We start from the raw sequence: 40,694 nt of genomic DNA, 5'->3' as shown, positions 1-40,694 counted from the left end.
ACTGCTCCATGGCCTCTGGAGTCAGCCAAAAAGTGAGACTCCCTCGCTGCTTTAAGGAGGCATCATACTCAGACCAGTTTTTGAGTCGATACAAGGACTTGGAGTTGGATTTAGACTTACTCTTACTCATATCTGCTGAGTGTAGTTTCGTGTACCATCTTGACTTCTTTATTTTTACCCTAAACATCATCTTTTGTGCAACAAAGCCAGTCACAACCGTAAATTTTCCTGGTTTGTGCGCTCCTGATGTCTGTTTACCTAGTTAGGGTTTGCGCTCAAAAGTCTTGTAGTAGAGGTAGGAGACAACCCACCCCTCGCCCCTCCCCCTCCCAGGAGGGGAGAAATGGATCGGGAGCGAGAAGGTAGGAGTAATATCAAATCCGGTTGAACACTTATTATATAGTTCGGGGGAGTAGAGGAGTAGGGGAGTAGGGGAGATTGAAGGCTTTAAGTATAGTTATAAACATATACTATATAACCGGATTCTATATAACGCCTACAACCTACAACCTAAAAACTGTATTATCACTAATTAAGCGGACATGATATAACAATTGTAAGAATGATTTTTCTGCCCAACTATGAGCCTAAAATACGCTCCATGCATGAGTATGAAGAGCTGAAAACCAGACACTTTTTTCGACCCCAAAAAGGCACTTGTCTTTATATGTCAATGCTTTTAGATTTAATCAGCAAGCCGTAGTTAGTTAATTGTTAGTATACAAGCATTACCAGCAACTAAAAAATTCATCTTAGCTGCTGGAATGTCATAGGTTGTTTCATACTATAGCACTACAAGAATTGGTTAGGACATTTTTCAATGCTAAAACCCTTTGACAGTTTGCTATTCCTTGTTCCCTATTCCCTAGCGCGTAGCACTATAAATTTGAAAAGTTTTACTACCAAACGCTAAAAAAATCTAACATTTAAAATCTAGAATTAACACCTTCCAACAACTTAATAATTTTTTCCACATCATTAAATTCCCCAACAATTCTCCGCACAGGTAGAGGCCAAACCCTAATCAGGGTAGGAGTAGCAGTAATTTGATCTGCTTCAGCTTGTTCCGGATTTTGCAACACATCTATTACCTTTAAAGTATAAGGATGAGAAAGAGACTTTTCTAATATTTGGTGCAGACTCTTGAGAGTCCGCTCAGTGCCAATATTGTTACCCGATACAAATAAGCGAAGAACAGACCCTTGAACTTTTGGTTTTTCTAGTTGTAGGTCGAGACTGGAGGTCAAAAATTTCTCTGGAGTTGAATCCAGATTAACCTCTTGCTGCTCAAGATGTACAACAAGGTCATGATTTTCCCAGAGTTGAGAAAACTGGTCGTAATAACTAGCAATTACCATTGGATTACAAAATTCCTCTGACCAAGGAGCAGGTTGCCAAATCAAGTCATCAGTCTTAAAAATGGCATTAAGTAATATCTGATATCTTAAGACTGGAGCATAAGCTTCAGCAGAAACTTGGACTTCTTGAGTACTATGGTCTAGCCATTTATCAATAGTTGCAGTGTATCCTGGTATTAAGAAATGAGGTGGTTCTGATAACCCCAATATTTCTTGTAGCTCTACACAGAGGTGTAGATGCCATCGATTTTGTTTACTTGGGTCTATACAATAAATTAAATCCCCCCCAGGTGTAAACAAGGCAATACCCTTGAACAACAGGGGGAATTTTGCTGGATCTGGTTTCAAGAAAATCAATTAGGATCGACTACAGACTTTTGAGTTTTTCCATTAAACTCAACTGCTTAAGGCATTAGCTTAACTTAAAACTGTACCCTTAACTTATACTCTAGTTCATCCTGAGAACTTAAAATTTAAAACTTCACAATCTTTTTAAATTCTACCTCGTAACATCATAGCCATTTCATTTGGGTAAGGAGATTGATCTATTGCTGTTTCTTCTGTAATTCGACCTTCTTGGTAAAGCTCAAACAAAGACCTATTCATAGTAATCATACCTTCATAAGTATCTTTGAGCATAATTTGGTTAATGTCTTCATACTGGTCTTTAATAATATATTCCTTAATTACATCAGTATTAATCAAAATGTCATGGAAAGCTGCCCGCTTACCATCAGTAGTTTTGCACAACAACTGAGCAATAATTGCTACCAGAATTTCTGAAAGAGCTAATTTAATCGCTGGTTGCTCCTCAGCAGAAAACATATCCAAAATACGAGTCAGAGTCTTGATGGCACTGTTGGTGTGCAATGTTCCCATCACCAAATGTCCTGTAGAAGCAGCTTTAATTGCAATTCCCACCGTTTCCTTATCTCGAATTTCCCCTACTAACATTAAGTCAGGGTCTTGACGGAGAGCACCTTTAAGAGCATTGAAGAATTTTAGAGTATGTCTACCTACTTCCCGGTGCTTGATCAAACATTTTCGGCTTTCATGGACAAATTCTACAGGGTCTTCGATAGTGATGACATGATAAGGAAAAGTATTGTTCATATAATCAATCATCGCCGCCATGGTGGTGGACTTACCACAACCGGTAGGTCCGGTCACCAAAATTAACCCTTTATGGTTATGGCAGACTTTCTTAAAGACTCCTGGCAATTTAAGTTGTTCCATAGTTAGGATTTTAGACCCAATCAGTCGTAAAACCATCCCTGGACCTGCAAGAGAGTCAAACAAGCTAATCCTAATCCTGACAAAACCTAAGTCCGCAGCACCATCAAAGTCAAGATTTTCTTGGAATCCACGAATTTCTTCATCTGTAAGAATTTCTCGCAACCAAAACATAAAGGTGTTCAAGTCAGTTTCTGGATATTCAAGCGGTAGAAGGTCTCCAAGTTTGCGGAACCGTGGTATTTCTTTCACCCCTAAATGAACATCTGAAACACCTTCTTGATTAGCTCGCCGGACAATATCTGTCAGCGGAATTTGTCCATAACCCAGTTGTGGACTACCAGGAGTTGCTATTTGAGGTACTGGTGCTGTTTCCGTTGGAGGAATTAGTTGTTGAGAAACAGGTGTTGATGATGCTGGAGGATCGGCAGAAGTTGGAGGAGATGTTGGCGGTCTTCTTGCTGCTGGTGGACTAGGTGGAGCTGGGGGACGCGGTAAACCACGGCCTCCTGGAGGACGAGGAGCTGGGGGACGAGGTGGTGGTGTTTGTGTCATAGTTGCATTACCTTGCTGAATTCGGATATTGCAGTCAACAAATATATTCTAATTCTAATGGCAAGTTAAAATGGGTAGTATTTAAAATATTTAATTATTTTTTGGATACCAACAACATTAGGCTTAAAAAGGTTTATTGCCTACTTAAATTTATTGTTAAGTATTACTTTTTTAAATTGCTATTACTAGAGTATTATTTGACTTTTTAAGACTTCAATAATGATCGGTAAATTTAATTTAATTCCTTATTTTTGGCTGTAAAATACTTGTATTATTTATCTTTATCCCTTATGGGTTTAATAACCCATCATCACCTGTGGTGCAAATGTGGTTGCTGGGGTTAGAATCCCCATAGACCACATTTTTATGACTCCTGTACGTCACCAATCCGACGGCTCGCCTACCTAACTCCTTCTTCAAACCTGATTTTTTTTAAATTTCACTTAATTGCAATTTTGTCTTATTTTGATCTTCATACCATTTCTCAATCTCAAGTTCTTAATTATACATCCATTTTCAGATACTTCTATTCTATTTTTTAGATATTTATTAGCAGGTTGATTTTGAAGTTTAGTAGATTGAGGTTTGTTCAGTTTTAATATATTGTTTGCTTCATGATCTGATAATTTTTGATTTTGAGTATAATTTTTTGACAAAGAAGGATACTCAAAAGATATTATTAAAAATATAGGTATAACAGAAATCAAACCGAGTTGTTTTAATAATAAAATAGTCATACTACCTCATTTCTTAAATCTGCTACTGTAAATGTCAGGTTGTTTGAGCGACAGACTCAAAATATTAATGGCTTTGAGTAATAATTACTAGCCTGATTTGAGAGAATATGTGAAAAGTATTTACAGCTTTTTTCACTTTAAGGAAAATAACCTTTGCATTGCTACCTTTAAGCTAGAATATATACTTTGCCCAAATAAAAAGCTGTATTTATATAGAGTAGCTTAACTATCTTTTCACCAGGTTGGGACTATTCAAAAAGAGAGGCCGGATAAGTAGACAATTTTTGTATACATCACTAACAACTTTATATAATACATCTCCTAAAAAAACAGACTATTGTTAAAAATTTTTGTGAGATATTGTCAATTAACTCAGTATTTAAAGATGTTATTTATCACTCATCAGTTAACAGTTAATATTTTTAACAGGTTAATACCCCCACGTTTCTGCTTGAAAAGTGCGTGCTGCACCTTTGTGGCGGGTTGCTCATTTTCCATCATACACCTAAATTCCGCAGTTCCTCCCCAGAATGCTAATTAAATAATTGTTAACTGTTCACTGATTCAAATGGTAGCTACACCAACAAATCAAGATTTTCCTAAATGTTGTTCTATTTTGTCTTCCTTGATGACTATACTTAATCAGTTTGCCTATCCTCTCAGATCTATTTTAGATTTACTTTCTGATGATCCCTTACTTAGTATATCAAATCCAACAAATCCAATTTCGCTAAATATAGAATTTTCCCAAAAAAATGTTACTTTTAGAGGAAATTACTGGAAAAATTTAGTAGGACTTTACCTCTATCCATAAACTTTTTTATCAAGATCAAAATTTAATCTTTTTTCCTTTTGGTTGCTGATATAGCAATCCTATTTTATTCGTGTCAAAAATCTTACTGCTTTTTAGGGAACACTTAACTGGGAACAGAGAACAGGTAAGAGTTTCAGTTTTTTTATTTACTTTTTGATTACCCGCAACCTATTTAGGATTGCTATATCGATCTTTAAGTTAGTATATGAAGAACAAATTACAACAATTTTTTGATCTTCTCACTCCTCTACTGCAAGATATAGCGTAAATATTTTTTGTGGTTTTTTCTATTGATTAGCAATATTTAATAGGTTATATCATGTCCGCTTAATGAGCTTTCAAAAAAGTTTATTCTGCCCTATCCTTCTTGACTCTATTCTTTTTCCTGACCTCTAATCACTTCATGTATAAAAATTCAACTGCATCTCAGATTAATTATCAGTAATAATCTATCAAAGATAAATAATTAAAAGTATGAAGTAAATTAATATATCGATAAAAACTGATTTAGAGATATGTTAAAATTATACAAAATAGTGAAAATATCAAAAAAAGGAGATATCATTGATTATGGCGAGGCAAAATATCAAGTTTTGGGGACTTTTGGCTTTAGCTACATCCCCAATTATTGTAACTTTTTCAGGCGTGCAGTTAGTACAAGCACAGTCAACCGCAGAATTGTTGATTAGTGTAGAATTTCCTTCTGGGCCACAAAGAGCAAGCTCAGGAAGAACAAGAGGTGGGGGTACTCGCGCTCCAGAATCCTACTGTACTCCTGGTCAAACCAAATTGACAGCCTTAATGCCAGGAGATAATGTCGGAACAACAGTTGCCGATCATCCCAAGTTTTTCGTGTATGTTCCCGAACATGAAGCAAAGTCAGCAGAATTTGAAGTATTTGATAAATCAGGTAAGAGCATCTATTTAACTAAATTAGATATTTCCGAGACTTCTGGTATTGTCAAACTTGCACTGCCAAAAAATGTAAGTTTGACAACTAATAAAGAATATACTTGGAGATTTGCGATGATTTGTGATGAATGGGATCACAGTGCTAACGAATCTGTTGAAGGAATTGTCAAAAAAGTAGAAATCAGTTCAGACTTAGAAAATAGCTTAAAAAATGCTAGTCCCCTTGAACAAGCAGAAATATATGCAAAAGCAAAGATTTGGAATGAAACGATCGCTACCGTGGCCGAGTTACGCAATTCTTACCCAACAGAGTGGGAAGAATTACTCACATCAGTAGGATTACACGAGATTGCTTCTGAACCCTTTGCACCCTGCTGTCAAGTAGAAGAATAAATTAAGTTAGCATTGAAATAGCTGTCAGTAACTAAGTTGAGTCTGGTAAACTACTCTCACATTGATTTCATGGTAAAGGTGGGCAGATAGATCTGTTTTTTTTACCCTCCCCCAAAAACTTTTAATTTTTACAGAGCAGCTTACACCAATGTTATGGAATAAATGCAAGAATTTTTTTTATCAGTGGTATGGTGTATGGATTACCGCCCCCACCGTAACAGGGTTAGTAATTATACTACGTTTTCTTGGCTTACTACAAGCTTGGGAATGGGCAACTTATGACCAATATATGCGATTACGGCCTTTGGAGAGTCCAGACAATCGCATTGTGATTGTAGGTATTAATGAAGATGATGTCAGAGCAGTCGGGCAGCCAATTTTTCCTGACGCTATTTACGCTAAATTGCTGAATAAATTAAAAGCAATGGAGCCAAAAGTTATTGGTTTAGACATTTATCGAGACTTACCTGTAGAACCTGGCCATCAGGACTTAGTGAAAGTATTCCAGTCTACCTCCAATTTGGTAGGAATTAAAAAAGTAGTGGGGGAAAGGCAAAATGACGTATTAGAAGCACCACCAGCTCTGGAAACTAATCATCAAGCAGGTGCTAATGATGTAAAGGTAGACCCAGATAAAAAAATTCGACGAGGCTATTTATATATCACGCTACAAAACGGAGAAAATGTCTGGAGTTTTGCTTCTCATATTGCTTTGCGTTATTTAGATACTCTTGATATTAGTCTAGAGAAAATTGATGGTGACAAATTTCTGCTAGGAAAGACAATAATAGAGCCATTTGAAGCCAATGATGGTGGTTATATTAGAGCAGATGCAGGTGGTTATCTAATGCTTTTAAACTACCGGGGTCCGAGTCGTTACTTTGAGATTGTTTCCATGATGGATATTCTTGAAGACAGAGTGCCTGCTGATTGGGGTCGCGATCGCATCATCTTGATTGGAGCAGTCAGTGAAGGCTTTAATGATTTATTTTCTACTCCCTACAGTAGTAACTTAATTAAAACTCTAGAACCCATGAGCGGGGTAGAAGTTCATGCTAATCTAATCAGTCAACTAATTAGTTCTGCTATGGATGGTCGTTCTCTGATTCATATTTGGGGGGAACCTCTTGAGTGGGCGTGGATTTTATTCTGGTCTTTGGTGGGAGCAGCTACAACCTGGAAATGGCGTACTGCTGGTGGTGTTAGCTATTTTTCTATTTGGAAAGTCTTGACAATGTTCGCTTCAGGTATAGTCTTATTCGCTAGCACCTATACTGCTTTTGTATGGAATTGGTGGTTGCCAGTAATTCCTGCGTTTTTAGGTCTGACTGGATCAGCAGTTACAATTACAACTTATATTGCTCGTACTGCACAAGATATTCGCAAAACTTTTGGTCGTTATTTAACTGATGAAGTAGTGGCTACTTTATTAGAAAGTCCAGGAGGATTAAAGCTAGGAGGTGAACGCCGAAACATCACAATTTTAACTTCCGATTTAAGAGGATTTACTGCCACATCAGAACGTATAACACCAGAAGAAGTTGTGAAAATTCTTAACTTTTATCTGGGATATATGGCAGATGTAATTACTAAGTATCAGGGAACTATTGATGAGTTTATGGGGGATGGAATTTTGGTTTTATTCGGTGCCCCTATAACTAGAGAAGATGACCCGGTAAGAGCTGTTGCTTGTGCTATTGATATGCAATTAGCAATGGAACCTGTGAATAAACAGATGAAAGAATGGGGTTTACCGCCATTAGAAATGGGAATTGGTATTAATACTGGAGAAGTTGTTGTTGGTAATATTGGCTCTGATAAACGGACAAAATATGGTGTGGTAGGCAGTCAGGTAAATTTAACTTATCGGATTGAATCTTATACTACAGGTGGTCAAATTTTAATTTCTGAGACAACTTTAAAAGAAGTGGGACCGATAATTAAAATTAATGATGAAAAAGAAGTAATGCCGAAAGGAGTTAAAAAACCAATTACTATTTATGATGTTGCTGGTATTGATGGTAAATATAATTTATTTTTGACAAAAGAAGAAGAACATTATCTCCCACTCACAGAAACAATATCTCTAAATTATGTAGTATTAGATGGCAAAAATGTCGGTGATTGTTTGCAAAAAGGAAGCTTAATCAAATTATCAGAAAAAGAAGCAGAAATTCAGGTTGTGCAAACACGAGATCATCTTCCACCAGCTTTGATTAATATTAAGCTTAATTTTATCTGGGATGGAAAAGAAAGTGAGGATGTTTATGGCAAAGTTTTAGAGAAATCAGGAGAAAATGGTAATTTTTATATTCGTTTTACGGCTAAACCTCCAGATGTTTCTGCTAAATTAGAATCTTTGTATAAATCTTTGTTAAATTAGGGAGTAGGGGCGATTTCCGTTCCGGAATGCTCCGCAAAGGCGAATCACCCCTACTGTGGTCTACTGAAATGAAAACCGCTGTAACGCACCCTACTGGACTAGATGGCAAATGTCTAGCTTTACTAGCTTTCAAGTAACGTGATGAAGTTGTCGCAGATAGTCGTAATGATTCGGCAAATGCTCTAGGAGTTCTTGCTGTTGTTGTTTAATCTGCTTGAAAATTTCTAATGACTTTTCAACCCGATCAGGATGGTAGTGCATCTGGGTATGAGATTGTTCGGGAAGACAGCCTAAACCAGATAGGACACAGTAATAACTGCCATCAGTCCAAAAGTTATGAAACTCATTATCTAAGCTGCCATAATAATTATCTTCATTTGAAGGCAATGGACTAACTGGGAGTCCTGCTTTATAGAGAGCAATCTTTTCTTTAATCGATTCGCTGACAGTTAGTTCATGCTTGTTGGCAAGCCAAAAAGGACTATCGTCCCTTGTTGTAGTGAAGTAATGAGCTTGAATGAAGTCTCGACAGTCATCATACATATACTCAATTTCGCGATTAAACCGATCTCGTAAAGCGGGTTCAATTTGCCGAGTCGGAAAATACTTTGCCAACTGATAAATCGCACCAGTGATAAAATAAATACCAGTGGATTCTAAAGGTTCCAAGAAACAAGAAGACAGTCCGATACTAACACAGTTTTTGACCCAAGATCGGCGATTTCGACCTGTTTTAAATTGAATGCGTCTCAGCTCTGTTTTCGATTCATCAAGATTCCAGAACTTAGAGAATTTTGTGGCGGCTTCATCCTCACTGATAAACTTACTAGAATAAACATAGCCAGACCCAAAACGTCCCATTAATGGAGTTTTCCAAATCCAACCCGCCTCTTGTGCGAAAGAACTCGTAAAAGGTTCAATGCCATATTTTTCATCCTCGTGGGCAACTATCGCCGATACCGCCCGATCGCAGAGCAAGTAATCGCTCATGTCAATAAACGGTTCACCCAAAACTTTATTAATCAACAAGCCACGGAATCCAGTACAGTCAATAAATAGATCGGCCTCTACCGTCCGACCATTTTTGGTATGGATAGATGTTATATTACCTTGCTCGTCGAGTGTCGTATCTTTTAAGGAATCTAACATTAATTCAACACCCCGTTCTTGTGCCCATTCGGAGAGAAATTTGACCACGAGATTGGCATCAAAGTGCCACGCATGGGGAACTGCTGAAGTACCATCCATAAAAACTGGAGCCTTGTTCGCATCTAGGAGAGGAGGCTCGCGAAAACAAGAATACTCAATAGGAGTAGAACCCTTTGTTTGATGATACCAATAGTGAGTTAAAAGAATCCCATTAATATTAGGCAAAATTCCAAAGGGATGATAGAAATAATTAGACTTCTCACCTGGTTTACACTTGCGCCAATTTACGAAACGAATTGATGTTTTGTATGCTCCGTTAACGTGCTTCATCCATTCTTGTTCGGGAATTCCTAGAAAATCCCAGAACGCTCGTTGAAGGTTCGGAACGGTTGCTTCTCCTACCCCGATTCGTGGAACACTAGGAGTTTCCATCAGTGTTACTTTGACTTGAGGTCCAAACGCTTTATTGAGATAAGCCGCTGTCATCCAGCCTGCGGTTCCTCCTCCTACAATTAAGACATTGCGAATATTTTCAGGGTAAGAATGTGTTTGTTGTTGTAACATAACAATAACGGTAAATTGAAATTGTAAATTGAATGAGTTGAAAGTTGAAAATCTCAAGGATTTAATTCCGAGGAGAAAGAATAGGTTCTAGTTTCCCGGTAAAATGGCGTAATAACTTCGGCGCATCAACTATTCGATAACCTGAAATTTGTTCTCGCTTTTGTATTGCTTGGGCTAACATCTCAGCCACATAATCCAGATGACTTTGAGTGTAAACTCGTCGAGGAATTGCCAGACGAACTAACTCAAATGGAGGATGAACTATTTCACCAGTCTCAGGATGGGGATGAGCAAAACCAAAAGAGCCAATTTCTCCTGTGCGTATTCCTCCTTCTAAATAAAGCTCTACTGCTAAGGCTTGACCTGGAAACTCTATCGGGGGAATATGAGGTAAGAGTAAACCAGCATTTACATACAAAGCGTGAGCTCCTGGAGGAGTGATAATTGGAATTCCTAGTTCTTGTAAACGATCTGCCAGATAGGTTGTTTGTCCTAAACGATAGGCAAGATAATCTTCTTGGAGAACTTCAAGCAACCCAACTGCGATCGCCTCTAAATCCCGCCCTGCTAAACCACCATAGGTAGTAAATCCTTCGCGCAGGATTAGTTCATTACTGACTTTCTCAAATAGTTCTCGATCCCTCATGGCTAAGAAACCACCAATATTAACCAAACCGTCTTTCTTCGCACTAACAATTGTGCCATCAGCGAGGGAAAAAATTTCTTGACAAATTTCTAAGATAGTTTTATCATTATAACCTGACTCTCGTAACTTAATGAAATAAGCATTTTCAGCAAATCGACAACCATCTATAAAGAAAGGGATGTCAAACTTTTTGTATATTTTAGATACCCCTCGCAAATTTTCCAAAGAAACTGGTTGACCACCTCCAGCATTATTGGTAATGGTAATCATCCCAAAAGGAATCTTTTGGGCCCCAACTTTTTCAATAAAGTCTTGCAACTTTGACAAATCCATATTTCCCTTAAACGGGTGAAAAATATTGGTCTGATATGCTTCTTCAATGATGCAGTTGACAGGATACCCCCCCTTGGCACGGATATTGGCATCAGTGGTATCAAAGTGCGTATTTGAGGGAATGTAATCACCAGGTGCGATCGCACAAGTAGCTAAAATATTTTCGGCTGCTCTTCCTTGATGGGTAGGGACAAAATAAGGAAACCCAAAAATTTCATCAATCACCTCTTTCAGGTGAAAATAAGATTTAGCCCCTGCATAAGCTTCATCGCCCTTCATCATTGCAGCCCACTGATTTTGGCTCATAGCACTGGTACCAGAGTCAGTAAGCAAGTCAATAAAGATTTCTTCCGAATGCAGGCCAAACATATTGTAACCAGATCTGCGGATGGCCGCTTCACGAGCCTGACGATCTAGTAATTTAATTGGTTCAACCATCTTGATTTTAAATGGTTCTGGAAGGTGAACTGCCATATTTTTTTCCTCGTGAGCTTTTTCTTTTTTCTCTTGAAATAGAAGGCTTTATACCTTAATTTTCGGTAACTATCAGGATTTGATCTGATCACTAAAATTACAGTTGAATGGGCATCTTGCCCGTTTTTAATAGTTTTGTGGAATAGGCACTAACAGGCAGGAAGAGACCCACAGGAATTAATATTTCAACTCAACTTAAACTGCGATAAAATCTGAACTGTCGAGATGAGCGGTATTAAACCAGGGCAACTTCGCCAAAACTTCATTAGTCGAAGTCTCGATAATATTGTTGCCAGAGAAGGATAAGTCGTTGTACGTTAAACCATCTGCTAATCCAATCTTATCAACTCCATGTTGGAAAAATCGGATCGTATCCATACCTTCTCCACTAGCGATGACTATGGTATCTTGACCAAATCCTCCAACTATAGTATCTTCACCTAAGCCACCGCGAAGTACGTCCTTGCCAAAACCACCGAATAGCTTATCGTCACCATCTCCACCTGTGAGGGTGTCGTCGCCAAAACCACCTGTGAGGATATCACGTCCACCATCACCATCAATTTCGTCATCGCCAAAGGAACCACCTAATTTCTCGTTAGCAGAGCTGCCAAAGATTACGTCATCACTGGCTTTAGCATTGATGCGATTACCACTGACCATATCCATGAAAATCACATCGGGGTTAGGAGTACCTTGATTGTTAGCTAGAATTAACTCAAAGGTATCACTGATTGTACCACCGTTGCCATCATCCGCTGTTACTGTTATGGGAGTGATGCTAGCAGAACTACTGCTACCAGTGATAATTCCAGTATTAGCATCAATACTAAACCCGCTTGGTAAGTTAGAAGCGGAATAGGTGAGGGTGTCGTTGGTATCAACATCACTGAAGTAGACACTGGTATCAAAGGATAAGTTCTCGTTAGTAGAGATGATTTGGTCATCAATCTCTTGGGCTAATATGGGTCCATCGTTGACACCATCAATCGTCACAGTGGCAGTTGCTGTATCGGTTTCACCGTTGCCGTCATCAATGGTATAGGTGAAAGTCTCGGTTGTACTTTCTCCAGCACCTAGACTCTCAAATTGACCATTAGGATCGTAGTCGAATGTACCATCGCTGTTAACTGTTAACAATGCGCCAGAAGTTAGGGTGAGTTCAGTTCCCACATCTGCAGCTTCACCATTAACTTCAGTCACGGTTAAGGTGTCATTTTCGGGGTCAGTATCGTTGGTGAGGACGTTGCCACTGAAGAGGCTGTCTTCATCAGTGGACGCAGTGTCGTCAACGGCAACAGGGGGATTGTTGGTAGGGGTGATGTTCTCAAAGTAGTTGATTGTGCCGTCGCCTTCCCCAATGAAGGCATCGAAATCCCCATCACCGTCAATGTCGGCAAAGGTGGGGTCACTAGCATTACCCACATCCACACCATCGAAGGGGTTGCCACTACCCGTGACTTGGCTGAAGCTACCCGAACCATCATTCTCAAAGTAGTTAATTTGGCCATCGCCATCTCCAATGAAGGCATCCAAATCCTCATCACCGTCAACGTCAGCAAAGGTGGGGGCAGCATCTCTTCCCACATCCACCCCGTCGAAGGGCTTACCGCTGCCTGTTACTTCAGTGAAATTGCCGGAACCATCATTCTCAAAGTAGTTGATGTTGCCGTAGTCTCCCCCAATGAAGGCATCCAAATCCCCATCACCATCAATGTCAGCAAAGGTGGGGGCAGCATCGAATACCACATCCACCCCGTCGAAGGGGTTACCGCTGCCTGTTACTTCAGTGAAATTGCCGGAACCATCATTCTCAAAGTATTTGATAAAGTCATTTTTGCTCCCAATGAAGGCATCCAAATCTCCATCACCATCAATGTCAGCAAAGGTGGGGGCAGCATCGAATACCACATCCACCCCATCGAAGGGGTTACCGCTGCCTGTTACTTCAGTGAAGTTGCCGGAACCATCATTTTCAAAGTAGTTGATGTTGCCATACCGATCCCCAATGAAAGCATCCAAATCCCCATCACCGTCAATATCGGCAAAGGTGGGGTGACTGGCAATTCCCACATTCACACCATTCAAGGGGTTTGCTGTGCCAGTTCGTTCTGCAAAAGTAGCCATGATTAATCTTTCTCCAATTAATGATTAGTTAACCAGAAGTTTTGGTAGATATTACTTAGCCAAAACTCGGGTAATTTTCATCTGGTAAGGATTTTAAGTGCTTCTCAAACCTTTTAGTGGTTTACTTACCAGTTCTCGCCATCCCAAAGGATTTCTCCCTTGACTGAACAAGTCGCACCATCAGCTAAATTTTCAGTCGCTTCCCACATTGGCGCGACTCGCTGATGAAAGTGGTGTAAGGTGCCAGACGGCGGCGCTGGAACTGTGCCATTTGCTGGTTTTCCATTGCCACTGCCCAGGTACAGTTAGGCACCGGACTGGCAATCTGCCGTTTGAGTGACTCTGCAATCAGGGCAACGCCCCTTCCTAACTTTTGGAATCGCTTTGCCACAAACATTGTGGAATAGCGAATTGTGTCGGGGGCGACACGATGGGTGACTATCCAACCCACCACTTCCTCTCCATAGCGCAACCCCAAGCTGTTCAAGGGTTCCAACCGGGAATCGTCCTCAAAGGGACTCAGGGAAGTTGGATAGTCTAGTGTCTGTTGAATTTGCTGTTTTTCAGCATCGGTTAATTCACTCCAAGGAAACATCGTGAAAGAATCCGGTAGTATGTGTTTATATAGCCAGGGAGCTTGAGCTATTTTCTCCATTGACATTTTCGCCAGCCAGAAAGTAGCTTCGGGAGGCTGCCACTGCCTTTGTTTAAGTAAGGGTTCTAGGGCAGATGCAGTCAGTTCAGTGGCTTGATATTTCACTATGACTTGGGGACATTTCTGGGCAGCGAGGGCTGTTTCCAGGTATTTAACCAAGGTGGTGCCAATTCCCTGATGGCGGTATTCTGGTAAAACAAACAGAGACAGTACCTCTGCTTGGGGAGTATTTTCTTGGGTTGGTGTAATTTCGGCGATCGCTAATCCCACCATTTCTCCTGCAACAGAGGCAGAAATTCCTACCAGTAATCCTTTTTGCTGGAAAGTCTGCCAGCGTTTCTTGATGCTAGGAAAAGTTAAAGCATCGTATTGTAAGGTATTAGCTGCATTCAGGTTTCCTACCACTTGGTATTTAACTTTTGCTTGGGCAGTTTCACCTTTTGAATCTTGATTTTTCTCTTCTGTGTTCTGCCTCTCATCTCCCATTCCCCCCCTGACGAAAGCAGTAGGGGGAGATTGCCCTGCACCTTCTGACTCTTGACTTTCACTCAACTCTCCTTGGAAACTAGAGAAACCAGCACAAGTAACCAAACGAGAAATTTCATCACTCTTGAAACCCAGAGCCATTGGTCGTCGCACTCCCGGCAAAACCTGTACGTCATAGAGTTCGGTGACAACCCCTTCCAACTCCAGCCAGTGGGCAATACTCCCAGTAGTCAAATCAATCACCATCAAGCCACAACGGGCCTTAGTATCCTTTGCAGCTAACCGTTCATCAAGGGCCAAACCAGAAAAAGAGCGATCGCGTGGTTTAGATAGCCCCACAACAGCATAGTTACGCCAAAAAGCCAAACCCCGCATATACCCAGGACAAAAAGCAACAGGCTGAAATTGTCCTGTTGGTAAGTCCAGATAACCAAATTCCCCTGTACCAGAATTGAGCAACCACAGCTTTCCTTGGTAGAAGCGAGGAGAATGAGGCATTGAGAACCCTGAAGCGATAATCTCATTAGCCTCAATATCCATAACCACGCCCCCATCTTGCCGTCTTTCTCGCCAGCCTCCGGTGACATCGGAACGACTAACAGCGGTAACATAACGGGGCTTTCCCTCCACCATGGCCAAACCGTTGAGGTGACAGCGGTCTTCTGGTGTCAGCTTAGAGATAAAGGGTGGTTGCCAGATTGATTCAAAACTGTACTGGTGACTGAGGGTGGCCAGACAGCTAAATAAAGTATTGACAAAAATGACTCGACCCCCACTCCCTACTTGCGGGGGGGGTATAACATCAATAAAATTATTTGTCAAGCTCTGCTGGGGGAATTTTCCCATCACCACGTCATGAATATCCAAATCTCCCGTGGTGTAGGCAATACGGGGCACATATAGCTGGTCATATCCCTTGTACAATTGACCAGGGTGAAGGACATTATCAAACTGCCAGAATTGATACCGGGTACTGAGGTAAAGATGGTTAGGAGTCGCCCATAGCCCCATAGCTCTGTCAAATAGTCGCTCGAAACTGGAAAGTTGGCCATTAGGTTTGAGACCAATGAGGAACAGGCGATTAGTTTGATAGGTGGTGAATGCCAAACTTATCTGCTGGTCTTGTAACCAAGAGAGAAAATGACGAGAGCAAGTAATTTCCAGGGGTTTAGGGGTCATTTCAGTTATCAGCTAGTTAGTAGTCCAACCTCAAATATTGTCTAGACGAGTAATTATAGTCGAAAAATACTGGATTTATATGAAGTTTTGGTAAAGATTATGGTTAATTTCTCTTAGGTAATTTCTCTGAAGATTTTGTGAAGTGGGAAAATGTATAAACTAAAATTACTATTAAGGAATAAACTTTAAAAAAATTTAATAGTTGATTTATTCTTGTATCCTTTTGATGAAGCAGAGGTAGGGAGGTTGTATGCAACTTGGTTACCGGAGAAAGATTGTTGTTGGGTTTTTCCGTTGGAAATGCTCCGCAAACGGTGCCATGCTTCGCAATGCTAACGCAAACAACCCAACCTACTAGACCGACTAAAATTTAAGCAGAGGTAATTCTCAATTCTCAAATTAAGCAAGGGACGTTGTATGCAACTTCCGTACAGGAAAAAGATTGTTGTTGGGTTTTTCCGTTGGAAATGCTGCGCAAACGTTCCTCAACCCAACCTACTGAACTGATAACTAATAACTGAAATAACTATGGTGCATCCAAAAGAAATATACGATTTGTTGTTAGACTATGGGAACACTAATACTCCGATCAAAGAAATATTAATCGGTTTAACCTGGACTCTGTGTGAAACCGAAAGTATTGGTTTATGTATGAGTCCGGGTACAGTTACTCGCACATTACCTTGGTCGGGAACTCTCGTAAATAAACCTGTGAAAGAGTTGGCATCCTGGTTACGCTCTTGGAATAGCTTTGAGGCAACTGTGGGAATGGCAGCTATTAATGCTGAGATAAATGGGCAATCTCGACTTCCGACTCAAGCGGAACCCTTATCTCCATACGGACCAGGAAATTTGGCAGTATTTGAATATTTTCTACCAATGATTCGGGGAAAAAAAGTTGTTATTATTGGTAGGTATCCTCGGTTGTCTCGTTATGAGAATGAGATGGAAATAACTGTCATCGAACGGCAACCGGGAGCAGATGATCTTCCCGACACTGCATCAGAATATTTATTACCGGAGGCGGAATGGGTGTTTTTGACAGCGACTTCTATTGCTAATAAGACCTTTCCTCGGTTAGTGGAGTTGGCAAAAAATTCTCAGTTAGTTTTGATGGGTCCGACTATGCCTTGGTTAGCAGATTTAAAGGAATTTGGGATTAATTATTTGGCAGGAGTTACTGTTAGTAATGCTGAAGTTTTAAGACAAACTGTTGCGGAAGGGGGTGGGGTAAGAATTTTTGAAACAGGCGTGCAATATCATGTATTAAAGTTGTAGTATAGGAGGCAACAGCGGTGCGACCCCCCGTCGGTAGCAGACGCAAGGGAAGGTGGATCAAGAGAGGGAACAGTTCAAGGTAGTGGTGCATAGTAATGGTAGAGAGAGCGTGGGGAGTGTGGGGAGATGGGGAGTGTGGGAAGAAATTAAAAAATATGGCGTTGGTGATTTGAGGTATGATATCATGTCCAGATAATTAGGGATAGAACTCCGTTCCGCGCTCTGCGTTAACGTGCTTTGTGCGCCAGCAAACAAAAAACATTCTCCTTCTGTTCCTCTTTACTTCTTCTTTCTTCCCTCCTGACTCCTAAGTAATGCGCGATTAATATCATACACGCGCTTCACCAACACCAAAAATATATATCTTCACCATTACGCGAGTAGAACTACCCAGTTCAAATAAAAACACTATAAGAGCTTTATTATAACTAATTAGGGTTTGCTGAAAAAGTCTTATGGGTGAGGGTAGGAGTCAGGAGGACCAAGTCAGGAATCAGGAGTCAATAGTCAGGATAAATGAGAATTACAGAGGATGTAGTTGGAAGAATTATCCCTTAATTTTTCTGACCTTGTCTGCACAAAATGCTAATATGCATGAGGTTTCTTGACCGAAAAGCTGGCACTTTTTTTCAACCTAATATCATGTCCGGATAATTAGTTATAAAAAAACTTTCTCCTTCTTCTCCTGTTGTTCTTCTTTATTACCTCTTTCCTCCTGACTCGGTCCTTCCCCTCCTGGGAGGGGTTAGGGGTGGGTTGACTCCTGAGGACTCCGTAGTTATTTATTTATCACTGTTTAACCGGACATGATATAAGAAGGCTGAAACCTTTATATGCCAATGCTTTTATAGTTAATCAGCAACCCCTAATTAAATGGACATAATATTAGGTTCATAAACTAAATTTCCTGCTAAATAAGTAGCTTGAACTACTCGTTCATCTCCCAAAATAATCAGGGTAAATAATTCATCAATAATGTCAGTTAATGAGTCGGAATTATTTCGAGAATTCCGCAACTTTAACAACGGAGTTACTCTGGTATCTAGCACAACTAAATCTGCTTCTTTCCCTACATCAAAATTGCCAATTTTCTGTTCTAGGGATAGAGATTTTGCTCCTCCTAAAGTAGCCAGATAAAAAGCTTTTAAAGAAGATAAATTTTGTCCCTGTAATTGAGAGATTTTATAAGCATCGTTCATAGTTTGAAATATTGAAAAGCTAGTGCCACCTCCCACATCTGTACCAAAACCAACTTTCACTGGAGTTTGTTGAGATTTTGCTGTGTGTAGTTGGAATAAACCACTGCCTAAAAATAGATTTGAAGTCGGACAAAATGCAATAGTTGAACCTGCTTGTGAGAGTCGATTAAATTCAGAATCACTGAGATAAATACCGTGGGCAAAAATTGATTTATTACTAACTAAACCAAACTTTTCATAAACATCTAAGTAGTCTTTACTATTAGGAAAAAGTTGGGCAACTTTCTCAGTTTCAGATTTTTGTTCAGATAAATGTGTATGTACATAAACATCTGGAAATTCTTGTTTGAGAACTCCAGCTAGATGTAGTTGTTCGGGGGTAGAAGTAATGGCAAATCTCGGAGTAATAGCGTATAGAAGTCTGCCTTTACCATGCCATTTTTTAATCAAACTTTTGCTATCTTCGTAGCTAGTTTCTGGAGTATCCAACAAATAATCTGGAGCATTCCGATCCATGAGCATTTTACCAGCAATTATCCGCATATTTCGTAGTTCTGCTACTTCAAATAAGGCATCAACTGACTGAGGATAAATTGTGGTTAAAACTAAAGCACTTGTCGTGGCATTTTTTAGTAGTTGGTCGAGAAAAAAGGATGCTATTTGTTGAGCGTAGGTTTTATCTTGAAATTTTCCTTCTGCTGGGAAAGTGTATTTATCTAACCATTCCAAAAGTTGTTTACTAGAGGAGGCAATTATTTCTGTTTGGGGATAATGGATATGAAGATCGATAAATCCTGGTAAAATTAGCATTCCTGGATAAGAAGTAATAGAAATTTCAGGATATTTAGGCTTTAATTTGTCGTAGTTTCCTAGTTCTTGAATTATGCCTCCGGAGATAATCATTAAACCATCATGAATATAACGAACGGTTTCTAATTCTGGATAGTAAAACGGATCTGCAACAAAATCTAGGAATGAACCCCTGATGACTGAGATGTTAATATTTTGATTCATTTTTATCTGATATTTTGGTAAGAGTATATATGAAGAAAATGGGTTGATAAGCTTGAGTTAAGTTTGCAAGGAAGAAGGAAAAAGGGTTTAGTTAGAGCTTGCTGATTAAATCTCAAAGTTTTTACAGATAAAGGTTTTAGCCTTCACGGCAGCTATGATTTTCTTCTAAAATTCTGTCTTCTGTCTCCTGACTCCTTCTCCTATACTACATTTTGTGGTGCGGAATGTGGGTTGATCCTTTATCTCACAATAGTTTTGAAATGCTTGTCACCCCTTGAGAAGAGCATCTTAGTTTTGTGCGATACATGAGATAATAAAATGAAGTAAATAAAATCAGGGCAAACAATCCAGCCGAAACTACGGATGTTGTGAGCGGAATCAACAATAAAGAAGTCAACAATTCAATTCCAATTAAACTAATCAAAATCCAAACCACAATTTGACGTTCCATCAGACTACAAAGAATTGCTCCTGTTGGCGCACCAACTACCACAACCGGAACCGCCGCTAACCAATAATTACTGACGGGAGTAACAAAATCCCCCAGGATAAAGTTATGAATTAAAAAGCCTGTGACGGCATTAATTGCCATCAAAATCACTGACGTTGGAGTGCTAACTTTCTCACACAAGCCAAACAGTAACACCATTACAGAGTAGGCAAAAACATCCATTCCACTCCCAACTAACCCACTAATCATACCCCCCATTAATCCGACGACTAGAGATAAAATTTTTTCTCGTTTACCCCAGTGTTCAATCGTAAATTTTCGTTCAGTATTAGTTAAATTTAAGTGAATTAAAATGAGAGCAAAACTGCTCACCATCATTGTAAATGAAATTTTTATGACTTCGGGAGGAAGTAAAGGAGCCAGAAAAGCTGTTCCCATAAAAATACCTGGAATTCCCCCTAAACTCACCCAACGAATTAACTTCCATTCTACTTGAGTTTTCATAGCCACAATCGTAAAAGATGCGGCACTCATGCCAATACTTTGAATGGCTAAAGAAAAGAGTTTTGCATCAGGGGGAGAGACGTGAAGCCACTTTGTTAAAGCTGGAAAAGCAACTGCGCCTCCTCCCATACTTGTCGCTCCTGCAATCATGGAACCAAAGACCATTGTGAAGGCAAATTCCCAATGTTCAATCAGGTTATAAATAGCTCGACTAGGTTCAAGAATAATCAGCCAGCTTGTCCAAACTGTGAGTACACACAATAGACTATAACGAATGGAACGTTGGGATAAAATAAACTGAAATAATGAATACATAAACTTTAAACTATTGAAGATTATTTTTTGATCAAAAAGCTGAGAAAATTAGCTTTTTGATTGCGGCTTTGATCAAATATAATTAATATCCCTTAAGTTGATTATTAGTAAACAAATTGATATAATATCATCCTAGGTTAAATACTTATACTTTGGCAGAGGAAAGGCAGAGGGCAGAAGGCAGAAGGCAGAAGGAAGAGAGCAAAGTTTGAAGTGAAGAAGTTTTTATAACTAATCATCCGAACATGATATAACAGGGATTAAAAATCCTCATATTTTATTACTGATTTAAAAAACAGTCAAAAAAAACAACTCGTGAGTTGAGTTTTATCAGTTGTAAAAATTTTGCAAATCAGTTTATCCTCAAAAAGTGATGGGTTGTTGATATTTGATGAATAGTGTTTTTCAATAGACATCTCCAGAGATGTCTGGAATCAGAAAATTACATAATGCATAATATTTCTGTTGAAATAGCACCAGACATCTCTATCTATTGTGATGAACTTAGAAAGGAAGAGGTCCAGGAACTTGAATTCCTTTCTGAACCGCAGGACGTTCTGCAATTTGATCGTGCCATGCGATTAAGCAGGAAAACTGATCGAAGCCAAATCCCATACGTTTAGCAGTATAAACCCAACCCCAATGGGCAATATCTACAATAGAGTATTCATCACCGCAGAGATATTTTTGCTGCTTCAAACGTTGTTCAAGGACACCATACAGCCTTTCAGTTTCTTTGGTATAGCGTTCAATTGCGTAAGGGATTTTTTCAGGAGCAAACAAGGCAAAGTGCGCTCGTTGTCCGAACATTGGTCCAATAGAAGCCGCTTGGAAAAACAACCATTGAATTGCTTCCCAACGACCTTGAGTTGATTGCGGTACTAACCGTCCAGTTTTATCTGCAAGATAGAGTAAAATTGCACAGGATTCAAATATCGTTTGTCCAGTTTCTTGATCTACAATTACTGGAACTTTAGCATTAGGATTGAGTGCAACAAATTCTTCTTTGAATTGTTCTCCCTCATAGACATTTATATGCTTTACAGTGTAAGGAATTTCAAGTTCTTCCAAACAAATAGAAATTTTGTGACCGTTTGGGGTATTATGTGTGTACAGTTCAATCATTGAATATTCTTGGGTTGGGCAGTGAAATGTTCAGTGAAATTGAGAGGAAACCATCAAGATTTAATTGTTTTGATTTTTTTGATAATTAAAAATTTTAAATAATTAAATCTTGCTTGATTTGTTTGAATTTTTTATCCTCTCAATGTTTTTTTTACTACAAAATGTAGCTTAATTCCAGATAATTTATCTTGTTTTTTTTGATAAGTTATGACTCAAAAATAATAATGCCAATACAATCACCAATCCGGAATCAAAAATTGAAGGTTCGGGTACAGATTGACGGGGAGATTCTTGAGTGGCTTCGACAATACTCAGCACTTCAGAAACCTCAGAAAGAGATTTCTGAGCCTGATTTGCAAATAAATTATGAGAACTAACAGTAGGATGAATGGGATTCCAGAATACAAATTCATCAGGATTGGTTGCATTCGTATCTAAAAAAGCCTCTGTGACATTAGAAAACCCAAAGTTAGTTGGATTTTCTATAGCTTGATTCAGGGCTGAATACATATCAACCTGAATAATATTGATGTCTGAATTTTGTTCAACTTCTTCTAAAGCTGTTTGCAACGCTGCATTATGATCTCGGGTGGCTTGTGCCAGTCTTTGCTGAACTTCAGGAGAACCATTAACAGCCAGGGGAATTGCACCTAAATCAAAAAGATTAGGTATCATAATATTTTTTGCCCCTGCATCGGCTAACTTATCAATTGTTGTTAATAAGTTGGTAATGGGTGTATCAACTTCCGTTAGACTTAAACCTACATAATCATTACCTCCTCCCCAAACCATGTAAAGTGCATCGGGATCGGCAACAGGATTTTCGGCGACAAAATCATCAATTTGTGTTTGGATTCCGGGTAAAGGCAGTAGGTTATCGGGTAAAACATCTGTTCTCGGATTGAGAACATTATCGGTTCCTGTCGTTGCACCTCCATAGGCGACATTATTTTCAGGATTTATCTCTAAACCCAACTCAGGGATTAAAGTTTCAATCCAAATTATCCCATTGGTAAAACGTCCTTCAAAATTTGGAAATTCTGGAAAAATACCGTTAGTCAGTTCAAACAAATTCCCATCATCAGAAAAACTATCTCCAAAGACATAAACATCGCTAAAAAGTTTGCCGGGAAGATCACCCTGATATTGACCAACTGTTAGGTAATGATCGAGGGGACTGTTGGCAGTACCATTTGCGATCGCATCAAGTACTTCTGGATATTGAGAAAGATAAAAATCTTCATCAAAGATTTGATCGATAGTGATGCTCATCAAAAATTTCTCCTTGTCCTAGTTGAGTTATCAATTTAAGTCCTGGAGCAGGATTTTTTCCACTCCAGTTTTTATTTTCTGAGATTAAAAAAGTCTGACGCTAAACTTCTGTTTATACAGTTTTAGAAGACTTTGTTTTAGATGAATTAAACATGAAACTACGTTCTACATTCCATTGATTTGACTTGCGATTTTTGAGCATTAAACCTGCACCGATTGTACCAAAAGCTAACAAACCAACAGGGAAAGAAGACTCAGGGATTGATCTTGTCCTAATAATAGCCTGGTCTGCTAGCAGACCAATAGAAGCTCCACCCGTAGGATTTTTTAAGAATAAGTCAATGGTGTTAATGTCATTAGGTAGGGGAATATTTACCCTTTGAAAACTCTCGCCAATACCAAACTCAATTGGGATTTCAGTTCCAGTACCTAGAAAAATGCTACCACCAACAATATCCTCAACAGCACCAGTGCGGATTACATCTACTGTTGCGACAGAAGACCCTTCCTCAGTGAAGAATTGATTACCGGCAAACTCTAGTGAGCTAGGAAATATAAGCCCGTTTGCTGGGGCGGCTTCCAAAAGTTCTTCAGGATTTACAGGAGGTTGATTAAATGGATCTGTTACGGGCTGACCGACTTCCCGGAAAAAGTCTTCAACTCCTGTAGGTTCATAATAAATGAGTAGCCTCGCCAAATCTGATGTCTGATTTCGGAAGGCGTGCTTGCCATTTTCGGGGCCAAAAATAAGCGTTTCAGGTGGTGTCAGTGCTGTTTGGTCTTCTAATTGAAACTCTAAAGTACCATCCAGCATGAAAAACCACTCAGCTTCATTTTCATGGAAGTGTAATGGAGTACCACCACCAGGGACAACAACCACATCTAATAGGGTGTATTGTTCATTAGTGGTCTCGCCTGTTTCAACAAAGGAAATTCGTCCACCTGCAACCCATGCAGTTTCTAAATCTTGGTAGAATAAAGATGTCGCTGAGATATCATCTAACCCGGCTACATAATCAGTGATAGCCGTGGGAATGGGGCCATTCAAAAAATCATAGATATCAATCGAGTTAGATGTTTCTGTCGAGCTAGATGTTACTGTTGAGGAATCCTGTTGTTCATGGTCATGGAAATGTAAACCAACGTGAGCTTGTGCGGGGAAACTGATTCCTAAAGTTAATAGAAATGAGCTAGCGAGGTAAAATGCGGTAGACTTAGTTTTTGTATTCATCAATAAAAATAGTTGCTGGAGACCCACACTATAAAGTGTGTTTTAGTGTTGGGAGGAAAGCAACCAGCATATAAATTACTTTCCCCTAAAATTTGAGAACAAACTTAATTGATCCCCCGAAGTGCACCATTAAACTTTTGATTTTTACATCTAGTAGTCAACTCAGAAGTATCAAATTAACATTTGAAATCTCCTATTACTAGGGTAATGTTCGCCTAAGCTACGTTAACGGTCGGTAACTTCCAAATAGCACTTCCAATACAAAAATAGGATGTTTAGCTATCTAGTTCTAGAGCTTGGAACTGGCGAGGTATCCCAAGGTAGGTTCTTTAACGCTTACCGTTAACGTAGTGCGCAAAGCACTTAGCCGGGTCAACTCCGGGACAAGCCCACACTATACTCGTAGGTTAGTGTTTGGGTCATTGACGGGTATACCTAGTAATAGTCTGAAATTCCCTGGTCTGCCAAGGAATTTCAAAAATCATACAATTCCAACGTAGTTTCGGGCAAAATTCTTAGCAAATGTTGATGAAGTTGTTAATTGAGAAAGCTTAGATTCACTGAGTTTACGTCGAAAACGTACATCCTCTAAATCTTCTCCTTCCGGTGAGTGCAACATGGTCAACAAGCTATAAGAAAATTCTTGAGCACGCCAGATGTAGGGCAAGCGAATTTCGGAGTAGCGGTTTAGATAAGAAAGATCGTGGTTTTCGAGATAGTAGCTAATCAATGTTTCTGCTAAAACTCCCGCATCTTGCACTGCTAAATTTAAGCCTTTTCCACCCATTGGGGTAATAATATGAGCCGCATCTCCTGCTAATAATAATCGCTTATAACCCATAGGTTCCATCACATAATTTCGCAGCTCCATAATACGCTTTTGAAAAATTTCACCTTCATTTAATGGACATCCTTCTTTAGCAAGTCGCTGGCGTAAATTAGCCCAGATGCGTTCATCTGACCAATCTTCTAAAGTATCGGTGCTGGGAATTTGAAGGTAATAGCGAGAAATCTTGCTATTGCGAAGCATATGAGCGGCAAAACCATCTGGATGTACACCATAAAGAGTATGCTGGGCTGAAGGGGGAGCGTAGGCTAAAATAGCTAACCAGCGATAGTTGTATTGTTTGCTGTAAATGTCTACAACTTCAGAGGGAACAGATTGACGAGCTAACCCATGATAACCATCACATCCTGCTACAAAATCCGCTTGAATCGTTACAGTTTTTTGACTATCTAAATCATAACATTCAACTTCGACTTTGTCATCACTTTGAACAATATTTTTGCCTTCATAATGAAAAAGTAACTTACCGCCATCCTTGATATATTTTTCAATCAAATCATCGTTGAGATCGCTCTGAGGATAAACATGATGAACATCTCCTCCACTTAAGCTTCCATATTCAAAAGTTAGGCTTTTATCGGGATAGCGAAACTCACAACAACCGTGAGTATAAGCATTTTTGAGCAGGGTATCCGCCAGGTCATTTTTTTTGAGAATTTCAACCGTTGTACTCTCAATAACTCCCGCCCGTCCTCTGGCATAAATTTCTTCACGATTGTATTTATCAATGATAATACAGTCTATCCCGTTTCTCAGCAGAATACTTCCGAGAACAATACCAGCAGGGCCAGAACCGAGAATACAGATCGATGTCTTCAAGATTTTTGTTGTCAACATAATCATCTCCTTGAAAGTAAATTTACATTGATATCCGAACAGCGTCGGGACTATCCAACTAGAACAAATTGGATTTGAAAGAGTGCTTGCGTTGTAATTCCTAAGCCAATTAAGAATACAATTAAAGCACTAGCTGCCGATAGGAAAGGAATCGAATGAACCTGATTTGGCAGTCGCTTGAAGAGTCGTTTAGCATTGACGAAGATCAAACCTAAACCTGTTAATGTTGCAGCCAATCCTAAACTAAATATCAACACTAAAACCAAGCCGAAACTAATCTGATTGAGAGCTATCATACTGAGTAAAAGAACTAAAGCTGCTGGACAAGGCATTAAACCACCAGAAATTCCAATCATCAGAAGGCTGCGCCAGTTATTCGGATAATGGTGATGGGAATGGTCGTGATGGTGATGGGAATGGTCGTGAGAATGGTCATGAGAATGGTGTTCAGATTCAGATGGAAAAATTCGCAGAAAAAATAGATTTAGACCAATTAAAACAACTATACATCCTGATAATAAATTCAACCAAGGATAAAGCTGTTCTGGCAAAATATATTGAGTCGCAAATAGTGTAATTACACCGAAAACTAAGACACCAATAGTATGAGTAATTGTTGTTGTCATACCCAAAATTATCGCATCTTTTGCAGTCGCATGAGACCCAATCAAATAAGCTCCGACAATGGTTTTTCCATGTCCTGGAGAGAGAGCGTGAGTTGCTCCCCACAAAAATGCAAGCAGGATTACTACCCACCAATTTTGACTCAAAAATGGAGATAAATTTGATTGAAGTTGGAATGAATACTCTCGATTATTAGAACTAAAAATGTAGCTTTGTACTTGTCCATTATGAAGGACTTTTACCAGACCATGACCATCGGGAAAAAGGGGCGAGAATAGATCATAGCGAATATTCAGGCTTTCAATATGTTCTTGCCATATATAACTTAAAAATAAGGTACTGTGGATGTTAGTTTGAGTGGTAAAATTCAGCAGCTTAGAGACATCTTTTGTCGGTTCGAGACGAAGTGAACCTAAATCTCCTTTTTGATCCGTCAAACGCAGATTTTCAGAGAAGAAACTTTGTAGTTGAGTTTGATGAGTCCGAACTTCATCTAGGGAGAGTTGTTGATCTCCATTATCATCTGCGAAAGCTACTAAATTGGTTGGTATTGTGAGGTTAATTTCTGCTTCAGTTGGATTCACAATAATCTTAGCAACTGTTAAATCTGAGCCATGTGCTTGAGTCGGAAGGTTCAGAATTGTAGATAAAAACAATACGGCTAAACAGGATATAAAGCTAAGTTTGGATAAACAACGCCATTTGTTTTTCATCGTTTGAAAGGGGGTAAGAGTGAACTTTCAGGGAAAGAGAGAATGGAGTTGATTATCAACAGTTCAATTTACAACTCCAAACTTTTGAGTGCTTGAGATGAAAACAGATTCAATTCAAACTAAGTTTTAAACCGTGACTGTTTCCTTAATAACTGAAAGGAAGTGAATATTTTGCCGCAGTTGTTGAGTCATTGCTTGTAAATCGCGGGGTTGAGTTTTGGGGCGGAATAATCCATCTTTTTCCCATCGTTCTTCGTTGAGGCTAATTGCCCAAGCATTTAACCAAGCTGACTCCGGAAAATCTGCTAATTTTTCAGGCATTGTATCTTCAAGTGCCATGCGGAAAATAACTTGGGCAAGTTCCTCAAACATTTCCAAACTAGCAATATGATCGTCGATGAGTTGCTGTTCAGTTTTATTGGATTGTAAATTCCGCGATCGCAATTGCTTGATGAAATCCATTTCTAAGTAATCAAGATACTCATAAGTCCCCCGATTTTGCGAGCGTTCTGCCCAGTCTATAAACAACTTTTGCATCCTGTGAGCTAACAGAAAAAATCGACCTGAACCTTGACGAATTTTTGCCCGTTTTTCAGAGTCAAGGAAAATCGAATTAAACATCAGAGGCGCACTAAATGCCCAGCCAGATAGGGTATCCCAAATTACCTTAATTGCCATCACCAAATCTTTATCAAAGCAGGAGTAAACTTTGTGAATATTGTCTTTTACCCCTTCGGCATAGGTGAGTAAAAAGCGATTTGCTTCCGCCACCATTTCTGAGGTTAACTTACCTTGCAGATCTGCTTCAATCATCTGAGTGACAAGAGAATTTCCAAATCCAATTAAGTCAGTACCAGGAGAATAGAAGGGATCGGGAAATACGCCAGCTTCACCAACACAAGCCCAACGATTATTTGAAAAAATTTGCTTAGAAGAATAGCTATAGTGAGGCATCTTCATAAATTTTTGAGTTGAAATCCCTTGAAGATGATTCGCTAAAGTAGGTTCATAGGTTTGGAGCCAATCAAATGTTTTTTCCTCAGTGTTATGTTGTTTGAAAGGATGAACCGTTTCATCAGTGACAATTCCAATACTGGTGTAGTTACCGGGGAGCGGAATCATCCAAATCCAGTAGCCTTTTCCACACAAGTGATTGGTTGAATAATATCGTTGATTTTCAGGGACACGCTCATGCCAGTCTTGGTTACTTTTGGGAACAAAATCACTGACATCTATCCGTTCATTGACCCAGAACCAAACCGCACTATATTTAGAACTATTCCGTTGAGCTAAACCCAGTTTCTTCTGCAAAAATCGACGACGACCCATTGCATCAATAACCCATTTAGCTTGAATGGTATTCTTTTGCTTCGCGTCATCTTGAGTGTAAACAATTTTATGGAAGTCTTGATTATTTTCAGATAGGGTAATATCAAGAACCTTACAACTTTCTAAAACGGCAATTCCTGCTTCAATGTTTAAGTTTCGCAGGTCATTTTCAAACTTACCTCGGTCAATTTGATAGGAGGAAGGCGAATGAAATTTAGATAGTCCGAGTTCAGGACGTTCTTCAAATTTACCTTGAGCATCACCTAAGAAGAAACGGAGTCCTAACTTTGGCATATGATTCCGTTTGAAATAATTATCGCCAAATTGGAGTGTTTCAGCGAGATAATAGGAACCCACTTCAACCGTTGATTCTCCTACTTTAAAAGCACCTTCAGGGAGAGGTCGAGCCAAGCGATCCAGGACAATAATAGAAAGATCAGGCATTGTTAACTTCAACTGTCTAGCTAAAGTTGAACCCGCTAAACCACCACCGCAAATTGCTACATCATAAGTCATTGTATTCATTGTGAAATCTCCTGTTGTATTGAGAGTAAACATTATTTCGGTTAAACCTAAGCCCCCAAAATTGGGGGACTTGTAGAAGCAAATTGACTCTTGTTCACCTTTGCTAAATCACGCGCCCCCTAAATCCCCCAAAATTGGGGGACTTGTAGAAGCAAATTGAATCTTGTTCCCCCCAGTATTGGGGGGCTAGGGGGGCAAAATCCCCATGCGTTGGGAGACTTGTAGAAGCAAATTGACTCTTGTTCACCTTTGCTAAATCACGCGCCCCCTAAATCCCCCAAAATTGGGGGACTTGTAGAAGCAAATTGAATCTTGTTCCCCCCAGTATTGGGGGGCTAGGGGGGCAAAATCCCCATGCGTTGGGAGACTAGGGGCAAAATTCAGTATCAAAAAACTTTTCAGATATCCTCTAAGCAAGCCTTTAAAGTGTCAGCTAAGACTTGTACATTCGGTTGATCAAAAATTGAATAATGGTCTCCCGGTACATCGTAAATTTCTAATTTATCCCTAGAAAAATTACTCCAACCATGTTCAGGATCGCGAGTTTCCCAATCTGCTTGATTCGGTAAATAAAACTTGTTGAATTTAGCAGATTTTTTAGCACGAAACAGGGTAATTTTACCGGAATAAACTTGTGGTGAATAAGCCCACTTTGCCTGCATATTCGCCTCAGCTACGATCGCACGACTGAGATGATGAGGTAGAGGTTTTCCTAAACTTAGATAAAGCTGGCAAAGCATAGCTTGCAGTTGGCGTTGAGTAACCTCTTTGAGTTCCTCAAATAGTGACTTGGATAGTCCCAATTGAGATAAGTATTTGAAGTAATGTTGGTTTCGGAATACAAGGCGAGGAAAAGCACTTTTATTGAAGGTGTCAAACATCACCAGTAATGCCACCTTTTCTCCTTGCTGTTGAAGTTTTTGTGCCATCTCAAAAGCAATCGTACCTCCCATAGAGTTTCCTCCGAGAAAATAGGGACCATGGGGTTGAACACTGCGAATTTCTTGAAGATAATTAGCCGCCATTGCTTCGATTGTAAAGTCAGGCATTTGTTTGCCATCTAACCCTTTAGCTTGCAATCCATAAAACGGTTGCTCTGAACCTAGAGATTTTGCTAATTCTCGTAAGTTCAATACATTCCCTTGTTGCCCATGAATGCAGAAGAAAGGTGGTTTAGAACCACGAGGTTGAAGTGGAACTAATGAAGACCAAGGGAGAGAAGATTCCTTTTCAGCAAGAATTTCGGCTAGTTGTTCAATGGTTGGAGATTTTAGTAGTGTTGCCAAAGGTAACGTTTTACCGAAGGTTTGTTCTATTTGAGTAAACAAACTCATCGCCATTAAAGACTGTCCACCTAAATCAAAGAAGTTATCTCGAATTCCAATGGATTCAATTCCTAATACTTTACTCCATAATTGAACGAGTTTGAGTTCAGTTGAATTGCGTGGTGCAACATAAGCAGGTTTAGACGAATTACTGGATGGTTTTAATGTAGATTGATTGGCTCGTTTCTCCTCTAATTGTTGCTGTTCAGTTGCACTTAAAGGGAGTACCTCCAAGATAGACTGCTCTGGATTGATTAAAATGTTTTCCAGAATAGTACGATAATGCTCCTGCATTTGAGCAATGGTTGCTTCCTCAAATAAATCAGCATTGTATTTGAAGATAGCAGCAAAAGTATCACCTTCTGGAATCAGATAGAGATAGAGGTCAAAATCCGCTGTTCCGCTATCAAGATTGAAGGTTTCGACATTTAAACCGGGTAAGTTTAAGGTATGAACTGTTGTATTTTGCAGTGCAAACATCACCTTAGAGAGAGGAGTTTGCAGTAAATTTAGAGCGTTAATAATTTCTTGAATGGGTAAATCTTGATAAGCGTAACCTCCGGAAACAACCTGACGAACTTGACTCAAAAACTCCCCAAACGTTTGGTTTACGTTCAACTGTGTCCGTAGAATCAGTAAGTTCGCAAAGTAACCGATTAATCCCTTTGTTTCTTTCCGACTCCGATTCGCAATTGGACTACATACAAAAAAATCGTCTTGATTAGTGTAGCGATATAATAGCACATTAAATGCAGCTAATAACGTTGCAAATAATGTTGCTCCTTGTTTTCGACTGAAGCTTTTAAGTTGAGTCGTGAGTTCAACAGAAAGTAACTGTTTATTGTAGGCACTAGAATGGGTAGGATTAGTTGGATAAGGATGGTCAGTTGGCAGCTTTAAGGCTTGTAAATTATTGCCAAGTTGTTGCTTCCAATAGTTTAGCAAAGTCTCTTTAAACTCACCTTGAATACATTGACGTTGCCAAACCGAAAAGTCCGCATACTGCACTGGAAGTTCTGGAAGGGGTGAAGATTGACCGAGAGAAAATGCTTCGTAGAGTGTTGCTAACTCCTGAAATAAAACTCCTTTTGACCAAGCATCGACGATAATATGGTGAACATTCAGTAACAGAAAATAATCATGTTCATCAAGTTTAAAAAGTGTTCCTCGAAACAGAGGGAGTTGAGTCAATTCAATCGGTTGCTCAATATCTACCTTCACTAATTCCATTACCTTATTTTCCCGTTGTTTTTGAGGGAAGTTCTGTACATTAACTAGAGATAAACGAAAGGAAAACGAGGAGTGAATTACTTGAGTTGGTTGACCTTCAACTAAGGTAAAAGTCGTTCGCAAAGACTCGTGACGTTGAATAAGTTCATTCAGACTTTGCTCTAAAGCTAATGGATTAAGTGAACCGGAAATGCGAAACCCAAACGGCATATTATAAGCAGCAGCTTTACTTGGTTCCAACTGTTGTAAAAACCATAACCGCTCTTGAGGAAAAGACAGAGGAAGTGGATTTTCTCTGGAAACAGAGACTAAGGGTGGAGCTTGATTTTGTAAGCTAATAACGGTTCTCATTGCTTCCCATAGCTCCTTTTTAGCAGCCACTGATTGAGTTGAATTATTGGTAACTGGAGAAGTTTTTTGTTGTTTTTTGTTTAATGTTTCGAGTGACATATTATATCATGTCTGGTTAAATAGTTACACTTTGGAGGAACGAAGGCAGAAGGCAGGAGGCAGAAGGGAAGAAAGCTATGGGTAGGGTGTGTTAGCGGTAGCGTAACTGAGCGAAACCCTAAATAGATTGTTAAAATTTAACAACTTTTCTTTTCTTCAATCATCTCCACAATTGTTGAGATATTTTGAAAGTTCTCAAAACTAATCTCACTCACATCTAACTCAATTTCAAAAGTCTCTTGCAAGTTAGAAATTAGAGTCATCGTGTTAATTGAATCTAGACCCAAGTTGAAGATATCTACATCGTCTTGCAACTCTTCTAAGGTCACATCGGGTAGAACTTCCAAAACTAACCCTTGAACTTGTTCTTGAATTCTTGTAGTTGTAATCATGGTATTATGCTCGTTAAAAAATTAGTATTTGGACTGTGATGATATCGGTTTAAACTAATTCCTTTCTCAGAATTTTTCCGAGTGGACTTTTGGGAATCTCTGGGCGAAATTCAATGATTTTGGGAACTTTAAACTCCGCAAGACGCTGCTTACAAAATGAAAGAATCTCTTGGTCGTCAAAATTTTTTCGACTTTTTTTGACAATTACAGCTTTAACCAATTCGCCAGCATAAGATCCTTTTACACCAACAACAACAGCTTCTTTAATGTGAGGATGATTCATCAAAATATCCTCTACTTCTATCGGGTCAACTTTGCGACCTCCGGTATCAATGAGCAGCTTCTTGCGACCGGTAATATACACTCGACCCCACTCATCTTTTTTCCCTAAATCACCTGTATAGAAACATCCTTCCTTAAAGACTTGTTGATTCAGTTCTGGCTGATTAATATAACCTTGAGTTAGAGAACCACTTTTGATCACAACTTCTCCACTCATTCCCATGGGTTGCTCATTCCCACTTTCATTAACAATTTTGAGTTCAACATTATTGAGCGGAAACCCAACAGAGTGATAAATTTTGTTGATATCTTCCTCTAAATTAATTGCCACAGAGCCAGCCTCAGTACAGCCATAAAGCTGTCGAATAGGAATCTTAAATCGCTGCCAAAACTTATCAAAAATGTCTTTGGATAAAAAGTTTCCGGCTGAAAAGCATAATCTCAAACTAGATAGGTTCACCAAGGTTTTTGTTCGAGTTTCTGCCAAAGCATTGAATATATAAGGTACTGCCGGAAAGATGGTAATCTTCTCCGTTTTAATCAGTTCAAAAATTCGGGGGCACCGGAAGACAAAGGGAACCTCAACAGGTGTACCATCCTTCTGCAAAACCTGTTCTAAAATAACTAAGGTTGCACCATTACAAGTTGCTGCGAGGAGACAATTTCCTAACCCATGAGCATGATACATCGGAACTGCACAAAGAATATTGTCAGAGGGCTGAATTTGGGTGGTTTCTGCGAAGTTTTTTACCTCATGGCAAAGACTCGCCTGGGTGCGTGCAATTCGTTTTGGTTTCCCCGTTGAACCGGATGAATATTGATACAGAAGCTCAGGAGAAGGAGTTTTTTCTGAATAGTCTTGATGTTGAAATTTTCCTGGCAGAATTAGATGATATATATAGTGGCTTTCAGGATAAACACCATCCACAACAATTAACTCAATTTTTCGGTCAATATTTGCAATAATATCCTGACAAATTTTGGCACGTTTGAGGTCAGTAATTACTGCTTTTGCCTTGCTATCCCTGAGACAATAACTCAGTTCTTCGGCTTTGAATAAATGATTGAGAGGCAGAACAATTCCCTGTAACTGAGCAACTGCATAGAAGCTATAAACAAACTCAGGACAGTTGGGTAAAACGAAAGCAACACAATCACCTTTACCAATTTCTAGAGAACTTAATCCCTCACTTAATCCTTGAACTTTGAAGTCAAGTTGCTCATAACTAATTCGGGACTCATTATAGACAATTGCTGTATGTTTTGGAAAGGAATGAGCCGCTTCTTTTAATCGTTTAATAATCATAATTTTACCTCTATTGTGCCACTTGAACAACCGATGCTATTAGACATCTCCTCCAAAAGAGGGAGTAGGGAGTAGGGAGTAGTGGGAAAGAATTGATAATTTCTTGACGATAGTTGATTTTCTTTTTTATTATTGGAGATGTCTATTAGAAATTTCGCCTAAAACTATTTTCCGGAAACTTCTCTGTAATCATCATGGTGTACTGATGATTGGAAATGACGCAGTAGGTTCTATACAGGAGATTGTCTTTGGGTTGAATCTGGAAATAATCTGCTAAATCCCCTGCATGTTCTTTGCCAAGTTCGACATTTTCTTTGAAGATTTCCACTTTGTTCTCGATCCAGAGTTTCCCAATGGGAGTTTTGGTCTGTAACAGTTGGGTTCGCATTTTTTCATTCAGTCTGTCGAGAACTAAAATTGAATCCGCATAGACATAGTTGCGGTCACTCATCTTACCTTGAAGTAACACTTTGCGAGCGATAACTTCTGTGCCTTTTTTGAGGTTCATCGGCAGGATGTCTTCTTCAAGTTGAATCTTGTCTTCAAACAGCTTTTTGATTTTGATTGCTTCCCCCGAGTAAGCTTCAATCATATCTGTAACAGTGCCGTTTGTCGTGAGTAATATTCGCTGAAATGGGGTGAGTAATACAGGTTCGATGTAATTCCGCTTTCGTGGAAAGTGTTGGGAAAAAATTGGTCTTAAGACTAGGGTTTGAGCGTTCATATGCATTATTTTTCTAGAATTGGCTAAAAAGACATGTTTGATCAGATATTGTGAGTTGAATCAATCTAAGTTAGCCTTCAATTTTTCCTTCAACTCACAACAAAATTTAAACAATGGCACTTAATTTTTTGGTGGCTTGAGGGGATGAAGGGGCGAGGGCTAACTTTTCTGGCCAACGACCCACTGTTTTACCAATAACTGTCATTTCTTGCATCAGGTCTTGATAGCGATGAGGTGTCAAGGATTGAGGACCATCAGAAAGAGCTTGGGAAGGGTTGGGATGAACTTCTATCATCAGAGCATCAGCTCCTGCTGCAATTGAGGCCATTGCCATTGCCGGGACGTATTCGGCTTTACCTGTCCCGTGACTGGGGTCAATCATAATGGGAAGATGAGTTAGTGTCCGCAAGACAGGAATCACGGATAAATCGAGGGTATTCCGGGTATATTTGCGGTCATGGGTGCGAATTCCCCGTTCACACAAAATAACATTGGGATTTCCCGCTGCTAAAATATATTCAGCCGCCATTAACCATTCCTCAATGGTTGCTGACATTCCCCGCTTCAGCAGAACCGGTTTCTCTTGAGCACCAACTTTTTTTAATAGAGAAAAGTTCTGCATATTACGAGCACCAACTTGGAGAATATCTGCAACAGCTGCTATCTTTTCAATGTCGGCTGCATCCATTACTTCGGTGATAATTCCCAAGCCTGTTTCTTGACGTGCAATGGCTAGCAATTCCAAACCACTCTCACCATGTCCTTGAAAAGCATAAGGAGAAGTCCGAGGTTTGTAAGCTCCACCACGTAGGAAATGAGCACCTGCTGCTTTAACTTGTTGGGCGGTTTCGACAATCATCTGTTCATTTTCAACCGAACAAGGACCGGCAGTTTGAACGATGGGATTGTGTTCGCCAAAAGCAACATAACCGTTCGGTGTTTCAACAATAATTTCACTGGGTTCACCATGTCGGAAGTCTCGACTTGCCCGTTTAAAGGGATGTTCAACTCGTGAGACTTTTTCAATAAAAGGACTGACAGCCTGAATTTTTAAGGGATCGAGTTCAGCGGTGTCACCGACTAAACCAATCACCACTCGGTGTTTGCCGATGATTTTTTCGACACTGACTTTGTATTGGGACAGTTCGTCTTTAATGTGTTCAATTTCGACTGTCGGAGTCGCTGCTTTGAGAACAATTATCATGCTTTATTTCCGTTGAGATTGGGTTTGCTAAACAGAATGATGGAGAAAGGTTTGAGAGAGCAGATGTGGGTTAAACTAACATCTCTATTTCTGTCCCTGCCACCAGTTCTATTTTTATATCTGTAAATGGCTTAAAACTAGAGAAACTGTAATAACGAATTTACATTATTTCAGCTAGTATTAATCTCAGGAATCAAGTTGTTTCCTGTAACTGTAAATATGCGTTATATCTGGTCTAAATTAGGTTATGCATTTTTGAGAAGTTGCCTGAAAACTAGAGAAACTATAATTAAGTGCCAAGTTTTCTGCATTTACTAAGCTGAAAACGAATTTACATTATTTCAGCTAGTATTAATCTCAGGAATCAAGTTGTTTCCTGTAACTGTAAATATGCGTTATATCTGGTCTAAATTAGGTTATGCATTTTTGAGAAGTTGCCTGAAAACTAGAGAAACTATAATTAAGTGCCAAGTTTTCTGCATTTACTAAGCTGAAAACGAATTTACATTATTTCAGCTAGTATTAATCTCAGGAATCAAGTTGTTTCCTGTAACTGTAAATATGCGTTATATCTGGTCTAAATTAGGTTATGCATTTTTGAGAAGTTGCCTGAAAACTAGAGAAACTATAATTAAGTGCCAAGTTTTCTGCATTTACTAAGCTGAAAACGAATTTACGTCATTTCAGCTAGTATTAATCTCAGGAATCAAGTTGTTTCCTGTAACTGTAAATATGCGTTATATCTGGTCTAAATTAGGTTATGCATTTTTGAGAAGTTGCCTGAAAACTAGAGAAACTATAATTAAGTGCCAAGTTTTCTGCATTTACTAAGCTGAAAACGAATTTACGTCATTTCACCTAGTATTAATCTCAGGAATCAAGTTGTTTCCTGTAACTGTAAAGATGCGTATATCTGGTCTAAGTTAGGTTATGCAGAGAGTGAAAAAAATCGGGGGAGCATTGACTTAATCAAAGAATAACGATATAATACGTTAAAAAGTGGCTCTATTAGACAGTCTGGGTTCACTCATACATGAAATCCATCAGAACCAAACTCAAATTAAATAATAAGCAAAAAACTCTGATGGCTCAACACGCGGGTTATAGCAGATGGTGTTATAATTGGAGGTTAAGTTTGTGGAATGCGGCTTACAGGGATGGTTATAAACCTAATTCCCGTAAACTCAGAAAGGTTTTTACTAATCAGACAAAACCTCTTGAACCCTGAATGAAAAGCTGATCATCTAAAGTTTATCAATACGCTTTTCCTACGGAATGCTGCGCAAACATCAGTTTAGGTGAAGCGTTTAAAAGATTCTTTTCCTGCGGAATGCTTCCCTACGGGATGCTACGCAAACGCAAACAAGGATTGAGTAAATATCCAAGGTTTAAGAAAAAAGGTAAACATGATAGTTTTCCAACGGAATGCTACGCAAACACAATTGATAATTGTGGAAAGCTAATAGAATTAAACGGATGGAACCATAAATTACCTTTTATTAGTATTGTCAAAACTTACGAACCTATTGAGGCAACAACTCAAAAAATAACTATTAGTAGACAGGCGTCAGATTGGTATCTTAGCTGTAGCTATGAATTTACTCCAAAATTAACACAAAAAACTACTGACGCGTCAAGCTGAAAATAATGTATTAAATTTTTTAGTAGGCGTTGCTGAATTAGGGGATGAATATTAAGTGGGGTGGGATCCTGCCCGTCCGAAAATATAAGGAACGGGCAAGATACCCATTCCACAGAACTATTAAAATCATCCCGCATTTATGCAAAGCCAATTTTTTAGTATAATTCTTACTATGACTAAGGTTTGGAGAATTTTCCTAAAACACTATTTCAAGCTTGACGCGCTACTAGGAGGGGTTATATCATGTCCGGATAATCAGTTATAAAAAAACCTTCTCCCTTTTAACTTTTCTTTCCCTTCTGCATTCTGCCTTCTGCCTTCTACCCTCTGCCTTCCCTCCTCCAAGGCGTTGCACAGCGACGAATGATTTGAGATTTTTGATTGAATTGGATTGTGGATTAATCAATTGCTAGAATGATTAATTAATGGTTATTTTTAGTCAAAGTCTAAACTAATTTTTGGCAATATCATTCCAGAATGTGCAACCCCCCTCCAAAGTATCACTATTCAAGCGGACATGATATTAGGGATGGGTCTCCATCTCCCACACTCAAGAAAACATAGAAAAATTTTTGAGATTTGGTATTACTCTCAGCGCTTCCCTACTCTTTGAATAACCAGTATTTAACCGGACATAATATTTTTCCTAAAAAGACTATTTTTTGTTCGATTTATTTGTTAATATTTAGGATAGTATTCAGCTATTATGGCTGAACCTTGCTCAAAATATTTAATTCATTATGGGTTAACAATCGTGGGATTCAAAATTGGTTTGTTGGGATTAGGTACAGTCGGTATAGGGACAGCAAAAATTTTGCTATCCCCAGAAGGTCGTCATCCTTTAATTCAGGAACTGGAAATACATCGAGTGGGAGTGCGCGATATCTCCAAAACCAGAGATATTAATCTACCTTCAGATATTTTAACAACAGATTTAGAAGCGATCGCTACTGACCCACAGATAGATATTATAGTAGAACTTATCGGTGGGTTGGAACCCGCAAGAAGCCTAATGCTCAAAGCTATTGCCCATGGCAAACACGTCGTCACCGCCAATAAAGCTGTGATCTCTCGCTATGGTCCAGAAATTTTTGAAGCAGCGAATGAAAAAGGTGTTTATGTCATGTTAGAAGCAGCAGTGGGTGGCGGTATCCCTGTTATTCAACCCCTCAAAGAATCTTTGGGAGTTAATCGCATTCATTCGGTTATCGGTATCATTAACGGGACAACTAATTACATCCTCACCAGAATGCAAAAAGAGGGAGCAGACTTTGCAGATGTTCTTGCCGATGCTCAAAATTTAGGTTATGCAGAAGCTGACCCCACTGCAGATGTAGATGGGTTAGATGCCAAAGATAAAATCGCAATTTTGGCTTCTCTTGCTTTCGGTGGTCTAATTAAATTAGAAGATATTCATTGCGAAGGTATTCGTCAAGTAACGGCAGCTGATATTGCTTATGCTGACAGACTAGACTTTGTCATCAAATTATTAGCGATCGCCAAATGCGACCCCAACAATACCAACCCCACCACAGACGAATTACAACTGAGAGTACATCCTACCCTCGTGCCAAAAACTCACCCCCTCGCAAGTATTAATGATGTTTATAACGCTATCCTGGTAGAAGGAGAACCCATTGGACAAGTAATGTTTTTCGGGCCTGGTGCAGGTTCAGGTCCCACAGCAAGTGCAGTTGTTTCCGACATTATGAGTATCGCTGCCATCCTCAAAACAGAAACTGAACCTATTGCTCACCCATTGTTAAGTTGTACTCATCAACATTATTGTGAAACAGCATCAATGGCAGAACTTGTTACCAGATTTTATGCCCGCTTCCTGACAAAAGACCACCCTGGTGTTATTGGTAAACTGGGTACTTTTTTTGGCAGTCATGATGTCAGTTTAGAATCTGTAGTGCAAACAGGAGTACATGATCGACTTGCAGAAATAGTGGTTGTCACCCATGATGTAAAAGAAGGTAACTTCCGGCAAGCATTAGAGGAAATTCAATCATTAGATGTTATTGATAGTATTCCTAGTGTATTGAGGGTGTTGTAGAAATAAAAAAAATCCGATGGCAATTAAACATCAACGCCCGAAAAAATTAACTTCAACAGGACTCACGCATAACCACCATTTGTAGGGGGCTAACGACCGTTAACCCCTACAAATGGTGTATAATTTCGTATGCGTGCGGGCTTTGTTGCACAAATAGAGCAAATAGGGTAAAAATAACAGTGCGTGGTACAACAAACCGAAACTAAGATTAGATATGAGTAATATAGAATCCGGTTAATTAGACATTGCAAGTAACGGTTGACGATCACCAGTGGAACTGAGTTACTGCCCGCAAGATTTCTGGTTGTTTGATGAGCTGGTAACAGCGATGGCAGGTAGACGACTGATTAGTTAAAATATAGATCAATTATACTTGATCATAACACCTAATTTGACTGGAACTAAACTTTCTTTATATTCTCTTTATGAATCAATGTGATTGATGTTGTTAAATCCTGATAGTCAGAGAATTTGACATCACATTTTCCACAGAGCTTCCCAAATTCACAACTTGCAGATCCCTAATGTTTACGTTTAGCGGCAAGCCTATCTTTACCAAAAATCATCCAATAAACTTGATCTTTTCCAATTTTTGTATTCTTTCGTCATCATCAGGAGTTTCATCCGGTATATCTAAGGGGTTTACACCCCCTGTCATGTCAATAATTTGTTTCAGAGTATATGGCTTATGCTGCTTCATAAAACCGATATAAAACGTCACATAGAGTGATATTCTACTGTTTACTTCCTGCTTTCCTACGGAATGCTACGCAAACCACCGGAACTGTCGGCAGCACTCCGTCCACAGGCATTCACGA

Annotated in this window: 28 protein-coding genes; 7 read left to right on the top strand and 21 right to left on the bottom strand. The window is 39.3% G+C overall.

The annotated features are described in order from the left end of the window. Positions 1 to 926 precede the first annotated feature (926 nt). The 3 genes from F6K27_RS18540 to F6K27_RS18530 form a co-directional block, all read right to left on the bottom strand. Positions 927 to 1,706 (bottom strand): circadian clock KaiB family protein, encoded by a 780-nt coding sequence (locus tag F6K27_RS18540; protein ID WP_375339693.1) that lies wholly within the window; start codon positions 1,704 to 1,706, stop codon positions 927 to 929. Between the two features lie 144 nt (positions 1,707 to 1,850). Beyond that, the gene (locus tag F6K27_RS18535; RefSeq protein WP_287277831.1) at positions 1,851 to 3,146 is read right to left on the bottom strand and encodes a type IV pilus twitching motility protein PilT; all 1,296 of its coding nucleotides are present in this window, start codon (positions 3,144 to 3,146) and stop codon (positions 1,851 to 1,853) included. Between the two features lie 443 nt (positions 3,147 to 3,589). Then, positions 3,590 to 3,883 (bottom strand): hypothetical protein, encoded by a 294-nt coding sequence (locus tag F6K27_RS18530; RefSeq protein ID WP_287277829.1) that lies wholly within the window; start codon positions 3,881 to 3,883, stop codon positions 3,590 to 3,592. A 1,384-nt stretch (positions 3,884 to 5,267) separates the two neighbouring features. On the opposite strand from F6K27_RS18530, the gene F6K27_RS18525 reads away from it, so the two are divergent. Both F6K27_RS18525 and F6K27_RS18520 read left to right on the top strand, forming a co-directional pair. Then, positions 5,268 to 6,002: a DUF928 domain-containing protein gene (locus tag F6K27_RS18525; protein ID WP_287277827.1), complete on the top strand. Its 735-nt coding sequence runs from the start codon at positions 5,268 to 5,270 to the stop codon at positions 6,000 to 6,002. 148 nt (positions 6,003 to 6,150) lie between these two features. Next, entirely contained in the window at positions 6,151 to 8,385 is a 2,235-nt protein-coding gene (locus F6K27_RS18520; RefSeq protein ID WP_287277826.1) for an adenylate/guanylate cyclase domain-containing protein, read from the top strand. Between the two features lie 129 nt (positions 8,386 to 8,514). Here F6K27_RS18520 and F6K27_RS18515 read toward each other — a convergent pair whose 3' ends face one another. From F6K27_RS18515 to F6K27_RS18495, 4 genes are all read right to left on the bottom strand, one after another. Then, a complete protein-coding gene (locus tag F6K27_RS18515) occupies positions 8,515 to 10,098 on the bottom strand; it encodes a tryptophan halogenase family protein (protein WP_287277824.1) in 1,584 nt (527 codons plus the stop codon). 61 nt (positions 10,099 to 10,159) lie between these two features. Beyond that, entirely contained in the window at positions 10,160 to 11,551 is a 1,392-nt protein-coding gene (locus F6K27_RS18510; protein WP_287277822.1) for a tryptophanase, read from the bottom strand. Positions 11,552 to 11,746: 195 nt separating this feature from the next. After that, a complete protein-coding gene (locus F6K27_RS33775) occupies positions 11,747 to 13,678 on the bottom strand; it encodes an FG-GAP-like repeat-containing protein (RefSeq protein WP_353736016.1) in 1,932 nt (643 codons plus the stop codon). 184 nt (positions 13,679 to 13,862) lie between these two features. Beyond that, positions 13,863 to 15,998 carry a TIGR03032 family protein gene (locus tag F6K27_RS18495; protein ID WP_287277817.1) on the bottom strand — a complete coding sequence of 712 codons (2,136 nt, stop codon included), beginning with the start codon at positions 15,996 to 15,998 and terminating at the stop codon, positions 13,863 to 13,865. 528 nt (positions 15,999 to 16,526) lie between these two features. Here F6K27_RS18495 and F6K27_RS18490 point away from each other — a divergent pair. Beyond that, positions 16,527 to 17,276 carry a DUF364 domain-containing protein gene (locus F6K27_RS18490; RefSeq protein WP_287277815.1) on the top strand — a complete coding sequence of 250 codons (750 nt, stop codon included), beginning with the start codon at positions 16,527 to 16,529 and terminating at the stop codon, positions 17,274 to 17,276. A gap of 52 nt (positions 17,277 to 17,328) precedes the next feature. Continuing rightward, positions 17,329 to 17,472, top strand: a complete 144-nt coding sequence (locus F6K27_RS18485; RefSeq protein WP_161564899.1) for a hypothetical protein — start codon at positions 17,329 to 17,331, stop codon at positions 17,470 to 17,472. Positions 17,473 to 18,145: 673 nt separating this feature from the next. Here the strand turns inward: F6K27_RS18485 and guaD are convergent. The 13 genes from guaD to aroF form a co-directional block, all read right to left on the bottom strand. After that, positions 18,146 to 19,489, bottom strand: a complete 1,344-nt coding sequence (gene guaD / locus F6K27_RS18480; RefSeq protein WP_287277813.1) for a guanine deaminase — start codon at positions 19,487 to 19,489, stop codon at positions 18,146 to 18,148. A gap of 244 nt (positions 19,490 to 19,733) precedes the next feature. Further along, on the bottom strand, positions 19,734 to 20,759 hold the full coding sequence (locus F6K27_RS18475) for a sulfite exporter TauE/SafE family protein (RefSeq protein WP_287277811.1): 1,026 nt from the start codon (positions 20,757 to 20,759) through the stop codon (positions 19,734 to 19,736). Between the two features lie 504 nt (positions 20,760 to 21,263). After that, on the bottom strand, positions 21,264 to 21,884 hold the full coding sequence (locus F6K27_RS18470) for a glutathione S-transferase family protein (RefSeq protein WP_287277810.1): 621 nt from the start codon (positions 21,882 to 21,884) through the stop codon (positions 21,264 to 21,266). Positions 21,885 to 22,067: 183 nt separating this feature from the next. After that, a complete protein-coding gene (locus tag F6K27_RS18465; RefSeq protein ID WP_287277835.1) occupies positions 22,068 to 23,156 on the bottom strand; it encodes an SGNH/GDSL hydrolase family protein in 1,089 nt (362 codons plus the stop codon). A gap of 112 nt (positions 23,157 to 23,268) precedes the next feature. Then, a complete protein-coding gene (locus F6K27_RS18460; protein ID WP_287277808.1) occupies positions 23,269 to 24,387 on the bottom strand; it encodes a cupin domain-containing protein in 1,119 nt (372 codons plus the stop codon). 481 nt (positions 24,388 to 24,868) lie between these two features. After that, a complete protein-coding gene (locus F6K27_RS18455; RefSeq protein WP_287277806.1) occupies positions 24,869 to 26,071 on the bottom strand; it encodes a 4-hydroxybenzoate 3-monooxygenase in 1,203 nt (400 codons plus the stop codon). 50 nt (positions 26,072 to 26,121) lie between these two features. Beyond that, positions 26,122 to 27,408, bottom strand: a complete 1,287-nt coding sequence (locus F6K27_RS18450; protein WP_287277804.1) for a nickel/cobalt transporter — start codon at positions 27,406 to 27,408, stop codon at positions 26,122 to 26,124. Between the two features lie 126 nt (positions 27,409 to 27,534). Beyond that, positions 27,535 to 29,295 carry an NAD(P)/FAD-dependent oxidoreductase gene (locus tag F6K27_RS18445; protein ID WP_287284427.1) on the bottom strand — a complete coding sequence of 587 codons (1,761 nt, stop codon included), beginning with the start codon at positions 29,293 to 29,295 and terminating at the stop codon, positions 27,535 to 27,537. A 365-nt stretch (positions 29,296 to 29,660) separates the two neighbouring features. Continuing rightward, positions 29,661 to 32,267: a condensation domain-containing protein gene (locus tag F6K27_RS18440; protein ID WP_287277800.1), complete on the bottom strand. Its 2,607-nt coding sequence runs from the start codon at positions 32,265 to 32,267 to the stop codon at positions 29,661 to 29,663. Between the two features lie 137 nt (positions 32,268 to 32,404). After that, positions 32,405 to 32,659, bottom strand: coding sequence for an acyl carrier protein (locus F6K27_RS18435; RefSeq protein ID WP_240039092.1), 255 nt, complete (start codon positions 32,657 to 32,659; stop codon positions 32,405 to 32,407). A gap of 49 nt (positions 32,660 to 32,708) precedes the next feature. Next, positions 32,709 to 34,247 (bottom strand): class I adenylate-forming enzyme family protein, encoded by a 1,539-nt coding sequence (locus F6K27_RS18430; protein WP_287277798.1) that lies wholly within the window; start codon positions 34,245 to 34,247, stop codon positions 32,709 to 32,711. Between the two features lie 145 nt (positions 34,248 to 34,392). After that, positions 34,393 to 34,971, bottom strand: a complete 579-nt coding sequence (locus F6K27_RS18425) for a chorismate pyruvate-lyase family protein (protein ID WP_287277797.1) — start codon at positions 34,969 to 34,971, stop codon at positions 34,393 to 34,395. A gap of 106 nt (positions 34,972 to 35,077) precedes the next feature. Then, entirely contained in the window at positions 35,078 to 36,175 is a 1,098-nt protein-coding gene (aroF, locus tag F6K27_RS18420) for a 3-deoxy-7-phosphoheptulonate synthase (protein WP_287277795.1), read from the bottom strand. 1,033 nt (positions 36,176 to 37,208) lie between these two features. Between aroF and F6K27_RS18415 the strand changes: the two genes are divergently transcribed. The 3 genes from F6K27_RS18415 to F6K27_RS18405 all read left to right on the top strand — a co-directional run bounded on the left by F6K27_RS18415 (position 37,209) and on the right by F6K27_RS18405 (position 39,876). Then, a complete protein-coding gene (locus tag F6K27_RS18415) occupies positions 37,209 to 37,403 on the top strand; it encodes a helix-turn-helix domain-containing protein (RefSeq protein WP_287277793.1) in 195 nt (64 codons plus the stop codon). A gap of 117 nt (positions 37,404 to 37,520) precedes the next feature. Then, positions 37,521 to 37,817, top strand: coding sequence for a hypothetical protein (locus F6K27_RS18410; RefSeq protein ID WP_240038898.1), 297 nt, complete (start codon positions 37,521 to 37,523; stop codon positions 37,815 to 37,817). 754 nt (positions 37,818 to 38,571) lie between these two features. After that, complete coding sequence (locus F6K27_RS18405) at positions 38,572 to 39,876, top strand: homoserine dehydrogenase (protein WP_287241204.1); 1,305 nt, start codon at positions 38,572 to 38,574, stop codon at positions 39,874 to 39,876. A gap of 562 nt (positions 39,877 to 40,438) precedes the next feature. Here the strand turns inward: F6K27_RS18405 and F6K27_RS18400 are convergent. Continuing rightward, positions 40,439 to 40,576 carry a hypothetical protein gene (locus F6K27_RS18400; RefSeq protein ID WP_161565106.1) on the bottom strand — a complete coding sequence of 46 codons (138 nt, stop codon included), beginning with the start codon at positions 40,574 to 40,576 and terminating at the stop codon, positions 40,439 to 40,441. Between the last annotated feature and the right edge of the window lie 118 nt (positions 40,577 to 40,694).

This window comes from Okeania sp. SIO2F5, from assembly GCF_010692685.1.
Classification (GTDB): Bacteria; Cyanobacteriota; Cyanobacteriia; order Cyanobacteriales; family Microcoleaceae; genus Okeania; species Okeania hirsuta.
This window is presented reverse-complemented; position numbering and strand designations above follow the sequence as displayed.

Excerpts from the sequence above, each read along its gene's own strand:
- F6K27_RS18535 (WP_287277831.1), bottom strand. The coding sequence starts at position 3,146 with ATGACACAAACACCACCACCTCGTCCCCCAGCTCCTCGTCCTCCAGGA.
- F6K27_RS18530 (WP_287277829.1), bottom strand. The coding sequence starts at position 3,883 with ATGACTATTTTATTATTAAAACAACTCGGTTTGATTTCTGTTATACCT.
- F6K27_RS18525 (WP_287277827.1), top strand. The coding sequence starts at position 5,268 with ATGGCGAGGCAAAATATCAAGTTTTGGGGACTTTTGGCTTTAGCTACA.
- F6K27_RS18520 (WP_287277826.1), top strand. The coding sequence starts at position 6,151 with ATGTTATGGAATAAATGCAAGAATTTTTTTTATCAGTGGTATGGTGTA.
- F6K27_RS18515 (WP_287277824.1), bottom strand. The coding sequence starts at position 10,098 with ATGTTACAACAACAAACACATTCTTACCCTGAAAATATTCGCAATGTC.
- F6K27_RS18510 (WP_287277822.1), bottom strand. The coding sequence starts at position 11,551 with ATGGCAGTTCACCTTCCAGAACCATTTAAAATCAAGATGGTTGAACCA.
- F6K27_RS33775 (WP_353736016.1), bottom strand. The coding sequence starts at position 13,678 with ATGGCTACTTTTGCAGAACGAACTGGCACAGCAAACCCCTTGAATGGT.
- F6K27_RS18495 (WP_287277817.1), bottom strand. The coding sequence starts at position 15,998 with ATGACCCCTAAACCCCTGGAAATTACTTGCTCTCGTCATTTTCTCTCT.
- F6K27_RS18490 (WP_287277815.1), top strand. The coding sequence starts at position 16,527 with ATGGTGCATCCAAAAGAAATATACGATTTGTTGTTAGACTATGGGAAC.
- guaD (WP_287277813.1), bottom strand. The coding sequence starts at position 19,489 with ATGAATCAAAATATTAACATCTCAGTCATCAGGGGTTCATTCCTAGAT.
- F6K27_RS18475 (WP_287277811.1), bottom strand. The coding sequence starts at position 20,759 with ATGTATTCATTATTTCAGTTTATTTTATCCCAACGTTCCATTCGTTAT.
- F6K27_RS18470 (WP_287277810.1), bottom strand. The coding sequence starts at position 21,884 with ATGATTGAACTGTACACACATAATACCCCAAACGGTCACAAAATTTCT.
- F6K27_RS18465 (WP_287277835.1), bottom strand. The coding sequence starts at position 23,156 with ATGAGCATCACTATCGATCAAATCTTTGATGAAGATTTTTATCTTTCT.
- F6K27_RS18460 (WP_287277808.1), bottom strand. The coding sequence starts at position 24,387 with ATGAATACAAAAACTAAGTCTACCGCATTTTACCTCGCTAGCTCATTT.
- F6K27_RS18455 (WP_287277806.1), bottom strand. The coding sequence starts at position 26,071 with ATGTTGACAACAAAAATCTTGAAGACATCGATCTGTATTCTCGGTTCT.
- F6K27_RS18450 (WP_287277804.1), bottom strand. The coding sequence starts at position 27,408 with ATGAAAAACAAATGGCGTTGTTTATCCAAACTTAGCTTTATATCCTGT.
- F6K27_RS18445 (WP_287284427.1), bottom strand. The coding sequence starts at position 29,295 with ATGTTTACTCTCAATACAACAGGAGATTTCACAATGAATACAATGACT.
- F6K27_RS18440 (WP_287277800.1), bottom strand. The coding sequence starts at position 32,267 with ATGTCACTCGAAACATTAAACAAAAAACAACAAAAAACTTCTCCAGTT.
- F6K27_RS18435 (WP_240039092.1), bottom strand. The coding sequence starts at position 32,659 with ATGATTACAACTACAAGAATTCAAGAACAAGTTCAAGGGTTAGTTTTG.
- F6K27_RS18430 (WP_287277798.1), bottom strand. The coding sequence starts at position 34,247 with ATGATTATTAAACGATTAAAAGAAGCGGCTCATTCCTTTCCAAAACAT.
- F6K27_RS18425 (WP_287277797.1), bottom strand. The coding sequence starts at position 34,971 with ATGAACGCTCAAACCCTAGTCTTAAGACCAATTTTTTCCCAACACTTT.
- aroF (WP_287277795.1), bottom strand. The coding sequence starts at position 36,175 with ATGATAATTGTTCTCAAAGCAGCGACTCCGACAGTCGAAATTGAACAC.
- F6K27_RS18415 (WP_287277793.1), top strand. The coding sequence starts at position 37,209 with ATGAAATCCATCAGAACCAAACTCAAATTAAATAATAAGCAAAAAACT.
- F6K27_RS18410 (WP_240038898.1), top strand. The coding sequence starts at position 37,521 with ATGCTACGCAAACGCAAACAAGGATTGAGTAAATATCCAAGGTTTAAG.
- F6K27_RS18400 (WP_161565106.1), bottom strand. The coding sequence starts at position 40,576 with ATGAAGCAGCATAAGCCATATACTCTGAAACAAATTATTGACATGACA.